The following is a 57,671-nucleotide window of genomic DNA, read 5'->3' on the forward strand; positions in this document are numbered from 1 at the left end:
GACGTCGCGCCGAACCGGCTGGCCGTGGCGAGCGACGCGGCCCGCGACTTCATCGAGGCACAGGACGGCGAGACCCGGATCGGTCTGGTCGCGTTCTCCGGGATCGCCGCCCTGGTGGTGCCGCCGACCAGCGACAAGAAGGCGTTGCTCGACGCGATCGGCACCCTCACCACCGCCCGGGGTACGGCGATCGGCCAGGCGATCCTGGCCGCCATCGACGCGATCGCCGAGACGAACCCGAACGTCGCCGCGACCGGTGTCGACCTCGGTGACGTCAGCCCTGACTCGCTCGGCGAGCACCAGCCGGACACCATCGTCGTGCTCACCGACGGCTCGAACACCACCGGCGTCGACCCGGTCACCGCCGCCGAACAGGCCGCCGCCCGCCGGCTGCGGGTCTACACGATCGGGTTCGGCACCACCGAGCCCGCCCCGATGGTCTGTACACCCGACCAGATCGGCGGCGAGCCCGCCTTCGGCGGCGGCCCGCGCGGCGAGGTCTTCGGTGGCGGGGGCCGGTTCCGCCGGGAGATCGACGAGGACGCGCTGACCCGGGTCGCGGACGTCTCGGGCGGGCGCTACTTCCGGGCCGAGGACGCCGGCGAGCTGACCGAGGTACTCGCCGACCTGCCCCGGGAGTTCGGTCTGCGTAAGCAGGACGTCGAGATCAGTGTCTGGTTCGTCCTCGCCGGAGGGTTGCTGGCCTTCACGGGTGTCGGGCTCGCGCTCTGGTGGAATCGGGTCCCGGGCCGGCGGGCAGCGGTACCGACCGGGGCCGGCGCCCGGCCAGCACCAGGACGGCGCCCGTGACGAGCCCTGGTTCGCCGGCCGAGGTGAACACTCCTCATCGGACCGGACCAAAGTGATAAATGGTCACTTTAGGGAATGTGGGTACTTAACGCTAGAATTCTGACGGGCAGTGACGCCTCCCTCCACAACCCAATTGTCGGGACCGGCATCGGATACGGATGCCGCTCGGAACCCCACTCCGCCGCCGTGAACCGGAGCGGAGCCGGAGGAGGCATCATGTTGCCGATGTCGATCGGCCTGGCCGACACATCCACCCGACTCCGCAGCTGGATTCGCGGAAACCTGCGGTACGACCTACCGGCCTCGCTCGTCGTCTTCCTGGTCGCCGTGCCGCTGTCGCTGGGCATCGCCGCCGCCTCCGACGCCCCGGTGGCGGCCGGGCTGATCGCGGCCGTGGTCGGCGGGGTGGTCGCCGGTCTGCTCGGCGGCTCCGCGCTCCAGGTCACCGGCCCGGCGGCCGGCCTGACGGTGGTCGTCGCGGAACTGGTCGGCCGGTTCGGCTGGGCGGCCACCTGCGCGATCACCGTTGCGGCCGGGCTGTTGCAGGTCGCGTTCGGGCTGTGCCGGGTCGCCCGGACCGCGCTGGCCCTCTCGCCTGCCATCGTGCACGGCATGCTCGCCGGGATCGGGGTCACGATCGTCCTCGGTCAACTGCACGTACTGCTCGGCGACGAACCCGGAAGCACGCCGATCCGGAACCTCCTCGACCTGCCCGCCCAGTTGGCGAACCTGCACGACCACGCGGCGCTGATCGGGCTGACCGTGATCGGCCTGCTGGTCCTCTGGCCCCGGCTGCCGGGACCGGTACGTCGGATACCCGGCCCGCTGGTCGCCGTCACCCTGGCCACCCTCGCCGCCGTGGTCTGGAACGACGTCGACCTGGCCCGGGTGGAGATGCCCGGGTCACTGCTGGCCGCCGTACACCTGCCGGCGCTGCCCGACGGGGACTGGTCGGCCGTCGTCGCCGCCGTACTGACCGTTGCCGTGATCGCCAGCGTGGAGAGCCTGCTCTCGGCCACCGCGGTCGACCGGCTGGCCGCCGACCGGGCCGCCCCGGGCGACCGTCCGCCCAGGCCGACCAACCTGGATCGGGAGATGATCGGCCAGGGGGTGGCGAACAGCCTCTCCGGCCTGCTCGGCGGGTTGCCGGTCACCGGGGTCATCGTGCGCAGCTCCACGAACGTCAACGCGGGAGCCCGGACCCGGGGTTCGGCCGTCCTGCACGGGGTGTGGGTGCTGCTCTTCGCGGTGCTGCTCGTCGTACTCGTCGAGCGGATCCCGATGGCCGCGCTGGCCGGGCTGCTCGTCGTGGTGGGCCTGCAACTGGTGAAGATCTCCGACATCCAGCGGGTACGCCGGCACCGCGAACTGGCCGTCTACGTCGCCACCGCGCTCGGCGTGGTGGTCTTCAACCTGCTGGAGGGCGTACTCATCGGACTCGCCCTGGCGGTCGTACTGATCCTTCGCCGGGTGGTCTGGGCGAGGGTGCACGCCGAGCGGGTACGCGCCACCCCGGCGGGTCGCGAGCACTGGTCCGTGCACGTCGAGGGGACGCTGAGCTTCCTCGCCATCCCACGGCTCTCCGTCGTGCTCGGCCGGGTGCCGCCGGGCAGTGCGGTCGAACTGGAACTGGCCACCGACTACCTGGACCACGCGGCCTTCGACCACCTCGACGGCTGGGTACGCCAACACGAGACCACCGGCGGCAGCGTGCATCTGGACCAGGTCGGTCCCGCCGCCCTGCGTGGCGACCAGCCCCGGCCGCGCCGCCGGATCCACGCCCTGGTGCCGCCGCGCTGGTTCTCGCCCTGGTCGAGTTGGCAGGCCCGGCATCCGGACAACGGCGGCGAGCCGCACCTTTCCGAACAGGCGGACTCGCCGCAGGCCGCGCTCCGGCCGCTGCACGTCGGGGTACGCGAGTACCACCGCCGCTCGGCCGCCCGGCTGTTGCCGTTCCTGACCGAGCTGACCGGCCGGCATCGGCCGAACAGTCTCTTTCTGACCTGTGCGGACGCCCGGATCGTGCCGAACGTGATCACCAGCAGCGGGCCGGGTGACCTCTTCACGGTGCGCAACATCGGCAACCTCGTCCCCACCGACCACGTCGCGGAGTCCTCGGTCGCCGCCGCCGTCTCGTACGCCGTCGACGTGCTCTCCGTGCCGCTGCTGCTGGTCTGCGGGCACTCCGGCTGCGGCGCCATGCAGGGGCTGCTGGGCGGACGCGCCGAGGAGGAGAGTCACGTCGGGCGGTGGCTGCGTTGGGGACGGCCGAGCCTGGCGGCCTGGCGGGCCGGGCATCCGGTCGGTTCGGCCGCCGTCGCCGACGGGCGCGCCGAGGTGGACCAGTTGGCGATGGTGAACGTCGCCCGCCAGGTCGCGGTGCTCCGGGAGTTCCTCGCCGCCCGTGGTGTCGAACCGGGGAAGGTGTCGGTGCACGGGCTCTTCTTCGACATCCCGACCGGCCTGCTGCTGGTCCTCGACGAGCAGCGGCAGCGGTTCACCTGGCCGCCGCACCACGAGCTGGAAACCAGCGGCGCCGGCTTCGTCCGCCCGTAGCCGGCGGAGTCGGGTGGGTTCCGGTCCCGGTCGGGCACGGCGCGGGTGGCGGCCACCGTCGCTTGTGGAATACACGACGACCCGGGGGTTGTCGCCGATATCGGCGCCCGGCACCTTCGTCGTACGCCGGGTGCTGCCGCCGACGTGTCCGTCGTACGGGTGGGGCAATGTAGTCCGGTGAGGGTGTCGGGGCAAGTGAACCCGGCATGAACTGACACCGAACTATGTGGAGTGTGCCGGATAGTGGCGCAGACAACTCCCAGCAAGCATTCAGGTTCGTGCCCACGCGGCGTACGTTCACGATTCGTGAAGAACTTTCCTCGACAGTCGACCCTCTCCCGACGCTCGCTCCTCGCCGCCGGTGGCCTGACCGCCGTCGGTACCGTCGCGCTGGCCGGCCCGGCCACCGCCCAGTCGGCCGGCGACCCGCCGGTCGACAACCCGCAGGCGGCGCTGGCCCGGCTGCTGGACGGCAACCGGCGCTTCGTGCAGGGTCAAGGTCGACACCCGCACCAGTCCCCCCGACGCATCCACGACCTGGCGGCCGGGCAGGACCCGTTCGCGATCGTCGTCGGCTGCGCCGACTCCCGGGTACCCCCGGAGGTTCTCTTCGACCAGGGTCTCGGTGACCTTTTCGACAACCGGGTCGCCGGCAACATCGTTGACACAATCATGCTGGGCAGCATCGAGTACGCCGTCGAGCACTTCGCCTCGCCGCTGCTGGTGGTCCTCGGCCACGAGCGGTGCGGTGCCGTCTCCGCCGCCGTCGACACGATCGCGAGCGGTGGTACCGCCCCGGGCTCGATCCAGGCCATCGTCGAGGCGCTGCGGCCGGTCGTCGAGCCGCTGCTCGGCGGCACGGGCGACATCGTGGAGGCGGCGGTCCGGGCCAACGTGCTGGCCCAGGCGCAGCACCTGGTCGAGGCCAGCGAGATCATCGCCGAGCAGGTGCACGCCGGTCACCTGGAGATCGTCGGCGCCCGCTACGACCTGGACAACGGCCGGGTCACCCTGGTGAGCTGACGTTTCGGTTCCCGGCCGGTGAGCTGACGTTGTCTTCCCGGCCGGTGAGCTGACGTTGTGTTCCCGGCCGGCTCGCCGCTCGCCGTCGAGCCGGCCGGCACCGGCTGGGGGCTGTCTTTCGGATCCTCTCGCTTCACCGAGATCCAGGAGACAGCCCCTGATCCGTCCCGCCCGCGCGTCAGTGCTGGGGGCCGTTGGCCCGGGACCAGAGTCCCGCCCAGCCGCCCCCGGCCAGCCACGACGACGGCAGCAGCAGCCCGTGCCCCGCGATCCGGTCCCAGAACCCGTCCGGTACGGCACCCAACTCGACGGCGTCGGGCCAACTCGACTGCCAGCTCTCGTCCCGGAGCGAGGACTGTGGAAAGCCCGGCACCCGTACCCGGCGTCGCGGCACCACGACGGTGACGCGCTCGGCTGACGGCCGGAGTACGGCGGACCCGGGAGCGGACTGTCCGGTGGCGAGGCCACTCCAGGAGGTCACCCCGAGCGCGGCGGCCCGGAGCAGCCCGGCGTGCGGCCGGGACCGCACCGCGTTGGCCAGTTCGGGGCAGTCCTGCCGGAGCAGGGTGCCCAGGGCGGCGCGCAGGCGCAGCGCGACCAGGTCGGCGGTGCGGGCGACCGCGACGTACCCGACCCGGGCCAGCGGCCGGAGCGAGCCGGGCAGTGGCGCGTCCAGCAGCAGCGGGGCCAGCCGGTCCGATGTGGACGACGACGGGACCCCGGCGGTGGACGGCGCCAGGGCGTGTACCGCCCGGGCCAGCGGTCGGTGCCCGCTCGCCCGCCACAGCCCGACCAGACCGGGGCCGGCCGGGTCGGCCAGGGTGAGCCGGCAGGCCCGGGCGACCGCTCCGGGCGTGGCCCGGCGCAGCGCGGTCAGCGCGTCGTGCGGATCGGCCGGCGGTGTCGTCGGTGCGCCGGCCAGTCGGGTCGCCAGCACGGCCAGCACCTCGGCCGCCGGAACGGTTTCCGGCTGGGCGAGCGTACCGGCCGCCACCTCGTCGAGCCGGCGGCCGAGGTCACGCAGCACCCGTACGGCGGAGGCGGGCCGCCGGCCGGTCCGGGGCGTCGTCGCCCCGGTCCCGTCGTGCGGGGCGGCGCGGCGAGGCTGCGGGATGGCCCGCTCGGGAAGGGCGAGGGCGGCCATCCAGGCGCTGGTCCGGTGCAGCAGTGTCGGATCGGGGTCCTCGTTGAACCGGGCGCGGATCTCTTCGAGTCGCCAACCCCGCGCGCCGGGCCGGAGTTCGGCGTTGACCAGGATGCGGCCGTCCGGTGCGCGGAGCGCGACCAGCACGCTCCGGCCTCGGGCGGCGTCCTCGACGTAGTGCGGGCTGGCGATGCAGTTGCCCATGTAGCCGGACCAGTCCGCCAACTGCCGGGCCGTCCGGGCCAGCTCGATCCGCGCGTCGGTGCCCGGCAGCACCGTGCCGTCGAACCGCTCGACCGGAGGCGGGACGGTGAAGGCGCCGGTCAGCGCGGTGGCGATGGTGGCGTGGTCGGTCAGCCCGGCGACGAGTTCCGGCCAGGTCCGACAGCGGGGCGGGACCTGTCCGCCGAGGTCCACCAGCTGCGCGGCACCGGCGACGGCGAGCGGGATCGACTGCGGTCGGGGTACCAGTGGTTCGTCCGGCGGCGGCGGGTCGGTGGCGACGGTCGGAGCGTTCCGACCCGGGGTGACCACGGCCGTCGGATGACCGTTCAACCGGGCCAGCGCGTCGGCGAGTTCGGCGTACCAGAGCAGGTCGCCGATGGTCTCGACCTCGGCCGTCGTGCGGTCCGGTGCGGCGCGCAGCCGCGCGGCCAGCGGCGGTACCGGCTCCGCCGGAAGGATCGGCTGCTGGTCCCAGGATGCGGGGCGGTCCGGCGACAGATAGCCGACCCGGTTCCGCCAGACCCCGAGTGAGCAGCCGGCCCAGCCGACGAGGTGTGCGCGCAGTGCGACCGAGTCCGGCTGGACGATCGCGTTGGCCAGGTGCTCCGCGACGTTCAGGACGACCCGACCGTAGTCGCCGGCTCGGGCCAGCCGTTGGCCGAGGTAGGGCGCCCACCGGCGGTCGAGCGGTTCGTCGGGCGCGGTCCGGGCGAGGATGTCCCGCAGGTACGACCCGGGTCGGGCCGGCAGGCCGGTCAGCCCGGATATCCGCCGCGCCGACATCGACACCTCGGACGGGGACAGTTCGGCGACCGCCGCCTCGATCTCGTGCCGGTGTGCGGCCAGGGCGGCGTCCAGGCCACGGTCGACCGCGCTCACCGCGACCCGGGCCAGCACCGTCGCCGCCATCGCGTCCCGGAGCACCCGGTTCGCCCGGGTCAGCCAGTACCCGGCCGACGGCTGCCACAGCGCGGCCCGGTGCATCGTCGGCTCGCCCCACAGCTCGGTACGCAGCCGCTCGGTGAGTTCGTCCTCCTCGTACCGCCGGTAGCGGGCGGCGAGGTCGGCGGTGCGGTCCTGCCGGCCCTGCGACGCGCGCAGCCGCTCCCGCCGCAGCCGCCGCGTGCCGTGTGCGCAGACCTGCTGCCACAGGTCGGTCAGCAGGGCGAGGCGGCGCGGCCGGGGCACCTGCCGGAGTACCCGGGTCAGGTGCCCGCCGACCACCGAGGGCAGCCCGCCCGGGAACGGGTCGACGCCGTCGGGCGCTCGCAGGTCCAGCACCGTGACGAGCTGCTCCGGCCCGAGTACGTCGCTCGCCGCGACCGCGAACCGCAGCACCGGCCACCGGCGTTCGTCGAGTACGGCCTGGGCGGCGGCGCCGAGCGGCTTCGTCGCGTCCGGGCCGAACAGCGCGACGAGTACCGCCCGCCGGTCGCCGAGCCGTCCACTCAGCGCCGGCACCATCAGGGCGGCGAGTACGGCGTCGCGGCGGTCTCCGGCGGCACCCTCGGTCCGGGCCGACCGGAACCCGTCGCCGAGGTCGACGCCGGCACCGGCGGCCGGTACACCGCCGGCCGCGATCAGCCGGTGCAGTTCCGCCACGGCCCGGTCGACGGACTCCGGGGCGGCCGAGCGGGGTCCCAGCACGACCGGGCTGCCCGGGGCGAGTTCCGGGGACGGCTCGACGGACCGGCCGCGCGGTCCGGCGGTCCAGATCCGCGAGTCCGGCCCCGGCACCACCCCGCCCGACAGCCGCAACGTCACGAATTCAGGATCCTCGCACTGTCCAGCCGATTTGCCGGGCCGGAGTGCGCAGGCGTCGACATCAGCCAGCGGGCGTCCACGCCCTGCCGCCTGCCGGATGAGCACGCCCTGCCGCCTGCCGGACGAGATCTGCCCGGGTCCACGGGACAGGAAGCACCCGGGCATACCATGCGGTGATGCCGCTGATTACCTCCAACGCCTCGCAGGTCAGGTTGGCGCTACCCACCGATCGACCCGGTGGCGTCGGATGCTGAGCGGCGGCGTCGTCACCGCGTACGCGGGCGGAGCCCTCGACCGCGCGGGTGGGCTGCGGCGCGACTCCGACGGGGTGCGCCGGCTGTTCGAGAGTGACCGAGCCGAGGTCGTGCCGCTGTGGCGGGACCGGTGTCTGGTGACGGGCGAGTCGGTGCTGCGGTTGGCCGGCGACGGTCAACACCGGTTGCCGGCCGGGATCGGCGAGCCGGTCCTCCTCGGCCTCGACGGTGACCGCCCGGTGTTCGCCGTGGACCTGACCGACCTGTCCGAGGACGAGGCGCTCGGCGTGGTCGGCGCCGACCGGACGGTGGACGTACGCCGGCTGGTGCACGGGCTCGACCCGGCCGAGGCAGCCGTGCTCGGGTACGCCCGAGGGCTCTGCCACTGGCACCGTAACCAGCGTTTCTGCGGCACCTGCGGCAGCCCGGCACGATCGGTGCAGGGCGGTGCGGCCCGGCAGTGCACCGGCTGCGACCAGCTTCTCTTCCCACGGATCAGCCCAGCGGTGATCATGTTGGTGGAACTGCCGGGCCCGCCGGCACGCTGCCTGCTGGCCCGGCACGCCGGAGCGGGGCCGGACTCGTTCGGGCTGCTGGCCGGCTTCCTGGAGGTCGGCGAGAGCCTGGAGGACGCGGTACGGCGCGAGGTGGCCGAGGAGGCCGGCCTGGTGGTCGACTCGGTACGCTACTTCGCCTCGCAGCCGTGGCCGTTTCCGTCCGGCCTGATGGTGGGCTTCTTCGCCACCGCCCACTCCGAGGTGACCACCGTCGACGGCGAGGAACTGCTGGAGACCCGCTGGTTCAGCCGGGCGGAGTTGCGGGACCGGCGGGCGGCACGCGGCCGGCTCGGCAATCCGGACTCGATCGACCGGCTGCTGCTGGAAACCTGGCTCGACGCCCCGGACCGCTCGTAGCTCCGGACGGCTCGTAGCTTCGGACCGCCCGTGCTCCGGACGGCTCGTAGCTCCGGACCGCGCGTGCTTCGGACCGCCGTGCTTCGGACCGCGCGGAAATGCCCGGACCACCGGGAGCCCGGAGACGGGTGTCCCCGCCCCGCAGGATCGCGGGGCGGGGACGGCGAGCGGTGGTCAGCGCAGCCGTACCGGTGCGGAGTCGAGCCCGCCCCGGACGCTGACCGCCCGGACGGTGGCCGCCTCGGTCCCGGTCTTGGTGACCCGGAGCGTCACCCGCTGCTTCTTTCCGCCGTCCAGGAAGAACTGCGGCGCGTCGCCGACCAGCCGGGCGCCCTGCACCTGCACGGTGTCCGGAGCGACGATCTTGACTTCCTTCGCCTGCTCCAGGGCGGTGGGCATCCGGCCGGTGTTGGTGACGGTCGCGGTGATCTCGTGCGTCGCGCCGTCGGTCTGACCGGCCCGCAGCGGCTTGACGCCGACCTGCGAGAGCGCCACCTGCGGAAGCGACTCGGTCAGGTACAGGTTGAACTTCGCCTGGTTCGCGGCCCACTGCCCGATCAGGTCCGGCGAGGGGTTCTGCGCCCAGAACTTCGGGTTGATCCCGCCGACCTCGACCGCGCCGAGCTTCGGGTGCTCGATCTTCGTCCAGGGCAGGAAGCAGTTGGTCCGTCGGTTCTCGACGCACCACCGCGAGCGTTCCCAGTCGGCGAACCGCTCGTCGGAGTCGTAGTCGACGAAGTCGCCGCCGTTCCAGATCTCGTCGCCGTACCAGACGGCGCCGTACTGGAAGTAGCCGAAGTCGGGGCCGTGTCCGAACAGCGCCTCCGGGTCGCCGCCGTTGCGGGTGGCGTAGTCGATGTAGACGCTGCCGGAGTACCGGTAGCCGGTGAAGCCGACGCCGGCCCGGTCGAAGTGCTCGTACAGCTTGCGGTCGTCGGTGTACATGCACTCGACCGGGTCGCAGGTCGACGGGCCGCGCAGGTGCATCGGTACCCGGGTGTCCATGCTGTTCACCGCGCCGATGTTGGTGTGCGACATCAGCCAGGTGTAGACGTGCCTGGTCTCCGGCTCCGACAGCGGGTACTCGCCGGCGCCGACCTGGGTGAGGTTCCGGCCGGTCTCGTCGTACCCGGGCATCACGTGCCAGTTGTACGGGTAGTTCCGGTGCAGGTCGAGGCCGCCGACCCCGTCCTCGTTGTCCCGGCCGTCGCCGTCGTTGTCGACGCCCTCGGAGAACATCAGGTAGTCGCCGTTGCCGGCGCCGACGCTGCGCATCGTGACCTTGGCCGGATCGCGGTCGTCGACCACGTGGGTGCCCTTGCCCGCGCCGACGTACTGGCGTAGCTGGCTCAGGTAGCCGTCGCCGTTGAGGTCCTCACCGGGGTCCTCGTCGAGCTTGCCGTCGGCGTCGTTGTCGGTTGGTCGGACCGACGAGCGGTTCGTCTGGGCGGTGTAGAGGTAGAGGTTGTGCCCGTCGGGGTTGTTCACCGGCCGGATGTAGACGGCCTTGTCGTCGAGGAGCTTGTCCACCTGCCGGTCCCGGCCGGCCTTGCTGATCAGGTGGTGTGCCAGCCACAGCGAGCTCTCGGCCGAGGAGATCTCGCCGGAGTGCCGGTTGCCCTCGAAGAACGCGGCCGGCTTGTCGGTGTCCTTACCGGTCGACTTGTCGGTGATGGTGACCTGGTAGATCGGTTCGCCGCCGAAGCTCTCGCCGACGATGTAGAGGTCGACGATGTCCGGTCGCTCGTGCGCCCACTTCTTCAGCCACCACTGGATCTCGATCCCGGTGTGGAAGTGGTCGAAGTCCATCTGGCCGGGCTTCTTCGGCTGCACCTGCGGATACCGGACCACGTCGAAGGTGCTCTCGCCGTCCCGCTCACCGGCGATGGTGACGGTCGGGGTGGTCGGGGTGACGCTGCCGGGGAACGGTCCGGGGTCCGTCGCCGGCTGCAACCCGATCGTGTACGTCGGGGCTGCGGAAAGTTCGGCGTTGTCCAGGGTGGCCCGGTCGGCACCGCCCCAGAGCGGGGTACTGGCCAGCACGACGGCGGCGCCGGCCAGCAGGGTCACCAGCTTCGAGGTCGGCCGCCGGGCCTGCCTGGTCCAGATGGTCCGGGGTACGGGTGGCGGGGTCGGGCCGCCGGTGGCGTCGGGGCGGTCGGGTGAGGATCGGGTGATCTCGGAGCTCACGGCAGATCTCCTGTCGTCACTTCGGTGACGGCCTGCCCGGGTGTGGCAGGTTAGTCACTTTCCGTGTCGGGGGCGCCACCCAACGTGTACTCACTGGTGATCATGCTAATCGAGGCTTGTGCCGGTGTAAATATCCCGTCCCCGCAACCGGCGAGGTCACGGGGCGGCGCGGCGGCGGATCGGCCCGGGAGAAATCACGGGCCGCCGGTTGATCGCCCTTGTTAGGCTGCCCGCCGTTGCTCGCTCACCACGGGGGTTATTCGTGATCATTCGTCTTGTTCGGGTCGGCGCCGTCGCCCTCTCCCTGGCCACCGTCGCCGTACTCGGTGCCGGCTGCCAGCCGGGGGAGTCGACCGGCGACGCGGCCGGTACGCCGACCGCCGGCCCGACCACGGCCGCGCCCAGCCCGACCGCCGCGCCGAACACCAAGGAGGTCTGCCAGGCCGTCACCGACATCTTCCTCGACGGCAGTGTCAAGATCGCGGACGACTCGGTGAAGGCGATCGAGAAGGGACTGAGCGTGGCCCAGCAGAACAAGCAGCTCAAGACCACGCTCACCGGGCTCGCCGGCCAGTTGGAAGCCGAGGCGGCCAAGGCGACCGACCCGAAGGTCAAGGCACTGGTCGAGGGGATCGTCACCGACATCCAGACCGGCGCGAAGTCGGCCGACCCGGTCAAGTTCCTGCAGACCGACTTCGTCAAGGTCGGTACGGCGATCGACAAGGAGTGCGTCGCCTGACCGTTCTGCCGACCGCCGGTGGCCCGTGCCGTCACCGCGCCACCGGCGGTCGGCCAGGTTCCCGGGATACATCGCCGCTGATCCGGCCGGTCCTCGCCGCCTCGGTGATGCTGCGCCATCGGCGGTCGGCCGGGTTCCCGGGATACACCGGGTTTGGCCAGGTGGTCGGCGGATCGGCCGGCCGGTCCGGTCTCGTCTGCCGAGAGCGGCAGAGTCTCGCCGTGGAGCTTGCCGGAGTCCGGTGCCGCTGTGTTTGAGTGGCCCGGAAGCGCCGGAAGCGCTCCCAGCGAAGGAGTCCACCATGCCGAGACTGTCCAACATGGACGGAAGTGCCGCACCCCGGCCGGTACCACCGGAGCAGCGGCCCGGGCGCCGGACCGGTCGACGTGGGCTCGGCCTCGGCCTGGCCGTGGTCGTGCTGCTGGCCGGCACCGCGACCGGCTGCGGTAGCGGTACGGACGAGCCGGCCGGGTCGACCGGCACCACCACCCCGCCGCAGCGGCTCACGGTGACCAGCCCGGCCTTCGAGGAGGGCGAGCCGATTCCCGAGCGGTACACCTGCCGGGGCAGCGGGGAACGGCCGGCGCTCGCCTGGTCGGGCCAGCTCGACGGGGTGGTGTCGTACGCGGTGGTGGTGGACGATCCGGACGCGCCCGGCCTCACCTACCTGCACTGGGTGGTCTACGACATCCCCGCCGACGTCCAGGGGCTCGCCGCCGCCGACCTGCCGGCCGGAGCACTGGAGGGACAGAACTCGGCGGGCCTGGCCACCTGGGCGCCGCCCTGCCCACCCAGCGGCCAGCACCGGTACCGCTTCCACGTCTACGCGCTCGGCGCGAAGAGTGGCCTGGCCGCCGACGCCGAGGGGAACGAGGCACGCCGGGTGATCGAGTCCCTCGCACTCGGCACCGGCACGTTGACCGGCCTCTTCGGTAGCTGACCGGCCGGGTGCGGTGCCGGGAGCGGGTCCGTCGCCGGGGCAAGTGCCGGGGGCGGGTCCGGATTTCGGGGGCGCGGTCCGGGTCCCCGTCCGGGAGCGTGTACAACGTTCGGGTTCCGGTCCGGAGCGTGGACAACGGGCCGGAGGGTCGGCGGTACGTCGGAGCCAGCGGGCATGATGGCGGATGTCGCGCCGGACGTTCCGGAGCCGGCGACGTACGAGCCGGGAGACAGGAAGACATGGCCACTACTGCCGACACGATCATCGCCGCCCTCCGCTCGGGCCACGACGAGCTCGCGGCGCTGGTCCGCGACCTCGGCCCGACCGACCTGACCCGGCCGTCCGGTGCCGACGAGTGGCAGGTGTCGCAGGTGCTCAGCCATCTCGGCAGTGGCGCCGAGATCAACGAGGCCACCCTGGAGGTGGCGCTGGGCGAGCGCCCCGCGTTGGAGGCGGACTTCAACAAGCAGGTCTGGGCCCGGTGGGACGCGATGACCCCGATCGAGCACGCCGAGGGGTTCCTGGAGGCCAACCGGCGGCTCGTCGAGCGGTACGAGTCGCTGGACGCGACCGCCCGGGAGAGCGTACGGATCGATCTCGGTTTCCTGCCTGCCCCGGTCGACCTCGCGACCGCGGCCGGGATGCGGCTCAGCGAGTTCGCCCTGCACCAGTGGGACGTGGAGGTCGCCTTCAACCGGTGGGCGACGGTGGCGCCGGAGGCGGTGCCGCTGCTGCTCGACCGGCTCGCCGGCCTGCTCGGCTGGATCGCCCGGCCGGACGCGATCGCCGACCGTCCGGTGGAGCTGGCGCTCCGGCTGAGCGATCCCGACCGTTCCCTCGGGCTGCGGCTCACCGACCGGGTGGAGCTGTCCGAGCTGCCCGAGCAGCCGGCAGGCGAGATCGTTGCGCCGGCCGAGACGTTCCTGCGGCTGGCCGCCGGCCGGCTGGCGCCGGAGCACACGCCGGAGACCATCACCGTGACCGGCCCGCTCGGCCTGGACGACCTGCGCCGGGTCTTCCCCGGCTACTGAGCCAGGCCGGCCGCCGGCCCGGCAGTGGCCGACCGAGCGCACCGAGGCGGCGGACCGACCCGCCGGGCTGCCGGGCTGACCTGGGGTTGCGGGGCCGGGTTGCCGGGCTGACCTGCCGGGCTGCCGGGCTGACGGCCGGGGTGCGGGGCCGGGCTGCCGGGCTGACCTGCCGGGTTGCGGGCCGGGCTGCCGGGTCGGGTCACGCTGGCGGGGGACCGGATCGGCGGGTGGTGGGCGGGGTTCAGTCGAGGCCCCGCCGGCCCGGTGCCCAGAACGGCTTGACGACGACCTGGCGCCGCGCCCAACCCCGGTCCCGGACCAGGTGATCCCGGACGGCCTGGCAGGTGCGCGCCTCGCCGGCCAGGTAGGCGACACCCGGCTGGTCGGGCAGGTCGAGTGCGCGTACCGCTCGGAGCAGGGTGCTGCCGTCGGCCGGGTCGGCGTCGCCCCGGTGCACCCAGGGCAGCCGCCGGTCGGCCGGCAGCGGTACCTCCCCGTCGGGGCGGTCGGTGACCAGCACCCCGTACGCCGGGGTCCGGGCGGGCAGCGCGCGCAGCATGGCAGCGAAGGGGACGGCCGCGGTCTCGTCCCCGACGAACAGGTGGTACGCCGACTCGCGTAGCGTCAGCCGCCCCTCGGGACGGGACAGGCTGATCGGCTGCCCCGGCCGGGCGTTACGGGCCCAGGCGGCGCCCGGACCATCGCCGTGGTCGAGTACACACAGGTCGAGGCTGCCCCGGTCGCGGTCCAACTCCCAGACCGAGTAGCTGCGCCGGGCGTCGCCGGGGCGACGCAGCCAGTCGCGCGGCGGTGTGACGTTGACGCGTACGTGCTGGCCGGGGAGCCACGGGACGGTCCGGAGCCGGTCGCCGGTGACGCGTACCCGGCGCATCCGGCGGGTCAGCGGCTCGACCTCCTCGACGGTGCCGGTCAGGAAGAGCAGTTCGGCGGCGCTTTTCATCCTCGGTCCTCTCTGGCCGGTGCCGGTGCCGGTGCCGGTGCCGGCGTTGGTGCTGGTGCTGGTGTCCGTGGCCGGGTCCGTGTTCATGTCCGTGCCGGGAGGCCGAGGTCGGGGCTGGGGCCGGGAATCCGAGAGAACACGGGGCGGTCCCGACCCGCGGGCGGGGTGGCCGAGGGCCCTGCACATCAGCCGACCGACCGTCGGTCGGTAAGTGTGACCCAACCTACCGACCGCTGGTCGGTTGTCAAGGCCGGCGATAGGCTCCGGCGCTATGAGCGGCACCAGAGCGACCGGACGGCGGCCCCGCGCGGCCCGGGCCCCGGCCGAGCGACCGGCCCAGATCCTGGACGCGGCGGCCCGGGTGCTGTTGCGGGACGGGGTCGACGCGACGATCGACGGCATCGCCGCCGAGGCCGGTCTCGGCAAGGGCACCGTCTACGAGTACTTCGGTTCCAAGGCCCAGGTCTTCACCGCGTTGCGGAACCGCTGCAACGAACAGATCCTGGCCGCCGGTGCGACGGCGGTCTCGACCGCACCGGACGCGCCGGCCCTCGACCGGGTACGCCGGTTCGTGGCCGGGATGTTCGAGTTCGGGGTGGCGAACGCCGCGCTGGTGGCGTTGCTGTTCCACGAGGCCGGCATCGAGGAGCCCGACGAACTCGGACCGATCCGGGCCAGCCTGCTCGACCTGGTGGAGTCGGGCGTACGGGCCGGCGAGCTGGCGGTCGAGGATCCCGCCTTCACGGTCGAGTTCCTGCTGCACGGGTTGCACGGGGTGATGGAGACCGCGCTCGCCGCCGGAACGGCCGCCGGCCCGCTGCTCGACCGGTTGGACGGGGTGCTGGTCGCGCTACTCGATCCGGTCCACCCGGTGGCCTGACCGCTCGTGACTCCCGGGCCGGTCCGCAGTAGCCCCGTCGACCAGATCCCGGCCAGCCCCGTCGACCGGAACCCGACCAGCGCCGGACCGACCTCGGCCATCGTGCCGACTCTAGTGCTTGACAGTAGCCGTCAAGTACTTGACACTAAACGTCAAGTGAGGAGGACGGCATGCCGCCGACCCGTGACGAACTCGTCGAACAGCTTCTCCGGACGATGGACGTCCGGCTGCTCGATCCGCTGGAGATCCTGCTCGACGGCGACGACGTGGTCGACGCGCTGCGTACGGTCGTCCGGGTCCGGGCCGAGGCGTGGGCGTACCGGTTGGTCGACGGCGACGACCGGGAGTCCGTCGGCACCGCGATGCGGATCGTCTCGACGCTCTATCCCGGCGACGGCCCGTTCGAGCCCCCGCTCGACTGGTGGCGCAGCCCGCTGGGCCAGGTCGTCGCGCGGCGGGTCGGGCACCCCACCGCCGACTCGGTGACGTACGCGGTGGCCGGGGCGATGCTCGGGATCACCCGTCAGGGGGTCCACGACCTGGTCAACCGGGGCAAGCTGATCCGGCATCCGGAAGGCGGTGTGCTGCCCTCCTCGGTTCGTGACCGGCTACTCGAGGAAGGACGGCCCCGCCGTGCCTGAACTGACCAGCAACTCCGAGTCGACCAGCAACTCCGCTACACCCGCCGAAGCCGGTATGACCGGAGGCGCCGCGACGAGCGGCGACGCCGAGCGGACCGTTGGCTCCGGTGTGGTGCCGATCGTCGTCCGGGACTTCGGTGGCACCGGCGCTCCGATGCTGCTGCTGCACGGCGGCGGCGGCAACCTCGTCACGATGACCGCGCTGGCCGAGCTGTTCCGGCCGGCGTACCGGGTGGTCACGGTGGACCTGCGTGGTCACGGCCGGTCCGGCGACGGCCCGTGGGAGTGGGACGCGGTGCTGGCCGACCTCGACACCGTCGTCGACGAGTTGGCCCTGGACCGTCCGGCGGTGGTCGGCCTGTCGCTGGGCGGGATGATCGCCACCCTCTGGGCGGCCCGCCATCCGGACTGTCGCGGTGCGGTCAACCTGGACGGCAACCCGCCGCCGAGCCGACCGGACGATCTCGCCGGTCTGGAACCGGACCGGGCGGTGGCCGAACTCGCCCGGCTCCGCGAGGTCTTCGCCGGGATGTCCGCCGGGATGGCCCGGCCGTTGCCCGCCGACCAGGTCGCGGCGGCGATCGACGGATGGCGGGCGCTCGCCCGGCGGTACGGCGCCGACGAGGAGGTCTGGGCGGAGGCGTTCCGGCGGAACCTGGTACCGGTCGACGGGGACGCGAGCCGGCTGCGGCCCGGTGCGGAACTGGCCGAGGAGCTGCGACTGGCGATGGAGGCACTGGACCTGGTTCCGGCCTACCGCGACGTGCGCTGTCCGCTGCTGCTGGTGCTGGCCACCGAGGACCTGCCCGAACAGCGCCCGTTCCACGACCTGTACGCCGCGCACCGGCGCCGGATCCAGGAGCGACTGGCGACCGTGCGGGACAACCCGTGGCTGAAGGTGGTCCGGCTCGACGGCGCCAGCCACGCCATGGTGGCCGAACGCCCGCGCCAGGTGGCGGAACTCGTCACGGACTTCCTGGCGAGCCGCCGGTCGGGCTGAGTCGACGGTCGGCCCGGGTCCACACGCGACGGAGTGCGGTTCGGGGCTTGCGTCTAGTGCCACTTGTTCTAGTAGAATGCGAACATGTTGTTCAGGGTGGCGCCGGAGAGTGGCGTACCGCTGGCCGAGCAGATCGCCGGCAGCGTGCGCCGGGCAATGTCCGACGGGGTACTCGCCAGGGGCGACCGGCTGCCCGCCGCGCGGGAACTGGCCGGCACGCTCGACGTCAACATGCACACCGTGCTCCGGGCGTACGGGGCGCTCCGCGAGGAGGGCCTGATCGAGCTTCGCCGGGGACGCGGTGCGGTGGTGACCGGGGAGATCCCACACGAGCGGGCCCGGGTGATCGAGTCGGTACGGGAGTTGGTGATGGTGGCCCGCCGCGCTGGCGTCGGCCTGGACGAGGCCGTCGCGCTGGTGCGGCAGCAGTATTCGAGAGAGGTGAGCGCATGAGGAGCATCCGCTGGACTGTCGGCACCGGCCTGCTGCCCACCGCCCTGATCGGCGGTACGGTGGCGGTCACCCTGGCCTGGCGGAGCCGGCTGCCGGAAAGCCTGCCCAACTCCGGCGGCGTCGGTGACCGGCCGGTGGTGGCGACCATCGGCGTCGACACCCTGGCCGGAGTGCTGCTCGGCGCGGCGCTCGCCGTCTGGGCGGTCGGGCTGCTGGTGTTCGCGTCGACCCGCCGGCATTCCGGCGCCGGACGGCACTGGCTGCGGCTCGGCGCCCAGGTCGCGGTGAACGCCTTCGCTGCGGCCGCGGCCACGGCGCTGCTGATGCTGTTCGCGGCGGCACTGGACGCGCCGACAGCGGCGGACGTACGCCTGAGCTGGAGCTATCTCGTCGCGGTGACGGTGCTGCCGATGGTGGCCGCGGTGCTGTTCGGCCTGCTGGCGTACCTGCTGGCCGGAACGGCACCCCCGGCGTCGGCCGGCGGCGGACCTGCCGTCCCCGCCCCGGCGGCAGTCGCCGGGCCGGGTGCGCCGGAGCGGGCGGCCGAGGCGGGACCGGTGCTGGCGGCCGGTGCGGACGAGCGGTTGGTCTGGTGGGAGATCCGGCCGCTGCGGCTGATGCTCTGGACCATCGGAGCGCTGGCCCTGACCGGCGTGCTGATGGCCGCCGTGCTGGTGCCGCTGGTCGGCGTCACCGGCTGGGCGGGCGCCGCACCGACGGTGACCGCCCTGGCGATGCTGCCCTTCACCAGCTACCGGCTGACCATCGACGGCGAGGCCGTCCGGGTCGCGGTCGGCCCGCTGCGGCGGCGGGTGCCGATCTCGGCCATCGCCGCCGCCGAGCCGGACCACCTGGCCCTCGAGGACTGGCTGCTCCGCTCGATCGTGCGCGGCGCCAACGCCCCCGACGTGCCGCTGCTGCCCGGCCCGGCACTGGCGCTCCGGCTGACCGACGGCAGCCGGCGGCTGGTCACCTGCCGGGACGTGCCGACCGCCGTGGCGATGGTGAACACCCTGCGGGCCCGCCGGGCCTGACGACGACCGGCGGGCGTGGGGTCATCCGGAGACGGGTGGCCCCACGCCCGCCGTCGTGCTCACTCCGGTACGCGCCGGTACGCGCCGTCGCTGGCCGAGGTCGCCATCGAGGCGTACGCGCGCAGTGCGGCGGAGACCGGCCGCTCCCGGTCCACCGGCGTGTACGGCCGTTCCCGCTTCTCCTGCGCGATCCGGCGTGCCTCCAGCACCTCCGGGGCCACCGCCAGTTCCATGCTCCGGTTCGGGATGTCGATGACGATCTCGTCACCGTCCTCGACCAGCGCGATCAGCCCACCGCCGGCCGCCTCCGGGGAGACGTGCCCGATGGAGAGCCCGGAGGTGCCGCCGGAGAACCGGCCGTCGGTGATCAGCGCACACTCCCGGCCGAGGCCGCGCCCCTTGAGGAACGAGGTCGGGTAGAGCATCTCCTGCATCCCCGGCCCGCCCTTCGGACCCTCGTAGCGGATCACCACCACGTCACCGGCGACGACCCGCTTGCCGAGGATGGCGTCGACGGCGGCGTCCTGCGACTCGTAGACCTTGGCCGGACCCCGGAAGGTGAGGCACTCGGCCGGCACACCGGCGGTCTTCACCACCGCGCCGTCCGGGGCGAGGTTGCCGTGCAGGATGGCCAGCCCGCCGTCGGCGGTGTACGCGTGCTCCCGGTCCCGGATGCAGCCCTCGGCCGCGTCGGTGTCCAGCTTGGACCAGCGGTTGGTGGTGGAGAACGGCTCGGTGGTGCGTACCCCGCCGGGGGCGGCGTGGAACAGCTCGGTCGCCTCCGGCAGGGCTTTGCCGCCCCGGATGTCCCAGTCGGCCAGCCAGCCGGAAAGGTCGGTCGAGTGCACCGCGTGTACGTCCCGACGCAGCAGCCCGGCCCGGTCCAGTTCGCCGAGGATGGCCGGGATGCCGCCGGCCCGGTGCACGTCCTCCATGTGGTACTTCGGCGAGTTCGGGGCGACCTTGGCCAGGCAGGGCACCCGGCGGGAGATCTCGTCGATGTCGGCCACGCCGAAGTCCAGCTCCGCCTCGCGGGCGGCGGCCAGCAGGTGCAGCACGGTGTTGGTGGAGCCGCCCATCGCCACGTCCAGGGCGACCGCGTTCTCGAACGCGGCCCGGGAGGCGATCGCGCGGGGCAGCACCGAGGCGTCGTCGTCGGCGTACCAGCGGTTGGCGATTTCCACGACGAGCCGGCCGGCCCGCTCGAAGAGGTCCTTGCGGGCGGCGTGGGTGGCCAGCACCGACCCGTTGCCGGGCAGGGCCAGCCCGATCGCCTCGGTCAGGCAGTTCATCGAGTTGGCGGTGAACATGCCGGAGCAGGAGCCGCAGGTGGGGCAGGCGGACCGCTCGATCGCGCCGAGCTGCTCGTCGGTGACGGCGTCGTTGGACGAGGCGATCATCGCGTCGATCAGGTCGATCTTGTCGTGCACGATGCCCTCGATCGCCACCGTCTTGCCGGCCTCCATCGGCCCGCCGGAGACGAAGACGGTCGGGATGTTCAGCCGGAGCGCGGCGAGCAGCATCCCGGGGGTGATCTTGTCGCAGTTCGAGATGCAGACCAGGGCGTCCGCGCAGTGCGCGTTGACCATGTATTCGACCGCGTCGGCGATCAGCTCCCGGCTGGGCAGCGAGTAGAGCATCCCGCCGTGGCCCATCGCGATGCCGTCGTCGACCGCGATGGTGTTGAACTCCCGGCCGACGCCGCCGGCCTCGGCCACCGCGTCGGCGACCAGGCCGCCGAGGTCCTTGAGGTGCACGTGCCCGGGTACGAACTGGGTGAAGCTGTTCGCGATGGCGACGATCGGCTTGCCGAAGTCGTCGTCGGTCATCCCGGTGGCCCGCCACAGCGCGCGGGCGCCGGCCATCGTCCGGCCGTGTGTGGAGGTCTTCGACCGCAGGTCAGGCATTCGACAAGTGTGGCACTCCCAGCCGGAGTACGCCGGCTCCGACGTCCGCCGGGTCCAGCCAGCGGGACACGGACCGGTGGCCGGGAACCGCCCGACCTGGCCGGGACCGGCCCCCAGCGGCCCCTCCTGCTGCCCGGGGAACCGCCCGACCTGGCCGTGACCGGGCCCCAGCGGCCTTCCGGCAGGGCTGGTCGGGCCTGCTGCCGCTGTCGCTCCGGCCCGCTCGCTCTGGCCCGATCGTCCCGGAGACGCCCGAATGGGCGGTCTGTGCCTCTGATCGAGGAACTCGGCCACGCTCCCCCATGGAATCGGATCGATCCGGCAGAGTGAACGCGTGCAACTCGCCTCCGGTGTGCCGGCCCTCGCCGTGGCGACCGGCCTCGCGTCCAGCTGCGGGCCGGTCATGCTGGCGTTGTCGGCGCAGCGGCACACCGGTGCGCGCCGGTTCGGGCACTGGCTGCTCGCGATCGGTGGCGGGCTGGCCGCGGCCAGCGCCGGCCTGGGCCTGGTCGCGCTCGTCACCATGGCCGGGCACTGGGACCACGAACAGGCCCAGCGGACCGGCCTGGCCACCCTGATCGCCGCCGGGATGGCGGCGAGCGGCGTACTGCTCTGCGCCGGCCTGCTCCGGCTGCCCGGCGCCGCCGAGAGCGGCGGTGCCGCGCTCCGGCTGGTCCTGGACGGGCTGGTGATCGGTGCGGCGCTGTGGTTCGTCGGCTGGGTGCTGCTCTCCGAGCCGACCCGGGTGCTCGGCGCACACAGCCCGAGCGGGTGCCTGGCGATCCTGGTGGCCACCGTCACGGCGGCGGTGGCGGTCGGGCTGACCTTCATCGTCGGCGCCCGGGCCCGGGCGCCCCGGCACGGGCTGCTGCTGGCCGGCACCGGGGTCACCCTGGTGACCGGTTGCGGCGTGGCGATCTCCGCCGGGATCTGCCAGGGCGGCCGGGTGGTCGCGCTGGTCGGCGCGGTGCTGCTGCCGTTCGGCCTGCTGATGGTCGCGCTGGCCGGCCGGGCACCGGGTCCGGCGGGCGGGCCGGACGGGGACGTGATCCGGCGCGGCACGTACGCCTTCCTGCCGATGGTGGCGATGGCCGTCTCCGCCGTCTACCACCTGGTGGCCGGCGGCACCTTCACGATCTTCGCGGTGGTGGCCGGCATCGTGGAGGGGTTCGGCCTGGTCACCCGGCAATACCTGGCCCTCAACGACGTACGCGCCTATGCCGGGCGGCTCGCCGAGCGGGAGGCGCACTTCCGGGAACTGGCGCACACCGACCCGCTGACCGGGTTGGCCAACCGGCGGGGGCTGCTCCGGGCGGTGCAGCAGCAGGCCGAGTCGGAGACGCCGTGGGTGCTGCTCGGGCTGGACCTCGACGGCTTCAAGAACGTCAACGACATCCGGGGCCACGACGTCGGCGACGCGGTGCTGATCGAGGTGGGCCGACGGCTGAAGACCAACCTGCGCCCGGGTGACCTGGCCGCGCGGCTCGGCGGCGACGAGTTCGCCGTACTGATGCGGGCCCGGCCCGCCGAGGCGCAGCGGATCGCCGAGCGGCTGCTCGGGGTGGTCGGCTCGGCGTACCAGCACGAGGCCGGGCCGGTCTTCCTGTCGGTGAGCATCGGGGTGGCGGACAGCGCCGACGCCGCCGACGTGGAGACCCTGCTGCGCAACGCTGACCTCGCCCTGCGGTACGCCAAGCAGCGCGGCAAGAACCGCGTCGAGCGGTACGACGTCGCCTACGACAACCTGCTGCGCCGCCGTACCACCGTGGAGCACGAGTTGCGCGGCGCGATCGAACGCGACGAGCTGCACCTGGCCTTCCAGCCGGTGGTGGCGGTCCCGTCGGTCCGGCCGGTCGGCGCGGAGGCGCTGCTCCGCTGGCACCACCCCGAGCTGGGCAGCGTCGGCCCCGACGAGTTCATCCCACTGGCCGAGGAGTGCGGGATGATCGCCAAGCTCGGCGCCTGGGTGCTGCACCGGGCCTGTCACCAGCTCTCCCTCTGGCTCGCCGCCGGCCACGACGTCTGGCTGTCGGTCAACGTGTCCCCACGGGAACTGCACGCCCCGGAATACGTGGTCCAGGTCGCCGAGGCGCTGCGCGCGCACCGGGTACCGCCGCAGCGGCTGGTGCTGGAGGTGACCGAGCACGCCGTGGCGACCGACCTGGACGAGCTGATCCGCCGACTGCGGGCGCTGCGGCTGACCGGGGTACGGATCGCGCTGGACGACTTCGGCGCCGGCTACTCCTCGCTCGGCCAGCTCCGCCGGCTGCCGATCGACATCCTCAAGATCGACCACAGTCTGGTGGCCGGCCCGGAGCCGATCCGGCCACCGGACGGTCGGGCCTTCGCGCCGATGGTCGACGTGGTGATGCGGCTCGGCCACCAGCTCGGGCTGGAGGTGATCGCCGAGGGGGTGACCAACCCGACGGAGCTCGCCGCCGTGGTGGAGGCCGGCTGCCGGTTCGGCCAGGGCCAGCTCTTCGGCTGGGGGGTGCCGGCCGAGCACCTGGAGGCGATGCTGGAGGCGGCCAGCCCGCCCGAGGGGAGCGGGCCGGAGTCCCGCCCGCCGGGCGGCCGGGGCAGGTCCGCCGCCCGGACCGCCGGCAACACCCGGTCCACTCCCCGGCAGCGCCGGCCGAGCGACGGGCCGGCGGACGACCAGAAAACCGAGGGTGCCCAAAATGCGGGATCAGTTGACTCATCGCGTGAGATGCGTCAGGCTTAGCCACATGTCTGCGACCAGGTCCTTCCGAGTACTTATCTGAGCGCACTCTCGACCCAGAGAGTGCGCAGGCCCCGTGCATCAGCACGAGGGCCGTTTTTATTGGCCACGTACCTCCTGGCAGGGCGGTCCCGCTGGCGTACCGGGCCCTGCCGGTCCGTGCGGATCGGCCCCGCCCGAGCAGGCCGTCCGGCCCGCGCCGAGGCCCGCCCGCACCGCTCCGTACATCTCGACAGATCACTGCTCCGAGCCGAAGGCCTGAATAGCCATGACGAGACCCACACCCGAGACCCTGGCCAACAGCGCGCGCCGGCACCGGCCCGCTGCTGCCGAGGGGAGCAACGACTCCGCCGACCAGTTCCCCCGCCGGCTCCGCCCCGGCGCCCAGCCGGCCGGCGAGCAGTCCGGTCCGTTCGGCGAGCCGGGCCGGACCGCCGCCGGAGGCGGCCAGGTGGTAGCACCGGTCCAGGTCTCCGGGGCCGGTTCACTGGTCAAGTCGCTTGAGGCGCTCGGGGTCGAGGTCGCGTTCGGCATCCCGGGCGGGGCGATCCTGCCGGCGTACGACCCGCTCTACGACTCGTCGGTGCGGCACATCCTGGTCCGGCACGAGCAGGGCGCCGGGCACGCCGCCACTGGATACGCGCAGGCCACCGGTCGGGTCGGGGTCTGCATCGCCACCTCCGGGCCGGGCGCCACCAACCTGGTCACGCCGATCGCGGACGCGTACATGGACTCGGTGCCGATGGTGGCGATCACCGGGCAGGTGGCGCGGCCGGCGATCGGCACGGACGCCTTCCAGGAGGCCGACATCCAGGGCATCACCCTGCCGATCACCAAGCACAACTTCCTGGTGCAGACCGCCGAGGAGCTCCCGCGGATCCTGGCCGAGGCGTTCCACCTGGCGGCCACCGGCCGGCCCGGTCCGGTGCTTGTCGACATCCCGAAGGACGTCCTCCAGGCGCAGACCACCTTCTCCTGGCCGCCGACCCTGGACCTGCCGGGCTACCGGCCGACCCTGCACCCGCACGGCAAGCAGATCCGGGAGGCGGCCCGGCTGATGACCACCGCCCGCCGCCCGGTGCTCTACGTCGGCGGCGGCGTGCTCAAGGCCGGCGCCACCGAGGGCCTGCGCAAGCTGGCCGAGCTGACCGGCATCCCGGTGGTGACCACGCTGATGGCCCGGGGCGCCTTCCCCGACTCGCACCCGCAGCACCTGGGCATGCCGGGCATGCACGGTACGGTCGCCGCCGTCTACGGGTTGCAGAAGTCCGACCTGATCGTGGCGCTGGGGGCCAGGTTCGACGACCGGGTGACCGGCAAGCTGGACTCGTTCGCCCCGGGGGCGGCGATCGTGCACGCCGACATCGACCCGGCGGAGATCGGCAAGAACCGGGCCGCCGACGTGCCGATCGTCGGCGACGCGAAGTACGTCATCGACGAGCTGATCGAGGCGGTCCGGGCGGCCACCGCCGGGCAGACCGCGGCGATCGACCGGACCGACTGGTGGGCGCAGTTGGACGACCTGCGCGACCGCTACCCGCTCGGCTACGACGAGCCGACCGACGGCACCCTGGCCCCGCAGTACGTGATCGAGCGGCTGGGCGCGATCGCCGGCCCGGAGGCGATCTACGTGGCCGGGGTGGGTCAGCACCAGATGTGGGCGGCGCAGTTCGTCTCGTACGAGAAGCCGTACACCTGGCTGAACTCCGGTGGCCTGGGCACGATGGGTTACGCCGTGCCGGCGGCGATGGGCGCCAAGGTCGGCAAGCCGGACACGGTGGTCTGGGGGATCGACGGCGACGGCTGCTTCCAGATGACCAACCAGGAGCTGGCGACCTGTGCCCTGGAGGGGATCCCGGTCAAGATCGCGGTGATCAACAACGGCAACCTGGGCATGGTCCGGCAGTGGCAGACGCTCTTCTACGGCGAGCGCTACTCCAACACCGAGTTGGGCACGCACAAGCACCGGATTCCTGATTTCGTGAAGCTGGCCGAGGCGCTGGGCTGCGTCGGGCTGCGCTGCGAGAGCAAGGCCGACGTGGACAAGACCATCAAGGCCGCGATGGAGATCAACGACGCGCCGGTGGTGATCGACTTCGTGGTCGGCAAGGACGCCATGGTGTGGCCGATGGTGGCCGCCGGCACCAGCAACGACGAGATCATGTTCGCCCGCGGGGTCCGTCCCGCCTTCGACGACGACGAGCTGTGAGGCAGTGCAGATGAGCAAGCGTAGCGAGCGAATCAGTCAACTCAGTGCGATTGAGCCTCATGACGGCACGGAGCGAAGCGGAGTGCCGGCATGAGCAAGCACACGCTGTCCGTGCTGGTGGAGAACAAGCCCGGGGTGCTGGCCCGGGTGAGCGGACTCTTCTCCCGCCGGGGCTTCAACATCGACTCGCTGGCGGTCGGGGAGACCGAGAACCCGGACGTCTCCCGGATCACCATCGTGGTGAACGCCGACTCCTCGCCGCTGGAGCAGGTCACCAAGCAGCTCAACAAGCTGGTGAACGTACTCAAGATCGTGGAGTTGGATCCGGGCGTCTCGGTCGCCCGGGAGTTGGTGCTGGTCAAGGTCCGGGCCGACCGCTCGCAGCGGGCCCAGGTGCTGGAGACGGTGAACCTGTTCCGGGCCAGGGTGGTGGACGTCGCCCCGGACACCCTCACGATCGAGGCGACCGGCACCGCTGACAAGCTGGACGCGCTGCTGCGCGACCTCGAACCGTTCGGGATCAAGGAAATGGTGCAGTCGGGTCTGGTGGCCATCGGGCGGGGCTCCCGCGCGATCACCACCGGCTCGGCGCTGCGGGCCGCCTGAACACGGCGATCCCGCATGACGATTGGCAACGGCGGGCCCGTCCGGGTCGCGCCGCAGGAGAGGAAAGTCATGTCCGTTGAGGTTTTCTACGACGACGACGCCGACCTGGGGCTCATCCAGAGCAAGAAGGTCGCGGTGCTCGGGTACGGCAGCCAGGGCCACGCCCACGCGCTGTCGCTGCGCGACTCGGGCGTCGACGTGGTGATCGGTCTGCCGGAGGGTTCCAAGAGCCGGGCCAAGGCGCAGGAGCAGGGCCTGCGGGTGCTGACTCCGGCCGAGGCGTCGGCCGAGGCCGACGTGATCATGGTGCTGGCGCCGGACACCGCGCAGCGGTCGCTCTACGCCGACGCCATCGCGCCGAACCTGACCGCCGGCAAGGCGCTGTTCTTCGGCCACGGCCTCAACATCCGGTACGGCTTCATCACGCCGCCGGCCGACGTCGACGTGGCGATGGTCGCCCCGAAGGGCCCGGGTCACCTCGTCCGCCGGCAGTACGTCGACGGCAAGGGCGTGCCGTGCCTGGTCGCCGTGGAGCAGGACGCCACCGGTACCGCCTTCCCGCTCGCGCTCGCCTACACCAAGGCGATCGGCGGCACCCGGGCCGGTGCGATCCGCACCACCTTCAAGGAGGAGACCGAGACCGACCTCTTCGGCGAGCAGGCGGTGCTCTGCGGCGGTGCGACCGCGCTGGTGCAGACCGGTTTCGAGGTGCTCACCGAGGCCGGCTACGCGCCCGAGGTGGCGTACTTCGAGTGCCTGCACGAGCTGAAGCTGATCGTCGACCTGATGTACGAGGGCGGCATCGCCCGGATGCGCTACAGCGTCTCCGACACCGCCGAGTACGGCGACTACTCCCGGGGCCCGCGCGTCGTCGACGCCCGGGTCAAGGACGAGATGCGCAAGATCCTCTCCGAGATCCAGTCCGGCGAGTTCGCCCGCGAGTGGATCGCCGAGGACGACGCGGGTCGCCCCAACTTCACCAAGTGGCGGGCCGAGGGTGCGGCGCACCCGATCGAGGAGACCGGCAAGAAGCTGCGCGGCATGATGAGCTGGGTCGACCGGCCGATCACCGAGACGGCCTGACGCGGCGCCCGTCCCGGGCCGGGAAGCGTACCGGCCCGGGACGGCACCGGCACGGCGGAAGATCCTTCTCGTTACCGGATCTTCCCCCGGCGCGTTACCGGATCATTGCCATTCGACGTCCAATCGGTACCCCGACCGTTGTCGTCAGGAAATGGTTGGCGGTTACGGGCGGTTAATGCTTCCGCTCGGGTACTGTCGCCGCATGCGTCTGGAGCAATCGCACCGCACCGAGCGTTTCGGCGCCGTCCGGATCCACGAACTTCAGCGGGTCATACAGCTGGACTCGGGAGACGCCACAGGGACCACCGGCGAGGGGATCGTCTCGCAGGCGGCGATGCGCGCCATCGAGCGGCAGATGGTCATCGTCATTCCCTGTATGAATGAGACACGCAGAGTAATCGAAGGTGTGCTCTCGGGGATTCCCCATGATTGTTTGATCGTGCTCGTCTCGAACAGCGCCCGAGCGCCGGTCGACCGTTACGAGATGGAAGCGCAGACCCTGGAGCAGTACTGCCGGGCGACCGAGCGGCCGGCGATCATGGTGCACCAGCGGGACCCGGGGCTGGCCGCCGCGTTCAAGGCCGCCGGCATGCCCGAGCTGATCGACGACGACGGGCTGGTCCGGGCCGGCAAGGGCGAGGCGATGCTGATCGGCATGGCCGTCGCCGCGCTGACCGGCCGGAAATACCTCGGCTACATCGACGCCGACAACTACGTGCCCGGTGCCGTGCACGAGTACGTCAAGGTCTACGCCGCCGGCCTGCACCTCGCCGCCAACCCGTACGCGATGGTCCGGATCTCCTGGCACTCGAAGCCGAAACTGCGGGACGGCCGACTCTTCTTCAGCCGGCGCGGCCGGAGTTCCGAGATCACCAACGAGTTCCTGAACCGGCTGGTGGCGGAGTATTCCGGGTTCGGCACCGAAGTGATCGCCACCGGCAATGCCGGCGAACACGCGCTCAGTCTCGATCTCGGGCTGCGGATGCGGCTGGCCGGCGGCTTCGCCGTGGAGCCGTTCGAGTTCGTCGAGCTGTTCGAACAGTTCGGCGGGCTGCTGGACACCGCGCATCCCGAGGTGATGGCGAGTTCCGTTCCGGTACTCCAGATCGAGACCCGTAACCCGCACTTCCACGACAACAAGGGCGAGGACCACGTGCAGGGCATGCGGATGCAGGCGCTGAACGTGCTCTACCACTCGCCGGTGTCGCTGCCCCCGGTACGCGAGGCGATCCTCGACTTCATGGTCGCCCAGCGGGCGCTCGCGCCGGGCGAGGAACCGCCCCGGGAACGGATCTACCCGCCGGTCGGCTCGCTCGCGCTGGACCTGCTGCGCGACGTGCTGGAGACCGAGGCCGGGACCTTTCGCCAGCTCGGCACCCGGTCGCTGGTCGCCCAGCCCGGCCCGCGCCCGGGGCTGCCCGAGCCCGAGGTGGTCACCTCGGCCTGAACCGCCGGTGCGGCCCGCCGTCCGGGTCGGCCGCGCCCCGCCGCCGTGATCAGTGGTTCCGGGGGCGGCGGTCACCGGCCGTGCCGCCATGACCGGGCGAGCCGTGCCGCCACGACCGGGCGGTCCGCGCCGGCATGACCGGGCGGTCCGGAGGGCGATGGGAACCGGGCCGCGCCGCCGTGACCAGTGGCGCCGAAGATCGACGGATGCCGGGCCGCGCCGCCGGGACCGGCCGGGCGGAGGCGGCTTGTGAGGGCACTCACGCGGTTCTGCGCCGCACCGTGCGCAGCAGGGCGCCTACGATCGGCAGATAGGTGCGTCCGCACCGTTGGGACGACCCGAACGGCGGAAGCGCGGGACGCAGTGCGGCGCCCACGTGGCCGCAGACCTCGCCCGGACGACATATACGAGGACCAATGACTCCCGTCGTACTGATCGCTGAAGAGCTCGCTCCTGCCGCCATCGACGTGCTCGCGCACGACTTCGACGTACGCCACGTCGACGGCACCGACCGCCCTGCCCTGCTCAGCGCGCTCGCCGAGGCCGACGCGGTCATCGTACGCAGCGCCACCCAGGTCGACGCCGAGGCCATCGCCGCGGCGCCCCGGCTCAAGGTGGTCGCCCGGGCCGGAGTCGGGCTGGACAACGTCGAGGTGCCGGCCGCGACCGCCCGGGGCGTGATGGTGGTCAACGCACCGACCTCCAACATCGTCTCGGCCGCCGAGCAGGCCGTCGCGCTGCTGCTGGCCGTCGCCCGGAACACCGCCAGCGCCAGCGCCGCGCTGAAGGCGGGGGAGTGGAAGCGGTCGAAGTACACCGGGGTGGAGGTCCAGGGCAAGACCGTCGGGGTGGTCGGGCTGGGCCGGATCGGCGTGCTCTTCGCCCAGCGCATCGCGGCGTTCGGCACCCGGCTGATCGCGTACGACCCGTACATCCAGCCGGCTCGGGCGGCGCAGCTCGGCGTACGCCTGGTCGGGCTGGAGGAGCTGCTCCGGGAGAGCGACTTCATCTCGATCCACCTGCCGAAGACCCCGGAGACGGTCGGCCTGATCGGCGAGAAGGAACTCGCCATGGTCAAGCCGGGCGTCCGGATCGTCAACGCGGCCCGGGGCGGCCTGGTCGACGAGCAGGCGCTGGCCGACGCGATCGCCGAGGGCCGGGTCGGCGGCGCCGGCATCGACGTGTACTCGAAGGAGCCCTGCACCGCCTCGCCGCTGTTCGCCTTCGACAACGTGGTGGCCACCCCGCACCTGGGCGCCTCCACCGCCGAGGCACAGGACAAGGCCGGCCTGGCGGTGGCCCGCAGCGTCAAGCTCGCGTTGCAGGGCGAGTTCGTGCCGGACGCGGTGAACGTGCAGGCCGGCGGCGTGGTCGCCGAGGACGTCCGGCCGCTGCTGCCGCTCGCCGAGAAGCTGGGCAAGGTCTTCACGGCGGTGGCCGGCGGAGTGGCCGCCAGCGTCACCGTCGAGGTACGCGGCGAGATCGTCGCCAACGACGTCTCGGTGCTCAAGCTGGCCGCCACCAAGGGCCTCTTCACCTCGGTCGTCGAGGAGCAGGTCAGCTACGTCAACGCCCCGCTGCTCGCCGCCGACCGGGGCGTCACGGTCGCGCTGACCACGCACGGGGAGACCATCGACCACCCGAACCTGGTCACCGTGCGCGGCGCGCTGCCGGACGGGCGTACCGTCTCGGTTTCCGGCACGGCGGTGCACACCGGCACCCGCGACGTGCTCAAGCTGACCGAAGTGGACGGCTTCGACCTGGAACTCGGCGCGGACGGGATCCTGCTCTTCTTCCGCTACGTGGACAAGCCCGGCGTGGTCGGCACGATCGGCTCGATCCTCGGCGAGGCCGGCGTCAACATCGCGGCGATGCAGGTGGCCCGGCGGGAGGCCGGCGGCGAGGCGCTGATGACCCTGACGGTGGACTCGGCGACCGCTGCCGAACTGCTCAGCTCGGCGGCCGACGCGATCGGCGCGGTCGCGGCGAGCGCCGCCGACCTGCGCGACGAGGTGTGACCGGGTCCTGACACCCGGGACCCGGACGGGGCGGATCGCTGGTCGGCCGCCCCGTCCGGGTCAACCGTTCACCGGAGTCGGTGGCGGATAGACCGAACCGTCCTGCGGGTCCAACAGCATCAGGCCGTGCGCCGCGGCCAACCGTTCGATGTCCAGCAGTACCTCGTCCGCACAGGACTCGTCCAGGTTCATCTCGACGTGGTCGACGGCGACGTGCAGCGGGGTCACCGCCCACGGCGTACCAGGTCCCGGCCGGTCCGGATAGCCGGCGGTGATCGCCCGGTAGAACGCCGAGACCCGGGCGTCCGAGCGCCCTCCGACATGGACACCCTGCCGGCACCGGCGGTGCGCCGCGCGTACGTCGTCGGCGGCGGCGCCGGGCCCGAGCGCCCATACGATCAGATCGAAACTCACACCGGGCTCCCGTACCCCAAGAGTGTTGACAGATCAGAACTCACGGGGGTACAGGGTGCCACCTGAGTCGGTGACCTTCCCCGGATAGCCCGCCGACACGCGGAACGGCAACTCTTGCGGTGACTCACGTCGGGTCGATAGCGTATTGACGCGGATACCCGGCGAGTTCCTAGGCGTGGACTCGTCTTCGGGTGATGAGGCGTCGCGCCGGCCGGGTAGCCAGCACCCCCGTGTGCGCGAGCCACGCGCACTCGTCGCTGATCGGCCCCCGTGATCGTTGCCGAGATCGCGGGGGCCGATCGCGTCAGCCCACCCCGCCGCCGCTCCACAAGGGTGCCCGGATGCCGGCCCGGCCTGCTAGCTGTCAGCGGGCGGTGCCGCTCTACGGCGTGGCGGATGCCGGCCCGACCTGTGGGCGGGGGTCGGTCAGCGGGCGGTGGCGAAGAGGGCGCGGTATCCGTCCCGGGTGGGGAACCAGTCCAGGCCGGTGCGGCCGGCGGCGAACAGCGCGGTGGCGTAGCCGTCGGCGACCGCCAGGTCCGGACCGGTGACGGTGGCCGCGAGCAGCTTGTCGGCCGGCTGGCCGGTGTGCGGGTCCACCACGTGGTCGCGCCGGCCGGCGACCCCGGAGGTGCCGATCGCCCCCGACGTCATCTCCAGCAGCATCGGCTGGCGGTCGCCCTTGGTCGGGTGGTGCACCGCGACCCGCCAGGGGCCGCCGTGCGGCGCGTGGCCGCGTACGACCAGGTCGGCGCCGCTGACCACGGCGTAGTCCTCGATGCCGGCGGCGCGTAGCCGCGCGGCGGCCCGCTCCACCGCCCAGCCGACCAGCAGGCCGCCCGGGTCGAAGCCGCCGGGCACCGCCCAGGCGTCGAACCAGCCGTCCGTGGCGGCCCGCATCGCGGCGCAGCGCGCGACGATGTCGGCCAGCGGCGGGTACGCGTCCGCGGAGATCTCGCCCCGACGCAGCCGGGAGACCAGGCTGGCCGGCCGGGCCGGGCTGTAGGTCAGGTCGATCGCGCGCAGCTCGGCGACGGCGTCCCGCAGCGCGTCACCGACCCCGCGCCAGCCGACCGCACCCATGCCGTTGAGCACCAGGGTGTATTCGGCGATCGAGGTCTGCACGGTGTGCCGGGCGACCACCCGGTCGGTCAGGGTCGCGCCCGGCCGGACGTTGCGCCAGCCGGCGCCCAGCCGCAGGTCCGGCCGTCCCCGGCCCACGGCGGGCGCCGGCGGCAGACTCCGGCTACGCTGGCCCCGACCCCGGCCGCCACCGGGGATTCGCATGTTCGCCCCCTGGATCCGCACGCTCTCGCCCCCTGGATCCGCGTCCTGCACCCCAGCCCCGCAGGCCGGTCCCGCAGGATGTGCTTCGCGCTCACCATAGGAAGTGAATATGGCTAGAGCATGAGAGCTGGCTGAGAAGCTGCTGTGCAGTTGACTTTCCAGATATTGGGAGCGGCGTACCGGGAGCCGGGACGGTCCCTTAACGTTCCTTAGACACGACGGAGGCAAGGGAGCTGGGACGTGGCGGTGGCGCGGATCGCGGTGGTGGCTGGCGACGGCATCGGGCCGGAGGTGGTCGCGCAGGCCCGCAAGGTGCTCGACGCCGTACTGCCCGGCATCGAGGCCACCGAATACGATCTTGGTGCGGCACGTTACCACCGGACCGGCGAGGTGCTGCCCGACTCCGTGCTCGCCGAGCTGGCCGGGCACGACGCGATCCTGCTCGGCGCGGTCGGCGACCCCACCGTGCCGCCCGGGGTGCTGGAGCGTGGTCTGCTGCTCAAGCTCCGCTTCGAGTTCGACCAGTACGTCAACCTCCGGCCGTCCCGGCTCTGGCCGGGCACCACCGGGCCGCTGGCCAGCGTCAAGCCGAACGAGATCGACCTGGTGGTCGTCCGTGAGGGCACCGAGGGGCTCTACGCCGGGGCCGGCGGCGCGCTGCACCGGGACACCCCCGCCGAGGTCGCCACCGAGGAGAGCCTGAACACCCGGCACGGCGTCGAGCGGGTGATCCGGGACGCGTTCGCCCGGGCGGGGCGCCGCGAGCGCCGCAAGGTCACCCTGGTGCACAAGACCAACGTGCTGACCCACGCCGGCTCGCTCTGGGCCCGCGCCTTCGCCGCCGTCGCCGCCGAGCACCCGGACATCGAGACGGAATACCAGCACGTCGACGCCGCCGCGATGTTCCTGGTCACCCAGCCGCAGCGCTACGACGTGGTGGTCACCGACAACCTCTTCGGGGACATCCTCACCGACATCGCCGCCGCCGTCACCGGCGGGATCGGGCTGGCCGCCAGCGGCAGCATCAACCCCGAGCGGGCGTACCCGTCGATGTTCGAGCCGGTGCACGGCTCGGCGCCGGACATCGCCGGCCAGGGCGTGGCCGACCCGGCCGCCGCGGTGCTCTCCACCGCGCTGCTCCTCGACCACCTGGGCCACCCCGACGCGGCCCGCCGAGTAACCGAGGCGGTCGCCGCCGAGCTGGCCACCCGCACCTCGGGCTCGCCGCGGCGTACCGCCGACATCGGGGACCGGCTCGCCGCCCACGCGGCGTCCTGAACCGCGCAGGTGGTCGGTGTCCAGGTCACTGCTGTTGGCCTGGCCCGCCCGCCCGACCCGTCCCGTCCGCAGGCCCGGCCGACGCCGGTTCTGGGCGAAGGCGCGGGTGGTGCGGCTCGCCGGTCACCCGGAGGGTCGAGGTTGAACGACCGTTCGGGTAAGTTTCAGGCACAACTCCCATGCCCGGAGCCGTCCGTGCCCGGGCGCCGGTTCACACTCTGGAGGTCAGCACGATGAGCGGTGGTGACAAGCTCGATTTCGAGGTCCGTCCGAATCCTCAGCCGGTAGCCGCCGCCGAGCGCGCAGCGCTGATGGCCAACCCGGGGTTCGGTCGGGTCTTCACCGACCACATGGTCACGATCCGGTACGCCGAGGGCAAGGGCTGGTACGACGCCCGGGTGGAGGCCCGCGCGCCGATCCCGATGGACCCGGCGAGCGCAGTACTGCACTACGCCCAGGAGATCTTCGAGGGGCTGAAGGCGTACTCGGCGGCGGACGGGTCGGTGACCATGTTCCGGCCGGACGCCAACGCCGCCCGGTTCAACGAGTCGGCCCGTCGGATGGCCATGCCCGAGCTGCCGGAAGCGGTGTTCATCGACTCGCTGCGGCACCTGGTGGAGATCGACCGGGCCTGGCTGCCCACCTCCGAGGAGGCCAGCCTCTACCTGCGGCCGTTCATGTTCGCCAGCGAGGTCTTCCTCGGCGTGCGCCCGTCCAACGAATACCTCTACGCGGTGATCGGGTCGCCGGTCGGCTCGTACTTCGCCCGGGGCGGGGTGCAGCCGGTGGACGTCTGGGTCTCGCCCACCTACACCCGGGCCGCACCCGGCGGCACCGGCGAGGCGAAGTTCGGCGGCAACTACGCCTCCTCCCTGGTCGCCCAGGCGGAGGCGATCGAGCACGGCTGTGACCAGGTGGTCTTCCTCGACGCCGTGCAACGCAGGTACGTCGACGAACTCGGCGGCATGAACATCTTCTTCGTGTACGACGACGGCACCCTGGTCACCCCGCCGCTCGGCGGCACCATCCTGCGCGGCATCACCCGGGAGTCGCTGATCACGCTGGTCCGGCAGTCCGGCGGTACGGTGCTGGAGCAGCCGGTGGCGTTCGACGACTGGCGGGCCGACGCGGCCAGCGGGCGGCTGCGGGAGGTGTTCGCCTGCGGCACCGCTGCGGTGATCACCCCGATCGGGCAGGTGCGCTACCCCGACGGGGAGTTCACCATCGCCGACGGCAACCCCGGCGAGGTCACCACGCGGCTGCGGCAGACCCTTGTCGACATCCAGCGGGGTCGGGTCGAGGACACCAACGGCTGGATCCACCGAATCGGCTGATCAGGACCCGCTCGGACGCCTGGACCGACCGGGTCGGCCGAGCGGGCCCGTGCCGTCGGGGCGCCGGTCAGTCCAGGCCGGGGCGCCGGTCAGTCCAGCAGGTGGGTCCGGAGGGCGTCCAGCCGGGCCGGGGCCAGTCCGGCGCCGACCAGGTAGTCCGGCACCGATCCGTGCCGGTCGCGCAGCTCGGCCAGGAACAGGGTCATCGCCTCGGCCGGCGAGGCGAGGAACGGCGCCGGCACCGGTGCCGCGTCCGGCATGGTGCTGGCCAGCCACTCGCTGAACCGGGCCGAGGCGGCGGTGCTCCGGGCGTAGTCCTCGGCGATGTCGTCGTCGGCGACGCCGAGCACCGACAGGGTGAGCGCGCAGACCACCCCGGTCCGGTCCTTGCCGGCGACGCAGTGCACGAGTACCGGCGCGGCCTCGGCGTCGGCGATCACCTCGATCGCCGCCACCAGCCCGGCCCCGCCGGTGGTGGCCAGGTCGTGGTAGCGGTCGGCCAGGTAGCGGGCCAGGCCGAGTTCCTCGGAGTACGCCGCCTCCTCCCAGAACGCGTGCTCCGGATGGATGTGCTGGTAGACCAGGCCGTCGTAGGCGGGCACCCGGCCGTGCCGGCGTACCTCTGAGGGGCGGCGGAGGTCGACCACGGTACGGATGCCGAGCGCCTCGAACGCCGCCCGGTCGGTGCCGTCGATCCGGTGCGGCGAGTCCGACCGGTACAGCCGTTGCCGGCGGACGGGCCGGCCGTCGAGCCCCGGGACGCCGCCGACGTCCCGGAAGTTGAAGAGGGTTTCGAAGACCGTCGCACGCGTCGAGGTTCCATCCACGTGACCACCGTAGTGCCTACCTACGACCCGTTCCGGCCGTCGATTCGGCGGGGGAGCCCGGCCCGGAGACGCCACTGGCCGGCAGGGCGGAAACCCCACCGGCCAGTTCGACTCCGGTCGCGTCACATGGCGCGGCCCGGCGGAATCGTCCAGCCCGACGAGCCGTACGTCCCGCCGTAGTAGCCACCGAGCTTGTCCCGGTAGGCCGGATCCTCGTGCAGGGTGTCGTCGAGTTCCGGAGCGGCCTTGATCTGGTCCTTGCTCCGGTCGACGTACACCTTCCGGTCGTCGTGGTCGACGTGGTTCACCACGCCGGCCGGCAACATGACCTTCTTGCCGAAGATCCACGGGCCGGTGTCGACCACCAGGTAGCTGGAGTTGACCTCGTGGCTGGCACTGTCGATCTTGCCAATGCCGCCGTCGGTCGCCTCCACCTTGTAGCCCACCAGGTCGGCACCGGTCACCCCGGCGTCGTCCCGGTAGCGCCACGGGTCGAACTCGCCCGAGGGCGTGCCTCCCGCGAACGCTCCACCACCGCCATGGATCAGGGGATCCGGCGTCTGCTGCTGCGGGGTCGTCTGAGGATCGAGCCTCTCCACTGGCTATCACTCCTCTTCTCGACTGTCTCGACGTTATCCGCTGTCCCGGAAACATGTACCCAGGGTGGTCGATCCCTACACCAGGGAAGTTCGCCGGCCGCGTTCCGCCGGCTCGGTCCCGCGATGTGGATTTTTCCTCCCACATGCTCGACGCCGTGGCAGAGTACGTTCCGTGACCTGCTCCGCACTCATTATTGGCAGCTAGCGCGCCGGCATCCTCCCGCCGAGCGCGCTGACCTCCCGCATTCGCGGGGGGTCATTTTGTTTGTCGGGCCGGGAGGGCATCGGAACAGGGGCCGCGCCCTTCTCGAAGGAGATCAGATGACGTACCAGGTGTTCGACACGACGCTGCGCGACGGCGCGCAGCGCGAGGGGATCAGCTACTCGGTCGTCGACAAGCTGGCCGTGGCCCGGCTGCTCGACGAGCTCGGTGTCGGCTTCATCGAGGGCGGCTGGCCGGGGGCGATGCCGAAGGACACCGAGTTCTTCCGCCGGGCTCGCACGGAACTGGACCTGAAGCACGCCGTACTGGTCGCCTTCGGTGCCACCCGCAAGGCCGGCGTGGCCGTCGACGCCGACCCGCAGCTACGCGCGTTGCTGGACGCGGAGACCCCGGCGGTCTGCCTGGTCGCGAAGTCCGACATCCGGCACGTCGAGCGGGCGCTGCGGACCACCGCGGCGGAGAACCTGGCGATGGTCCGGGACAGCGTGGCGCACCTCGTCGCGCAGGGCCGGCGGGCGTTCCTGGACTGCGAGCACTTCTTCGACGGCTTCCGGCACGACCCCGGGTACACCTCGGCGGTGGTGGAGACCGCCCTCGAAGCCGGCGCCGAGGTCGTGGTGATGTGCGACACCAACGGCGGGATGCTGCCCTCCCAGGTGACGGCGGCGATCGGCGAGCTGACCGAGCGGCTCGGCATCTCGCCGGCCCGGCTCGGCATCCACACCCAGAACGACACCGGCTGCGCGGTGGCGAACACCATCGCCGCCGTCGAGGCCGGGGTACGGCACTTCCAGGGCACCGCCAACGGCTACGGCGAGCGGCCCGGCAACGCCGACCTGTTCGCGGTGATCGGCAACCTGCAACTCAAGCTCGGGCTACCGGTCCTACCGGACGGGTGCCTGGCGCAGATGGTGCGCGTCTCGCACGCCATCGCGGAGATCGCCAACATCGCCCCCGACACCCACCAGGCATACGTCGGGGCCGCCGCCTTCGCCCACAAGGCGGGGCTGCACGCGAGTGCGATCAAGGTGGATCCGCTGCTCTACAACCACGTCGACCCCGCCGTGGTGGGCAACGACATGCGGATCCTGGTGACGGAGATGGCCGGCCGGGCCAGCATCGAGCTGAAAAGCCGTGAGCTGGGTCTGGACCTGGCCGGCCATCCCGACGCCGCCGCGCGGGTCACCAACCGGGTCAAGGAGCTGGAGGCCGGCGGCTGGTCCTTCGAGGCCGCCGACGCCTCGTTCGAGCTGCTGGTCCGCGCCGAGCTGCCCGGGATGACCGCGCCCCGGCCGTTCGCGCTGGAGTCGTACCGGGTGCTGGTCGAGCACCGGGAGGACGGCGCGGTCGTCTCGGAGGCGACGGTGAAGCTCCGGGTACGCGGCGAGCGGGTGATCGCCACCGCCGAGGGGAACGGGCCGATCAACGCCCTCGACGAGGCGCTGCGGGTGGCGCTGCTGCGGCACTACCCGGAGCTGCGCGGGTTCGAGCTGGCCGACTACAAGGTACGGATCCTGGAGGGCAGCCACGGCACGGGTGCGATCACCCGGGTACTGGTGGAGACCGCCGACAGCGACGGACGGGACTGGACCACGGTGGGCGTACACCCGAACGTGGTGGAGGCGAGCTGGCACGCGCTGGTCGACGCGCTGACGTACGGCGTCGCGCGTACCCCGGCCGAGGTCTGAACCGACGAGTTCCGTTACGACGGCCCCGCCGCGGCACCGACCGCGAGCGGGGCCGTTCCGTTTCCGTCGACCCGTTCTCGTCGGCCCGTTCTCGTCGGCCCCGTTCGCATTCCGGTCCGCCATTCAGGAAGGTGCGGAAAGTGAACGTGAATTCCGAGGGCGGTACGCATTTCCGGCCCGGGTGCCCGGTCGGCTGCGACCGGTTTCCCGACGAGAATCGTCGGTCTCCGGATCGGTGAAACCGCTATTGACCTCCTCCTTTGCTGAATGCTATGTTCGCTCATGGTTGTTGAGTGGACACTCTAAGTAGTATTCGCTGGTGAACGCGGGGCGACGATCGGCGCCGGTCGGGCGTTCGCCGGGCAACACAATCATGCGTCGAGACTGATGCAGCCCTCGTCATGCGGTGACTCCCAACGGGAGTGGCCCGGTTGACCGGGCATTCCTGTTCGGTCGTGAGTCGGGCGGGTGGGGGCGTACCCAGAACAGTTAGGTCGACAGTTCGGACCATCTCCACCGTCGGTAAGACCATCACCATCCTGGGCAAAAGAAAGAGATGACGTCATGGCCAGAATTTTTGGACGTAAGACGATCCTGCTAGCCGTCGGAGCACTCGCGCTGACCCTCGTCGGTGGTGGCATCGCCGTCGCCGGCCCGACTTCCCGTACCGACCCCGACGCGGTCCGGGTCAACGGCCGGATGGTCCAGCAGCCACCGGTCACCCAGGCCGACATCGACATGGCGAAGGCGGCGCTGCTCAAGGGCGACGCGAGCGTCCAGGCGTCGAGCGCGCAGCTCTTCGCCGTGGTCAGCGCCAACGGCGGCCTGATCCGGCACAGCCAGGGAGTCTCGGCGACCTCGCTCGGTGTCGGCCTCTACCAGGTGGTCTTCACCGTGCCGGTGGCCAACGGGGCGTTCCTCGGCACGATCGGGCTGACCGGCAGCGTCGGGACCTCACCCTCCGGCTTCATCTCGGTGGTCGGCCGGACCAACCTGGCCCAGGGTGTCTTCGTGCAGACCTGGAACGCGGCCAACCAGCCCGCCAACCGCAGCTTCCACCTGTCGGTCCACCTTCCCTGACCCCCGGTGTCCGTCGGCCTCCGTGTTCCCCCGAACGGACACGGGGGCCGACGGCGTGGTGGGGCAGGACCGGAGCACGGCCCGATCGGAGGGTCAGCCCGTCGGCAGGGTCAGTTCGGCCAGCACCGGCCGGTGGTCGGAGCCGGGCAGCCGGGACACCGTCACCCGGTCGACCGCGATCCGCCGGTCCACCAGTACGTGGTCGATGGTCACCGGCGGCAGCGGGTCGCCGTCGTACGGTCCCCAGGTGCCGGTGAGCCCGGCGCCTACCGCGTCGGCCGCGTCGACGTACCCGGTGTCCAGCAGGTCGCGCAGCGGGGCGTGGTCGAGGGTGGCGTTGAAGTCCCCGGCCAGGATCCGCAGCGGGCCGTCCGGAGTGGCCGGTGGCTGGGCCCGCAGGTCGGCACGCCAGTCCGCCAGCCAGGCGAGCGTGGCGGGCGCCATCGGATGCACCGACTCCACCAGCACCGTCGGCCCGCCGGCCGGCTGGATCGTCCCGTACGCCTGGGAGAAGCCGCCCCCGTTGCGCCGGGTGCCGGTCTGGCTGAGCGGATAGCGGGAGTAGAGCGCCGAGCCGGTGGTCCCCACCTCCGGGTTCACCTGCCGGTGCGGCAGCAGTTCGGCCAGGCCGAGCCGAGCCAACGCCAGTTCGCTGTCCGGGGTGAACTCCTGGAGGGCGAGCAGGTCGACCCGGGCACTCCGGACCAGCGCGACCAGCGTCTCCGGCTCGGCGGCCCCGGCGAGCAGGTTGGCGGTCAGCACCCGCAGCGGCGTCCCGTCGGCGGTCGGTCGGCCCTCCGGCAGGGCCCGGGGGACGACCAGCCCGATCAGGGTGATCGCGGCGACCGCCGCGACGCCCGCCGCCCACCAGCGCCGGGCGGCCAGCGCCAGCCCGAGCGGGACCAGCGTCCAGGCCGCCACGTACGGCGTGAACGCCAGCAGTTGCACCAGCGGCCCGCGCTCCAGCCCGCCGACCCGCACCGCCGCCCAGCCGAGCCCGGGTACGGCCAGCGTCCAGCAGAGCGTGCTCAGCAGTCGTCGGCGCCGGTACGGCCGCGCTGGGGCGGCCGGCGTGATCGGCGTGATCGGCGTCGGTTCCGGATCGAGATCGACATCCACGCCAGCACGCTAACCGTCGGTTGTGGAGAGACGGTGAAGAAGCGGTGCCGGCGCGGGCCTGGTCGGGGCCTAGTTCGGGCTGGGCCAGGTGTTGTTCAGCACCCCGGTCAGCGCGTCGTACTGGTAGACCGTGGTCCGGTGCGGCCGGTTCGCCGGGTGCTCCTTGACCTGGGTGACCAGTACGCCGATCTTGACGTGGTCCCGGCTGACCACCGAGCGCCACGGCACGCCGTCCCGGGAGACGTCGACCTGGTGCGAGAAGTTCCCGTCCGGCGCGGTGATCGAGTATCGGGGCCCGGCCGGCGGGTCGATGTCGAGCCCGCCGTCGGCCCGGATGGTGAGGGTGACGACCAGGTTGTTGTCGAGGTCGTGGATCTGCGCCGGATCCCCGGCGTAGAAGCGGCTGCGGCCCTGGCCCTGGATGTCCATCCCGTTGTAGTAGGTCTTGCCCTGCGCGTCGACCCAGAAGTGCGGCACGTGCGCCTTGGGCGCCCCGTAGGTGAGGCCGGGGTAGTAGGCGAGGTGCCAGTGCGGCGGGTTGTCCGGGTGCAGCACGTTGTTGGTCTCGAAGCCCATCAGCGAGAAGAAGTGGCCCTTGCGGCGGGCCTCGGCGACCAGCCCGGAGTCCTGGAGCACCGCCTCGCTGGCGATCATGTAGTTGATCACCGAGGCGGCCTGTGTCGCGGGCCAGGCGACGCTGGTCCACGGCCCGGCCACCCGGTCCGGGTCGTTGTGTTCGATCCGCCAGTGCAGCCCGCTCGACGTGTCCGGCTGGAGCATGCTCCAGACCTGCACGGTCGCCTGGTTGGCGTTCACCGTCGACCAGGTCACCGGCAGGGTGAAGCTGATCCGGTACGGCGCACCGGCGTGCCGGCGGATCGGCAGGCGGGTGTCGGTGGCGACGACCGAGCCGACCCAGGTGCCGGGCCAGTCGACGGTGACCGTCACCGCCTCGCTGCGCGGACCCCGGACGAAGGAGTAGTACTCCGCCCGGCTGGCCACCTGGGTCGAGGCGCCGGGAACCAGTTCGTAGCCGGCGGGCAGGGTGATCTGCGGGGTGCCGGGCTCCCCGGGGATCGCCTTGACCAGCCGGAATCCGGCGTAGTTCGGCGCGGGAACCGGATCGGGGGCCGCCGCCGCTGGTGCCGCGAACGCCAGCACCGAGGCCGCCGCCAGCAGTATCGCGCCGCACCGTCGCAGCAACACAATGCCTCCCCGTTCGTCCCGTCCCGGCATCACTGACGGATTCGTGTGCCGCCGATTTTATTGGTACGACGGAGATTTCCGGCACCCCGAGTTGCTCCTGTGACGGAACTTGTCATGACGGTGCGGTAACCGTGGGTTTGCCGGGGGTGAGGTCGGGAAGCCCGCACCGTGACGGACATGTCAGACACCGTGGCCACCCGCCCCAGGCCGGTCGAGACGCCTTCGGCCGGCCCGGAACTGGAGCAGGCCCTGTTCGAGGTCAAGCGGGTGATCGTCGGGCAGGACAGGTTGGTGGAGCGGCTCTTCACCGCGTTGCTGGCCGACGGGCACTGCCTGCTCGAAGGCGTACCGGGGGTGGCGAAGACCCTGGCCGCGCAGACCCTGGCGACGGCGGTGGGTGGGGACTTCTCCCGGATCCAGTTCACTCCGGACCTGGTGCCGTCGGACATCGTCGGTACCCGGATCTACCGGGCGTCGGCGGAGAGTTTCGACGTGGAACTGGGTCCGGTGATGGCGAACCTGGTGCTGGCCGACGAGATCAACCGGGCACCGGCGAAGGTGCAGTCGGCGCTGCTGGAGGCGATGGCCGAGCGGCAGGTCTCGATCGGCGGGCGGAGTTATCCGGTACCGGCGCCGTTCCTGGTACTGGCCACCCAGAACCCGATCGAGTCCGAAGGGGTGTACCAACTCCCGGAGGCACAACGCGACCGGTTCCTGTTGAAGGTCATCGTCGACTACCCCACCGACGTCGACGAACTGGCCATCCTCTACCGGATGAGCGCCGAGCGGCCGACCGCCCGCGCCGTGCTCGACCCGCAGCGGCTGCGCGAACTCCAGGACCGCGCCTCCCGGGTCTTCGTGCACCACGCCCTGGCCGAGTACGTCGTACGGCTGATCCTGGCCACCCGGGATCCGGCGCGGTTCGGGGTGCCGGAGGTGGCGCCGCTGCTCGCGTACGGGGCGAGTCCCCGGGCCACCCTCGGGCTGGTCGCCGCCGCCCGGGCCCAGGCCCTGTTGCGGGGCCGGGACTACGTACTCCCCGACGACGTACGCGAACTCGCCCCGGACGTGATCGCGCACCGGTTGGTGCTCTCGTTCGACGCGATCGCCGACGGGGTGCCGGCCGAGTCCGTGGTACGCCGGCTCGTCGAAGCCGTTCCACCGCCCCGGATCGCACCGAGCCGCGAGGAGCAGCGGCGCGGCGTGGCGGTCGCGTGAGCCGGGTCAGCCGGGCGGGTCGGCCCGGCCGGGCCAGCCGGCTCGACGACCACCGGGCGGGCAGCGAACCGACCCTGGGCCAGCTCGCCCCCGAACACCGGCTGCGCCGCCTCGAACTGCTGGTCACCCGGCGGCTCGACGGACTGCTGCACGGCCAGCACCTCGGCCTGCTGCCGGGGCCGGGCAGCGAGTTCACCGGCGCCCGCGAATACCGGCCCGGCGAGGACGAGGTACGCCGGATGGACTGGGCGGTGACCGCCCGGACCACGCTGCCGCACGTCCGGGAGGTCGACGCCGACCGGGAACTCACCACCTGGCTGCTGGTCGACGCCACGCCGAGCATGGACTTCGGCACCGCGGAGCTGGACAAGCGGGAACTCGCCGTGGCGGCGGTGGCCGCGGTCGGCTTCCTCACCGCCGGGGTCGGCAACCGGCTCGGCGCGCACCTGCTGGCCGGTACCGGAATCCGCCGGTTTCCGGCCCGCACCGGCCGGGCCCACCTGCTCGGCCTGCTCCGCCTGCTGCTCACGGCCCGCCGCGCCGACACCTCCGCCGACACCTCCGCCGGCACCGGGTCGCCGTCCGGCAGACCGTCGCTCTTCGGAAGACCGTCACCTGTCGGGAGGCCGCCGTCACCCGCCGGGAGGCCGTCAGCCACCGACGTCCCGTCAGCCGCCGACATCCCGTCGCCGGCGGGCCGGCCGTCGCTGGCCGATGCGATCACCACGCTGCACCGGGCCGCCGCCGGCCGGGGCCTGGCGGTGCTGGTCTCCGACTTCCTCGACGGGCTGCCCGACGGCGAGGGCGGCACGCCGGCCTGGGAGCGGGCCGTCCGCCGGCTCGCCGTACGCCACCAGGTGCTCGCGGTCGAGGTGGTCGACCCGCGCGAACTGGAGTTGCCGGACGTCGGGCTGGTCACCCTGGTCGATCCGGAGACCGGCCGGCGGCGCGAGGTGTCCACGGCGGACCGGCGGCTCCGGGAACGGTACGCCGCGGCGGCGGCCGGGCAGCGTGAACTGGTCCGCCAGGCGTTGCGCCGGGCGGGCGCCACGCACCTGCCGCTGCGTACCGACTCGGACTGGGTCGCGGAGATCGTCCGACACGTACACACCCAGCGGCGGCTGGCCGGCGCGGCCCGTCCGCCCGTTGCAGCGGTACGGGGAGGCGCGGCATGACGTGGCAGTCTCCGGAGCGGCTGTTGCTGCTGCTCGGCGTACTCGGGCTCGGCATCTGGTACGTCGTGCTGCAACGGCGCCGCAGCCGGTACGCCGTCCGCTTCACCAACCTGCGACTGCTGGACCGGGTCGCCCCGGACCGGCCGTCCTGGCGCCGGCACGTGCCGGCCGGACTCTTCCTGGGCATGCTGGCGCTGCTGGTCGTCGGCTTCGCCCGGCCGGAGGCGGAGGTCCGGGTGCCCCGGGAACGGGCCACCGTGATGGTCGCGGTGGACGTCTCGACGTCGATGCTGGCCACCGACATCGAACCGGACCGGCTGGCGGCGGCGAAGTCGGCGGCGCACCGGTTCGCCGAGACGCTGCCGGACGAGTTCAACGTCGGACTGGTCGCCTTCGCCGGCAGTGCGGCGGTACTCGTGCCGCCCGGCACCGACCGTTCGGCGCTGCACTCCGGGATCAGGCGGCTCGCCGAGGGCAGCACCGGGGTGCAGGGCACCGCCATCGGGGAGGCGATCGGCACCTCCCTGGAGGCGATAAAGACCTTCGACGCGCAGGCCGCGAAGAACCCGCCGCCGGCCCGGATCGTGCTGCTCTCCGACGGGGCGAACACCTCCGGCCGCGATCCGCTGGCGGCGGCGGACGAGGCGGTGCAGGTGGGCGTACCGGTGCACACCATCTCGTTCGGCACCGCCTCGGGGTACGTCGCCCGGGGCGGCCGGCCGATCCGGGTACCGGTCGACGGCCAGACCCTGCGGGCGGTCGCCGAGCAGACCAAGGGCGGCTACCACGAGGCCGGTACCAGTGCCGAGCTGCGGGCCGTCTACGAGGACATCGGCACCTCGGTCGGGTACCGCACGGAGAAGCAGGACATCTCCGCCCGGTTCATCGGCATCGGGCTGCTGTTCGCCCTGGCGGCGGCGGGCGGCTCGATGGCCTGGTTCTCCCGGCTGCCGTAGGCCGGGCCGCCCGCCGGGGCGCGACCGGCAGCTACCTGCCCTGATCCGACGAGTGGACTGACGAGGAGTGAGCTATGGCAACGCAGACCGGGCTCGGCGAACCCCGCGGCCCATGGTTCATCTCACCGGAACTTGAACCGGACGGGCGCGGCGTGCCAGGCGTACCCGGTGAGGTGCTGGCGGCCGACCGGGCCACCCGGCGGCGGCGCGCGCTGCTCGCCGCGCTCGCGGTGGTCGCGCTCTCCATCGGTTCCGGCGGCCTGGCCGGCGGCTGGGTGGCCAGTCAGGAGACGTCGGGGGAGCGGGGCAAGGCGGCGCAGGCCGCGCTGCCGGCCGACCTGGTGGCCGCCGCCGCCCAGGTGGTGCCCGGGGTGGTGTCGGTGACGGTGGCCGGCGGGGACAAGTCGGCCAGCGGCTCCGGCTTCGCCATCGACGACATGCAGCACATCGTCACCAACGACCACATCGTGGCCCGGGGCGGCGGCGGGGAGCCCGGCAGTGCGGTGATGGTGGAGACCTCGGACGGCCGGCAGTTCCCGGCCCGGCTCGTCGGCCGGGACTCCAGCAGCGACATCGCGGTGCTCCGGGTGCCGCCGTCGGCGGGGCTGACGGCGCTGCCGCTGGCCAAGCCCGGCGCCACCCGGGTCGGTGAGCCGGTGCTCGCGGTCGGTTCGCCGCTGGGGCTCGCCGGCACGGTGACCGCCGGGATCGTCAGCGCGCTGGACCGCCAGGTCAAGCTGGGCGACAATCGGCACAGCGCGGTGCAGACCGACGCCTCCATCAACCCCGGCAACTCGGGTGGTCCGCTGGTCAACGCCCGGGGCGAGGTGGTCGGGGTGAACACCGCGATCGCCACCATCGACGGCAGCGGGTCGATCGGGATCGGCTTCGCCATCCCGATCGAACAGGTGCAGCAGACGGCGGACACCATCATCGGCAAGGGCGGCTGAGCCGTACGGTTGACGCCATGGCACCCCTGACCATCCGACCGGGACTCGTCATCCCGGAGGCGGAACTGAACTGGCGGTTCTCCCGGTCCAGCGGCCCGGGTGGGCAGGGCGTGAACACCACCGACTCGCGGGCCGAACTCTCCTTCGACCTGGCCAACTCGACCGCACTGCCGGAGCGGCTCAAGGCCCGGGCGCTGGACCGGCTGGCCGGCCGGCTCACCGACGGCGTACTCACCGTCTCGGCGTCGGAGCACCGGGCCCAGTTACGCAACCGGGAGGCGGCGCAGGCCCGGCTCGCCGCGCTGCTGGCCGACGCGATCGCGCCACCGCCGCCGCCGAGACGGGCGACGAAGCCGAGCCGGGGCGCGAAGGAGCGGCGGCTCGCCGAGAAGAAGCGCCGGGGCCAGCTCAAGCAGTCGCGGCGCCCGGACGTGGAATGACGGTACGTGGAGCGGTGCGTCGCCCCCGGCCAGGTCTACCGCCGAGGTCGCCTCAGGAGGTCAGGGCGGTGAGTGCGAGGTCCACGTCGTGTTCGGTGGTGTAGAGGTGGAACGAGGCGCGTACCCGGCCCGCCCGGACCGCCGCCCGTACCCCGGCCGCCGCCAGCTTCTCCGCCGCACTGGGTACGTCGACGGTGACGATCGCGCTGTCCCGGGGCGGCTGGCCGAGGCCGGTCAGGAACCGGTTGGCCAGCCCGACGTTGTGCTCGCGGATCGCCGGCAGCCCCACCTCGGCGAGGAGTTCCAGGGCCGGTGCCGCGCCGACGAAGCAGAACCAGGCGGGGGAGAGGTCGAACCGGCGGGCGTCGTCGGCCAGGCGTAGCGGCGGGCCGTAGTAGGACGTGTGCGGGTCGGACCCGGCGTACCAGTTGGCGGCCAGCGGGGTGAGCCGGTCCCGCACCCGGGGACCGAGGACGCCGAACGCGGCTCCGCGTGGCGCCATCAGCCACTTGTACGCCCCGACCGCCACCACGTCCGCCCGGCCCGCGTCGAACGGCAGCCAGCCGCAGCCCTGGGTGGCGTCGACCACGACCAGTGCGTCGTACGCCTCGGCGGCGGCGAGGATCTCGTCGTACCGGGCGACGGTGCCGTCCGCCGACTGGACCAGGCTGAACGCGACGACGTCGGTGTCGGCGTCGACCGCCTCGGCGAGCCGGTCCTGCGGCACGGTGCGGACCCGTACGCCCCGCTCGGCGTGCGCCAGCCACGGGAAGAGGTTGGAGGTGAACTCGACCTCCGGCACCAGCACGGTGGCGCCGGCCGGCAGGGCCGCCCCGACCGGAGCGAGCAGTTGGGAGACGGTCGCCCCGACGGTCACGTCCGACACCGGTACGCCGACCAGCCGGGCGAAGGCGGCCCGGGACCGGGCGGTCGAGTCGTCCCAGCCCTCCCAGGACGTACGCCCGGTGCGCCAGTCGGCGAGGGCGGCCTGGAGCGCCTCCCAGGCCGGGTCCGGCGGTAGCCCGTAGCTGGCGGTGTTCAGCCAGCCCGGCTCCGGCTTCCACAACTGCTGCGCACCTGCTAGATCCACTCGGCCAGCGTAGTACCGGGGTCCAGCAGTGGTGTAACGACGATTACATCCCGGCGGTAGCGACGCTACGACAAAGGTGTTATCGTCGTTTACGTGGATACGAGAACACGGATACTGCACGCCGCGGCGGACCTGCTGGCCCGGTCCCCGGAGGCCGACGTCTCGACCCGGGCGGTCTGCGAGGCGGCCGGGGTCGGTGCCCCCGTGCTCTACCGGCAGTTCGGCGACAAGGAGGGCCTGCTCGCGGCGGTGGTCGACTTCGGCTTCGAGCAGTACCTGGCCGGCAAGCGGGCGGCGGTCCCCTCCGACGACCCGGTCCGGGACCTGCGCGACGGCTGGGACAACCACGTCGCCTTCGCGCTGGAGAACCCGAACTTCTACCGACTGATGTACTCGCCGGGCCTGTCCACCCCGCCGGCCGCCGCCACCGAGGCGCACCAGTTGCTGCTGGCCGTACTCGAACGCTGCGCCGCGGCCGGCCGACTCCGGGTCACCCCGCAGTTGGCGGCCCAGATGGTGATGCCGGCGAACGCCGGTGTGGCCCTGCTGCTGATCACCCGCCCGACCGTCTACACCGACGCCGCCCAGGTCTCCACCCGGGTACGCGAGGCGGTCGTCACCGCCGTCGTCACCCCGCAGGCGCCGGCCCGGCCGGACCGCGCCGTCGTACCCGGCGGCGAGGTCGCGGTGGCCGCCGCCAATCTCGGTGCCCTGCTGTCGACCCTCTCGGACAGTCCACTCTCGACGGCCGAAACCGGTCTGCTGCTGGAGTGGCTGACCCGCCTCGCCGACCGCCCGACCACCGGCTGACCCCTCCCGGAACCCCTCGGAGAAGCAAGGAGAAGAACAGTGTCCACCCCGAACACCCCTGACACCCCGAACACCCGTACCGCCGTGGTCACCGGTGGCTCGCGCGGCATCGGCCGCCGGGTCGTCACCCGGCTGGCCGCCGACGGTCTCGCCGTGGTCGTCGGCTACGCCGGCAACCAGGTCGAGGCCGAGGCCGCCGTCAAGGAGGTCGAGGCGATCGGCGGGCGGGCGATCGCCGTACGGGCCGACGTGGCCGACGAGCACGCGATGGCCGCGCTCTTCGACACCGCCGAGCAGACCTTCGGTGGCGTCGACGTCGTCGTGCACGCGGCTGCCCGGATGCCGCTGGCGCCGCTGGCCGAACTCGACCTGGCCGACCTGGACGACCTGCACCGGACCAACATCCGGGGCACCTTCGTCGTCGACCAGCAGGCGGTACGCCGGCTCCGCCCCGGCGGCGCACTGGTCAACTTCTCCTCCTCGGTGGTCGGTCTCGCCTTCCCGAACTACAGCGCCTACGCCGCCAGCAAGGGCGCGGTCGAGGCGATGACCCTGGTGCTGGCCCGGGAGATGCGCGGCCGGGACGTCACGGTCAACGTCGTCGCACCCGGCCCGACCGCCACCGACCTGTTCCTCGGGGCCAACGACGAGCAGCGGGTCGCCCAGTTGGCGGCCCAGCCGCCGCTGCAACGGCTCGGCACCCCCGACGACATCGCCGAGGTGGTGGCCTTCCTGGCCAGCCCGGCCGGGCACTGGGTCAACGGCCAGGTGCTGCGGGCCAACGGCGGCATCATCTGAGCCGGGTCCGCCACCACCCCGTCCGTCAGCCGGGCACGGCTGCCGCCAGCGCGGCGAGCAGCCGGGAACGGAGCGGGGCGGCCCGGTCGGCGAAGCCGCGCTGCGCGGCGGCGTACTCGGCGCGGCCCTCCGGGGTCTCCACCCGGACCGGCGGATGACCGAGTGCGGCCAGGTCGTACGGGCTGGCCCGCATGTCCAGGGTACGGATCTCCCGGGCCAGCGCGAACGCGTCGGCGACCAGTTCGCTCGGCACCAGCGGAGAGAGCTTGTAGGCCCACTTGTAGAGGTCCATGTTCGCGTGCAGACAGCCCGGCTGCTCGTTGTCGTGCTGCGTCTCCCGGGTCGGGGCGAGCAGGTTCAGTGGCCGGGCCGGCGCGGTGAAGAACCGGTACGCGTCGAAGTGGCTGCACCGGATCCGGTTGTCCTCCACCACCCGGGCGGTCTGCTCGGGGTCCAGCCGCAGCGGCCAGGCGTCGTGCCGTACCTCCGCCTGGGTCTGCCGGTAGACCATGGCCCACTCGTGCATCCCGAAGCAGCCGAACTGACCGGCCCGGCCGGCGGTACGGGTCAGCAGGGTGCGGATCCACTCGACGGAGTCGCCCCGGCGCGCGCGTACCGCCTCGGTGTCGAGGGTGAGGCCGGGGTCCTCGACGCGGTAGTCCCGACCGAACTCGGCCGGTTCGGCGTCCCGCAGCACCACGCCCGCGCCCGGGTGCCAGCGGCGGAGCTGGGCCGGCCGGTGCGAGTAGTAGGTGAAGAGGAAGTCCTGCACCGGATGCCGGGTGCCGGTGCCGCGCCGGGCCAGGTGCGGCGCCAGCCACTCGTCCACCCGCTCCTGGTGGGCCTGCCGCCGGGCGCGCCAGTCCGCCGCGTCGAGCACGACGGTACGGGCGAGGGCGGCGGTCACCGCTCCAGGGTACGGCGCCGCCGTGCCGACCCCGCCGAGGCGCTGCGGTCACCCCGGGGCGGCGGGTCGGCGGGCTAGTGCGGCACGTCGACGCTGACCCCGGCGGAGAAGACCGCGCTGCGCAACTCGATCCGGGTCGGTTCCGCCGCACCGGTCGAGGCGAACACCAGCGGCATGATCAGGCGTTGGCCGGCCGGTACCGGTTCGGCGAACGGGTCCTTCCCGGCGTTGGCGACCTGGGTCGCCGTTACGTCGGCACCGACCCAGTCCCCGCTGGGCAGGTACGCCCGTTGCAGGGTGCCGTGCCACTGCTGGCTCTTGTCGGTCAGGTTGCGTACCCCGAGGATCGCCTGGCAGCCGCCGGGTGCCGGCGGGCACGCCAACCGGTAGACGGTGAACTCGAAGGCGCTCTCCCGCAGGCTCGTGCCGACCGGCCCGGCCACGGTCTTGCCCACCCACGCCCCGCTCGACGGCTGCCGGTCGGCGTTGATCGCGCTCACCTGGCTCGACCCGGTCCACGCGGTGAGCGCGGCCAGTGCGGCGGCCAGCAGGGCTGCGGTGCCGACCGTGAGCCAGGCCGGCGGCCGGGGGCGGCGTCGGGGCGGCCGGTAGGTGGTGGCCGGATGTGGCGCGGGGCGGGCCCGACCGACCGCCGGGGACAGCTCCTCGGCGCTCGGCTCCGGCAACTGCTCCGGTACGTCGGGTTCGGCCGGCTCGTCGGGCTCCGGCGCGGGTGTCCGGGGCGGTACGGGCGCCTGGCCGACGTACCGGGCGCCGCCGGCGATGCCCACCAGACCACCCGCCTCGACACCGTCCGCCTCGACACCATCCACTTCGACCGGTTCCATCCCCGCCGCGTCGGCCGGTTCGTCGGGGCGGGCCAGGCCACCCTCCCTGAGCAGCCCTCCGCCCTCCGCACCCCGGGCCTGGTACCCGACCGGAGTGGCGCCGGTGGCGGGAGCGGCCCCGGTGGCCGGGGCGTCGGGCCTCGTCGAGGCGGCCTGCTCCGCCGCGCCGCCGATCCGGCGATGGCCGGTGGCCAGCCGTACGCTCTCCGGTACCGGGATCTTGTGGTCTCCGCGTACCCGGGCCCGGGCCCGGGCGATCGGACTGCCGGACCTGCGTACCCGCCGGGCCGCCGCCTCGGCCTGCTTCTCGGCGGCACGCTGCTCCGCCGCACGCCGCTTCGCGGCCCGTTTCGCCGCCCGCCTGTCGGTGTCGCCCACCGGCGTGCTGTTGACCCGGTTCGCGGCCCGCCGTCGGCGCAGCCGGCGCCACCAGAGCGCGCCACCGCCGGCCGCGAGCAGCACCAGCGCCGCGATCGCGGTACCCAGCAGCGGGGCCCGGCGCCACCACGGCGGAGCGGTCGCCGCCTCGGCCTGTACCGGGTCGTCCGGGCCGGGGGCAGCAGCGGCTGCCTTCGTCCGGTCCCAGGTCGCGGTGGCGCAGTCGTACGGCATGTTGCCGCCCGCGACGAAGGCGCAGGCCGGGGCGGTGACGTTCGTCCCGGACGGCGGCGGTACGAGGGTCGTGCTCAGCAGCGCGGCGCTGCGGGCACCGAGCTGGACCTGCCAGACCACCTCGGTACCGAGCTGCCCCGGCATGGTGCCGGGCGCGCTGGCCGCGCCACCCTGGCTGATCATCGACGGGGTGGTACCCGGTGGCAGCTCCTGCCGGACGGTCGTCTTCACCATGCCGTCGGTACCGTTGCGCACCCGGATGTCGTAGCGGGGCGCGGGATTGCCGGAGCTGGTCATCGCGACGGTGATCAGCGGACCGGTGGTCGGTACGGGGGCGCCGGCCGCCTGGCCGGGTGCTACGGGCGCAACGGCGGCCAGCAGGCAACCCCCGATCACCGCCCCCGCCGCACGTAGTCGGATCGATGCAGGCATCACGAAGTGTCCTCCCGACCCGACGCTAAGCCGGACGGGTGGCCGGCCGACGGGGAAGGATCGAACGCCTGCCGGCGGCCTCGGCGCCGGGGTATCGTGCCCCGCCGCAGGCCGCGCCGGCAGCCGCCGCCGGTGGGGATAGATTGGCGGCGTGCGTATCGCTCGTTTCGCTCATGCAAAGGGAATGTCGTTCGGCGTCGTCGAGGGTGACCCGGAGGCCGGTCCCGAGGGGCTGACGGTGGCCGAGATCGAGGGCCACCCGTTCGGCGAGATCCGGTTCACCACCGCCCGGTGGGCGCTGGCGGACGTCCGGCTGCTCTCACCCATCCTGCCGAGCAAGGTGGTGTGTGTCGGCCGCAACTACGCCGAGCACGCCGCCGAACTCGGCAACGACGTACCGGCCGAGCCGCTGCTCTTCCTCAAGCCGTCCACCTCGGTGATCGGCCCCCGGGACGCGATCCGGCTGCCGGCCCAGTCCAAGCGGGTCGAGCACGAGGCCGAACTGGCCGTGGTGATCGGGCCGCCCGGTGCGCGCCGGGCCGACCGGGCCGCCGCCGCCCAGGCGATCTTCGGCTACACCTGTGCCAACGACGTGACCGCGCGGGACCTGCAACGTTCGGACGGCCAGTGGACCCGGGCCAAGGGCTTCGACTCGTTCTGCCCGCTCGGCCCGTGGATCTCGACCGGGCTGGACGTCAGCGACGTCGAGGTCCGCTGCGAGGTGGGCCGGGGCACGGACGAGCCGGAGGTACGCCAGCTCGGCCGGACCAGGGACATGGTCTTCGACGTTCCGACCCTGGTGTCCTACGTCTCACACGTGATGACGCTGCTCCCCGGCGACGTGGTGCTGACCGGTACCCCGGCCGGGGTTAGCCCGATCGTCGACGGGGATACCGTCACCGTCCGCGTCGGCGGTATCGGCGACCTGTCGAATCCGGTGGTGACCCTCGACTGAGGGGCGGTGTGGTCCGGGCGTCCCCCGACGCCCGGTACCGACCCGATTTGGTCTCCACCACCGGGTCCGGTAAAGTTCGCTTTCGGTGCGACGAGCACCGATGGGGTATGGGGTAATTGGCAGCCCGACTGATTCTGGTTCAGTTAGTCTAGGTTCGAGTCCTGGTACCCCAGCAACCGAAGCCCGAAAGGGCGAAGGTAGCTGGTCTCTGATAGAGTTCAGCAGCGTTGATCGCAAGGTCAACAAAGGAAAGTCCTGGCCCCGTCGTCTAGCGGCCTAGGACGCCGCCCTCTCAAGGCGGTAGCGCCGGTTCGAATCCGGTCGGGGCTACGACTGACGGCCCGCGTCACTCCGGTGGCGCGGGCCGTTTCCGTCGGTACGCACGCCACTCGGGAAGGCCCGCTGTCCCGCACGCCTGCGGCCGTTTCGCCACGCCTGCGGCCGTTCCGCACGGTCCGCGACAGACGCCGTCGACAGTCGCCCCGCCGCCAGGTCCTCGGCCGGAGGGTTTCTCCTCGGTCGACCGGGCCCGTGGGCCAGTTCCCGATGTCGAGCATGGCACACCGGCCCCGACCTGGTACCCGAAACGAGCCACTTGGCGGCACCGACATCCCGGACGCAGAGACGGGCGGTACCGGCCGAGGAACGGCGGTACCGCCCGACGGGCGGGAGTGAAGGTCGGAGTGGGTTGTCTAGAGGCCGCTCAGGCGTTGACCGGCCCGGACGACGGCCATCGCGTGCCGGTCGCCGGGACGTCGGCCGAGCCGCTCGATCGGCCCGGAGATGCTGATCGCGGCGATCACCCGACCGGTCCGGTCCCGGATCGGCGACGAGACGCTCGCCACCCCGGCCTCGCGTTCGGCGACGCTCTGCGCCCAGCCCCGGCGGCGTACCTCGGCGAGGGTGCGGCCGGTGAACTTGCACCGGGGGAGCAGCGGCATGACCGCCTCCGGCGGCTCCCAGGCGAGCAGGATCTGTGCGGCGGAGCCGGCGGTCATCGGCAGCACCGAGCCGACCGGTACGGTGTCACGCAGCCCGCTGGCCCGTTCGGCGGCGGCGACGCAGATCCGCTCGTCGGCCCGACGCAGATAGAGCTGGGCGCTCTCGCCGGTCGCGTCGCGCAGTGCCGAGAGCAGCGGCTCGGCCGCGGTCAGCAGTACGTCGGGGGCGGCGTTGGCCAGCTCGCCCAGGCGGGGCCCCGGACGCCACCGTCCCTGGGTGTCCCGGACCAGCATTCGATGGATCTCCAGGGCCTGGGCCAGGCGGTGCGCCGTGGCCCGGGGCAGCTTGGTGCGATCGACGAGTTCGGCCAGGCTGGCGCCGTCGACGCAGGCGGCCAGGATGACGACCGCCTTGTCGAGAACGCCGACACCGCTCATACTGTGTCCCACAAGCCGAAACCTACCTCCCAGAATTTAGGATGTCCAGATGGTGGGAGTCACTCCAGAGCCGTCCTCGCCCAGGACCCTGGCCGAGAAGGTCTGGGATGCTCACGTGGTGCGATCCGCTGACGGTGAGCCGGATCTGCTCTACATCGACCTGCACCTGCTGCACGAGGTGACCAGTCCGCAGGCCTTCGACGGGCTGCGGATGGCGAACCGCAAGGTCCGCCGCCCCGACCTCACGCTCGCGACCGAGGACCACAACACCCCGACCGGGTACGACGATCCGTCGTTCCGGTCCCGGCGCGGCGACCTGCTCACCATCGCCGACCCGACCTCCCGGACCCAGATCGAGACGCTGCGCCGCAACTGTGCCGAGTTCGGGCTCAAGCTGCACCCGCTCGGCGACGACAACCAGGGCATCGTGCACGTGATCGGGCCGCAGCTCGGGCTGACCCAGCCGGGCCTGACGATCGTGTGCGGCGACTCACACACGGCCACCCACGGCGCGTTCGGCGCCCTGGCGTTCGGCATCGGGACGAGTGAGGTCGAGCACGTCCTGGCGACCCAGACCCTGCCGCAGATCCGCCCCAGGACGATGGCGGTGACCGTGACCGGTGAGCTGGCCCCCGGGGTCACCGCCAAGGACCTGGTGCTGGCGTTGATCGCCCAGGTCGGCACCGGCGGCGGGCGCGGCCACATCGTGGAGTACCGGGGCGAGGCGATCAGCCGGCTCTCCATGGAGGGCCGGATGACCATCGCCAACATGTCGATCGAGTGGGGCGCCAAGGCCGGGATGATCGCGCCGGACGAGACCACCTTCGCCTACCTCAAGGGGCGGCCGAACGCCCCGCAGGGCGCCGACTGGGACGCCGCCCTCGAATACTGGCGGACCCTGCCGACCGACGAGGGCGCGACCTTCGACAGCGAGGTGGTGCTGGACGCGAGCCGGATCAGCCCGTTCGTCACCTGGGGCACCAACCCCGGCCAGGGCACCGCGCTGAACGCCGCCGTACCGGATCCCGAGGACTTCGTCAGCGACGCCGAGCAGACCGCTGCCCGGCGGGCGCTGGAATACATGGACCTCAAGCCCGGCACCCGGCTCCGGGACGTACCGGTGGACGTGGTCTTCGTCGGCTCCTGCACCAACGGGCGGCTGGAGGACCTCCGGGCCGCCGCCGACGTACTGCGTGGGCACAAGGTGGCCGACAGCGTGCGGATGCTCGTCGTACCCGGGTCGGCGGCGGTTCGTGAGGCAGCCGAACACGAGGGGCTGGACAAGGTGTTCACCGAGGCCGGCGCGGAGTGGCGGTTCGCCGGCTGCTCGATGTGCCTCGGCATGAACCCGGACACCCTCAAGCCGGGCCAGCGCTCGGCCTCGACCTCCAACCGTAACTTCGAGGGCCGGCAGGGCCGGGGCGGGCGTACCCACCTGGTCTCGCCACCGGTCGCCGCCGCCACCGCCGTGGTCGGCCGGCTGGCCGCGCCGGCCGACCTGTGAAGGGGCTGACCTGAGATGGACAAGTTCACCGTGCACACCGGTACGGCGGTCCCGCTGCGCCGGTCCAACGTGGATACCGACCAGATCATCCCCGCCGTGTACCTCAAGCGGGTGACCCGGAGTGGGTTCGAGGACGGGCTCTTCAGCGCCTGGCGGGAGGACCCGGCATTCGTACTCAACGATTCCTCATATTCCGGGGCGTCGATTCTGGTGGCCGGCCCCGAGTTCGGTACGGGCTCCTCGCGGGAGCACGCCGTCTGGGCGCTGCGCGACTGGGGGTTCCGGGTCGTGATCGCCCCCGGCTTCGGCGACATCTTCCGGGGGAACTCGCTCAAGGAAGGTCTCCTGCCGGTCGAGCTTGAATTGAAGGCCGTCGAGGCGTTGTGGGAGTTGGCCGAGTCCGAGCCCGGCACGCGGATCACCGTCGACCTGACCGCCCGGGAGGTCCGGGCCGGGGACGACACCTGGTCCTTCCCACTCGACGACTTCAGCCGCTGGCGGCTCATGGAGGGCTTGGACGACATTGGACTGACCCTCCGGCACGAGGCGGACATCACCGCGTACGAGGGCGGGCGATCCCCCTTCCGGCCCGTGGTGGCATAGGCCGAACCGCCGCCCGCACAGTCGTTTTCGCCCCCACCGGTTCGCCCGGTGGGGGCGAATCCGTTGCGACACAATGGGTTTTTTCCAGCAGATGTTTGTGTCCCGGTGGCACAGGGCATACCGTGCGCGCAGAATGGCTCGCGTTGAGTCCAGTTGCACATTGGGAGGGAAGTCGTGAACAAGGCCGAGCTCATCGAGGCTCTCGCCGCTCGTCTGGGGGACCGGAAAGCGGCGACGTCGGCGCTCGACGCGGTCCTCGCAGAGGTCCAGGCGGCGGTCACCAAGGGCGATCGGGTTGCCATCACCGGGTTCGGGGTGTTCGAAAAGCGCGTGCGCGGTGCTCGAACAGCCCGCAACCCCCGGACCGGCGAATCGGTGAAGGTGAAGAAGACATCCGTTCCGGCCTTCCGGCCGGGCGCGGGGTTCAAGGAGATGGTGGCCAGCGGCAAGGCCCCGAAGAACACGGTGGCGGCGAAGAAGGCCGCCACGGGGACGGCGGCCAAGTCGACCGTCGCCAAGAAGACGACGACGACCAAGAAGGCGGCACCCGCGAAGAAGACCGCCACCAAGGCGGCGGCGAAGAAGACGGCTCCGGCGAAGAAGGCCACCGGCGTCAAGAAGGCCGCCACGGCCAAGAAGACGACGACGGCGGCGAAGAAGACGACGGCAGCCAAGAGCACGACCACCCGCGCCACGGCGACCAAGAAGGCCACCGCCAAGAAGGCTCCGGCCAAGAAGGCCGCCAAGCGCTGAGCTGGGCACCGCCAGGGCGCCTCCGGCTGGTCCGGGGGCGCCCTTCACGTTGTCCCGGGCCGGTGACCGGGGTCGCGGAGCGGCGGTTGCCGCTGCCAGCAGGGCGTTAACGCCGCTCAGCGCCGCCTGGAGCGCCCGGAACCGGCGGGCGGGACTTCCGGGGTACCCGTCGACGGAACGCGCCGGCAGAGTGGCCGCCACCCGGCGCGAACGACGACAGCAGGTCTGCGAACCGGCCGTGCGGGTCGAGCGTCGGCGGTAACCCGTCCCCGCCCCACGACCCCGTGCCGGGTCAGGGGGCGATCGCGGCGAGCCGGTCCGCGCCGTCCAGCCGACTGGCGGCGACCAACCGGTCACCGGAGAAGGCGAGCAGCCAGCCGGTGCCCTTCCTGGTCCGGAAGTCCTCCGGCGACCGGGAAAGCCGACCCGGCCCGGTGGTGACCGGCACGGCGGCGGATTCGGCGGTGACCGTCGGCACGGCGGCCGAATCCGGCGCCTCGACCGGTTCGGCCACGCCGGCCAGTCGGACCAACGCCCGCGGAATCACCTTGCCCTGGCTGCACACCACCGCCGGCAGGCCCGCCCGGGCCAGTTCGAGCAGGGCCCCGGCGGCGGCCAACGCGTTCTCCTCGACG

The 57,671-nt window shown here is 72.5% G+C and carries 48 protein-coding genes and 2 tRNA genes (2 of these 50 cut by a window edge); 35 read left to right on the forward strand and 15 right to left on the reverse strand.

Annotation, left to right across the window (positions count from 1 at the left end; genetic code table 11):
• The 3 genes from Pen02_RS06740 to Pen02_RS06750 all read left to right on the forward strand — a co-directional run.
• A protein-coding gene (locus Pen02_RS06740) for a VWA domain-containing protein (protein ID WP_203865048.1) crosses the window boundary here: on the forward strand, positions 1-810 show its 3' portion. 303 nt of this gene lie to the left of the window's left edge; only the last 810 of its 1,113 coding nucleotides appear in the window; its start codon lies beyond the left edge, outside the window; the stop codon is at positions 808-810.
• A 216-nt stretch (positions 811-1,026) separates the two neighbouring features.
• Positions 1,027-3,366 (forward strand): SulP family inorganic anion transporter, encoded by a 2,340-nt coding sequence (locus Pen02_RS06745; protein ID WP_203865049.1) that lies wholly within the window; start codon positions 1,027-1,029, stop codon positions 3,364-3,366.
• 306 nt (positions 3,367-3,672) lie between these two features.
• Complete coding sequence (locus Pen02_RS06750) at positions 3,673-4,389, forward strand: carbonic anhydrase (RefSeq protein WP_203865050.1); 717 nt, start codon at positions 3,673-3,675, stop codon at positions 4,387-4,389.
• Between the two features lie 178 nt (positions 4,390-4,567).
• On the opposite strand, the gene Pen02_RS06755 is transcribed toward Pen02_RS06750, so the two are convergent.
• Positions 4,568-7,522 (reverse strand): hypothetical protein, encoded by a 2,955-nt coding sequence (locus Pen02_RS06755; protein WP_203865051.1) that lies wholly within the window; start codon positions 7,520-7,522, stop codon positions 4,568-4,570.
• 247 nt (positions 7,523-7,769) lie between these two features.
• Here Pen02_RS06755 and nudC point away from each other — a divergent pair, with 247 nt between their 5' ends.
• Positions 7,770-8,690 carry an NAD(+) diphosphatase gene (gene nudC / locus Pen02_RS06760; protein WP_203865052.1) on the forward strand — a complete coding sequence of 307 codons (921 nt, stop codon included), beginning with the start codon at positions 7,770-7,772 and terminating at the stop codon, positions 8,688-8,690.
• Positions 8,691-8,864: 174 nt separating this feature from the next.
• On the opposite strand, the gene Pen02_RS06765 is transcribed toward nudC, so the two are convergent.
• On the reverse strand, positions 8,865-10,880 hold the full coding sequence (locus tag Pen02_RS06765; RefSeq protein ID WP_203865053.1) for a M14 family metallopeptidase: 2,016 nt from the start codon (positions 10,878-10,880) through the stop codon (positions 8,865-8,867).
• Between the two features lie 262 nt (positions 10,881-11,142).
• On the opposite strand from Pen02_RS06765, the gene Pen02_RS06770 reads away from it, so the two are divergent.
• From Pen02_RS06770 to Pen02_RS06780, 3 genes are all read left to right on the forward strand, one after another.
• Positions 11,143-11,619, forward strand: coding sequence for a hypothetical protein (locus Pen02_RS06770; protein WP_203865054.1), 477 nt, complete (start codon positions 11,143-11,145; stop codon positions 11,617-11,619).
• A gap of 301 nt (positions 11,620-11,920) precedes the next feature.
• Complete coding sequence (locus Pen02_RS06775) at positions 11,921-12,559, forward strand: YbhB/YbcL family Raf kinase inhibitor-like protein (protein ID WP_203865055.1); 639 nt, start codon at positions 11,921-11,923, stop codon at positions 12,557-12,559.
• 239 nt (positions 12,560-12,798) lie between these two features.
• A complete protein-coding gene (locus tag Pen02_RS06780) occupies positions 12,799-13,590 on the forward strand; it encodes a maleylpyruvate isomerase family mycothiol-dependent enzyme (protein ID WP_203865056.1) in 792 nt (263 codons plus the stop codon).
• A gap of 241 nt (positions 13,591-13,831) precedes the next feature.
• On the opposite strand, the gene Pen02_RS06785 is transcribed toward Pen02_RS06780, so the two are convergent.
• Positions 13,832-14,551, reverse strand: a complete 720-nt coding sequence (locus Pen02_RS06785) for a siderophore-interacting protein (protein ID WP_203865057.1) — start codon at positions 14,549-14,551, stop codon at positions 13,832-13,834.
• A gap of 271 nt (positions 14,552-14,822) precedes the next feature.
• Between Pen02_RS06785 and Pen02_RS06790 the strand changes: the two genes are divergently transcribed.
• The 5 genes from Pen02_RS06790 to Pen02_RS06810 all read left to right on the forward strand — a co-directional run bounded on the left by Pen02_RS06790 (position 14,823) and on the right by Pen02_RS06810 (position 18,559).
• Positions 14,823-15,431, forward strand: a complete 609-nt coding sequence (locus tag Pen02_RS06790) for a TetR/AcrR family transcriptional regulator (protein WP_203865058.1) — start codon at positions 14,823-14,825, stop codon at positions 15,429-15,431.
• A 170-nt stretch (positions 15,432-15,601) separates the two neighbouring features.
• Positions 15,602-16,072: a hypothetical protein gene (locus tag Pen02_RS06795; RefSeq protein WP_203865059.1), complete on the forward strand. Its 471-nt coding sequence runs from the start codon at positions 15,602-15,604 to the stop codon at positions 16,070-16,072.
• Positions 16,065-17,072: an alpha/beta fold hydrolase gene (locus Pen02_RS06800; protein WP_239140164.1), complete on the forward strand. Its 1,008-nt coding sequence runs from the start codon at positions 16,065-16,067 to the stop codon at positions 17,070-17,072. The genes Pen02_RS06795 and Pen02_RS06800 overlap by 8 nt, the downstream gene beginning before the upstream one ends.
• 84 nt (positions 17,073-17,156) lie before the next feature.
• Complete coding sequence (locus Pen02_RS06805) at positions 17,157-17,525, forward strand: GntR family transcriptional regulator (RefSeq protein WP_203865060.1); 369 nt, start codon at positions 17,157-17,159, stop codon at positions 17,523-17,525.
• Entirely contained in the window at positions 17,522-18,559 is a 1,038-nt protein-coding gene (locus tag Pen02_RS06810) for a hypothetical protein (protein WP_203865061.1), read from the forward strand. The genes Pen02_RS06805 and Pen02_RS06810 overlap by 4 nt, the downstream gene beginning before the upstream one ends.
• A gap of 59 nt (positions 18,560-18,618) precedes the next feature.
• Here the strand turns inward: Pen02_RS06810 and ilvD are convergent, their stop codons facing one another.
• Positions 18,619-20,466, reverse strand: coding sequence for a dihydroxy-acid dehydratase (ilvD, locus tag Pen02_RS06815; RefSeq protein WP_203865062.1), 1,848 nt, complete (start codon positions 20,464-20,466; stop codon positions 18,619-18,621).
• Positions 20,467-20,800: 334 nt separating this feature from the next.
• On the opposite strand from ilvD, the gene Pen02_RS06820 reads away from it, so the two are divergent.
• The 6 genes from Pen02_RS06820 to serA all read left to right on the forward strand — a co-directional run bounded on the left by Pen02_RS06820 (position 20,801) and on the right by serA (position 30,551).
• The gene (locus Pen02_RS06820; RefSeq protein ID WP_372445582.1) at positions 20,801-23,191 is read left to right on the forward strand and encodes a putative bifunctional diguanylate cyclase/phosphodiesterase; all 2,391 of its coding nucleotides are present in this window, start codon (positions 20,801-20,803) and stop codon (positions 23,189-23,191) included.
• A gap of 265 nt (positions 23,192-23,456) precedes the next feature.
• Positions 23,457-25,397, forward strand: a complete 1,941-nt coding sequence (locus Pen02_RS06825; protein ID WP_203865063.1) for an acetolactate synthase large subunit — start codon at positions 23,457-23,459, stop codon at positions 25,395-25,397.
• 90 nt (positions 25,398-25,487) lie between these two features.
• Entirely contained in the window at positions 25,488-26,003 is a 516-nt protein-coding gene (ilvN, locus tag Pen02_RS06830) for an acetolactate synthase small subunit (RefSeq protein WP_203865064.1), read from the forward strand.
• A 69-nt stretch (positions 26,004-26,072) separates the two neighbouring features.
• Entirely contained in the window at positions 26,073-27,086 is a 1,014-nt protein-coding gene (gene ilvC / locus Pen02_RS06835; RefSeq protein ID WP_203865065.1) for a ketol-acid reductoisomerase, read from the forward strand.
• 202 nt (positions 27,087-27,288) lie between these two features.
• Entirely contained in the window at positions 27,289-28,533 is a 1,245-nt protein-coding gene (mpgS, locus tag Pen02_RS06840; RefSeq protein ID WP_203865066.1) for a mannosyl-3-phosphoglycerate synthase, read from the forward strand.
• Positions 28,534-28,949: 416 nt separating this feature from the next.
• Positions 28,950-30,551: a phosphoglycerate dehydrogenase gene (gene serA, locus Pen02_RS06845; RefSeq protein ID WP_203865067.1), complete on the forward strand. Its 1,602-nt coding sequence runs from the start codon at positions 28,950-28,952 to the stop codon at positions 30,549-30,551.
• Between the two features lie 60 nt (positions 30,552-30,611).
• Here the strand turns inward: serA and Pen02_RS06850 are convergent, their stop codons facing one another.
• Both Pen02_RS06850 and Pen02_RS06855 read right to left on the reverse strand, forming a co-directional pair.
• Positions 30,612-30,965 (reverse strand): hypothetical protein, encoded by a 354-nt coding sequence (locus Pen02_RS06850; protein ID WP_203865068.1) that lies wholly within the window; start codon positions 30,963-30,965, stop codon positions 30,612-30,614.
• Between the two features lie 426 nt (positions 30,966-31,391).
• A complete protein-coding gene (locus Pen02_RS06855) occupies positions 31,392-32,252 on the reverse strand; it encodes an FAD:protein FMN transferase (RefSeq protein WP_203865069.1) in 861 nt (286 codons plus the stop codon).
• 246 nt (positions 32,253-32,498) lie between these two features.
• On the opposite strand from Pen02_RS06855, the gene Pen02_RS06860 reads away from it, so the two are divergent.
• Together Pen02_RS06860 and Pen02_RS06865 are read left to right on the forward strand one after the other, a co-directional pair.
• Entirely contained in the window at positions 32,499-33,530 is a 1,032-nt protein-coding gene (locus Pen02_RS06860; RefSeq protein WP_203865181.1) for a 3-isopropylmalate dehydrogenase, read from the forward strand.
• A 233-nt stretch (positions 33,531-33,763) separates the two neighbouring features.
• Positions 33,764-34,864, forward strand: a complete 1,101-nt coding sequence (locus tag Pen02_RS06865) for a branched-chain amino acid aminotransferase (RefSeq protein ID WP_203865070.1) — start codon at positions 33,764-33,766, stop codon at positions 34,862-34,864.
• A gap of 89 nt (positions 34,865-34,953) precedes the next feature.
• On the opposite strand, the gene Pen02_RS06870 is transcribed toward Pen02_RS06865, so the two are convergent.
• Together Pen02_RS06870 and Pen02_RS06875 are read right to left on the reverse strand one after the other, a co-directional pair.
• Positions 34,954-35,691: a tyrosine-protein phosphatase gene (locus Pen02_RS06870; RefSeq protein ID WP_203865071.1), complete on the reverse strand. Its 738-nt coding sequence runs from the start codon at positions 35,689-35,691 to the stop codon at positions 34,954-34,956.
• A 122-nt stretch (positions 35,692-35,813) separates the two neighbouring features.
• Positions 35,814-36,290: a PRC-barrel domain-containing protein gene (locus Pen02_RS06875; protein ID WP_203865072.1), complete on the reverse strand. Its 477-nt coding sequence runs from the start codon at positions 36,288-36,290 to the stop codon at positions 35,814-35,816.
• A gap of 321 nt (positions 36,291-36,611) precedes the next feature.
• On the opposite strand from Pen02_RS06875, the gene cimA reads away from it, so the two are divergent.
• Together cimA and Pen02_RS06885 are read left to right on the forward strand one after the other, a co-directional pair.
• Positions 36,612-38,201 (forward strand): citramalate synthase, encoded by a 1,590-nt coding sequence (gene cimA / locus Pen02_RS06880; protein WP_203865073.1) that lies wholly within the window; start codon positions 36,612-36,614, stop codon positions 38,199-38,201.
• Between the two features lie 564 nt (positions 38,202-38,765).
• Positions 38,766-39,281, forward strand: a complete 516-nt coding sequence (locus tag Pen02_RS06885; protein ID WP_203865074.1) for a hypothetical protein — start codon at positions 38,766-38,768, stop codon at positions 39,279-39,281.
• 93 nt (positions 39,282-39,374) lie between these two features.
• Here the strand turns inward: Pen02_RS06885 and Pen02_RS06890 are convergent, their stop codons facing one another.
• Both Pen02_RS06890 and Pen02_RS06895 read right to left on the reverse strand, forming a co-directional pair.
• Positions 39,375-40,313 carry an endonuclease/exonuclease/phosphatase family protein gene (locus Pen02_RS06890; RefSeq protein ID WP_239140198.1) on the reverse strand — a complete coding sequence of 313 codons (939 nt, stop codon included), beginning with the start codon at positions 40,311-40,313 and terminating at the stop codon, positions 39,375-39,377.
• A 156-nt stretch (positions 40,314-40,469) separates the two neighbouring features.
• On the reverse strand, positions 40,470-41,606 hold the full coding sequence (locus tag Pen02_RS06895) for a hypothetical protein (protein ID WP_203865075.1): 1,137 nt from the start codon (positions 41,604-41,606) through the stop codon (positions 40,470-40,472).
• 168 nt (positions 41,607-41,774) lie between these two features.
• On the opposite strand from Pen02_RS06895, the gene Pen02_RS06900 reads away from it, so the two are divergent.
• The 5 genes from Pen02_RS06900 (at position 41,775) to arfB (ending at position 46,345) form a co-directional block, all read left to right on the forward strand.
• Positions 41,775-42,824: an AAA family ATPase gene (locus tag Pen02_RS06900; RefSeq protein WP_203865076.1), complete on the forward strand. Its 1,050-nt coding sequence runs from the start codon at positions 41,775-41,777 to the stop codon at positions 42,822-42,824.
• 74 nt (positions 42,825-42,898) lie between these two features.
• The gene (locus tag Pen02_RS06905; RefSeq protein WP_239140200.1) at positions 42,899-43,999 is read left to right on the forward strand and encodes a DUF58 domain-containing protein; all 1,101 of its coding nucleotides are present in this window, start codon (positions 42,899-42,901) and stop codon (positions 43,997-43,999) included.
• Positions 43,996-44,955, forward strand: a complete 960-nt coding sequence (locus Pen02_RS06910; RefSeq protein WP_203865078.1) for a VWA domain-containing protein — start codon at positions 43,996-43,998, stop codon at positions 44,953-44,955. Before Pen02_RS06905 ends, Pen02_RS06910 begins: the two co-directional genes overlap by 4 nt.
• A 74-nt stretch (positions 44,956-45,029) precedes the next feature.
• Positions 45,030-45,905 carry a S1C family serine protease gene (locus Pen02_RS06915; protein WP_203865079.1) on the forward strand — a complete coding sequence of 292 codons (876 nt, stop codon included), beginning with the start codon at positions 45,030-45,032 and terminating at the stop codon, positions 45,903-45,905.
• Positions 45,906-45,922: 17 nt separating this feature from the next.
• Positions 45,923-46,345 carry an alternative ribosome rescue aminoacyl-tRNA hydrolase ArfB gene (gene arfB, locus Pen02_RS06920; protein WP_203865080.1) on the forward strand — a complete coding sequence of 141 codons (423 nt, stop codon included), beginning with the start codon at positions 45,923-45,925 and terminating at the stop codon, positions 46,343-46,345.
• Between the two features lie 52 nt (positions 46,346-46,397).
• On the opposite strand, the gene Pen02_RS06925 is transcribed toward arfB, so the two are convergent.
• A complete protein-coding gene (locus Pen02_RS06925; protein ID WP_203865081.1) occupies positions 46,398-47,435 on the reverse strand; it encodes an aminotransferase class V-fold PLP-dependent enzyme in 1,038 nt (345 codons plus the stop codon).
• 93 nt (positions 47,436-47,528) lie between these two features.
• Between Pen02_RS06925 and Pen02_RS06930 the strand changes: the two genes are divergently transcribed.
• Together Pen02_RS06930 and Pen02_RS06935 are read left to right on the forward strand one after the other, a co-directional pair.
• Positions 47,529-48,245, forward strand: coding sequence for a TetR/AcrR family transcriptional regulator (locus Pen02_RS06930; RefSeq protein ID WP_203865082.1), 717 nt, complete (start codon positions 47,529-47,531; stop codon positions 48,243-48,245).
• Positions 48,246-48,284: 39 nt separating this feature from the next.
• Complete coding sequence (locus tag Pen02_RS06935) at positions 48,285-49,043, forward strand: SDR family oxidoreductase (RefSeq protein WP_203865083.1); 759 nt, start codon at positions 48,285-48,287, stop codon at positions 49,041-49,043.
• A 25-nt stretch (positions 49,044-49,068) separates the two neighbouring features.
• Here the strand turns inward: Pen02_RS06935 and Pen02_RS06940 are convergent, their stop codons facing one another.
• Both Pen02_RS06940 and Pen02_RS06945 read right to left on the reverse strand, forming a co-directional pair.
• Positions 49,069-49,950, reverse strand: a complete 882-nt coding sequence (locus Pen02_RS06940; RefSeq protein WP_203865084.1) for a 3-methyladenine DNA glycosylase — start codon at positions 49,948-49,950, stop codon at positions 49,069-49,071.
• Positions 49,951-50,024: 74 nt separating this feature from the next.
• On the reverse strand, positions 50,025-51,842 hold the full coding sequence (locus Pen02_RS06945; protein WP_203865085.1) for a hypothetical protein: 1,818 nt from the start codon (positions 51,840-51,842) through the stop codon (positions 50,025-50,027).
• 151 nt (positions 51,843-51,993) lie between these two features.
• Here Pen02_RS06945 and Pen02_RS06950 point away from each other — a divergent pair, with 151 nt between their 5' ends.
• From Pen02_RS06950 to Pen02_RS06960, 3 genes are all read left to right on the forward strand, one after another.
• Positions 51,994-52,797 (forward strand): fumarylacetoacetate hydrolase family protein, encoded by an 804-nt coding sequence (locus Pen02_RS06950; protein WP_203865086.1) that lies wholly within the window; start codon positions 51,994-51,996, stop codon positions 52,795-52,797.
• A gap of 101 nt (positions 52,798-52,898) precedes the next feature.
• Positions 52,899-52,970: transfer RNA gene (locus Pen02_RS06955), tRNA-Gln, on the forward strand.
• An 84-nt stretch (positions 52,971-53,054) separates the two neighbouring features.
• Positions 53,055-53,127, forward strand: a tRNA-Glu gene (locus Pen02_RS06960).
• Positions 53,128-53,489: 362 nt separating this feature from the next.
• Here the strand turns inward: Pen02_RS06960 and Pen02_RS06965 are convergent.
• Positions 53,490-54,176, reverse strand: coding sequence for an IclR family transcriptional regulator (locus Pen02_RS06965; protein ID WP_101370253.1), 687 nt, complete (start codon positions 54,174-54,176; stop codon positions 53,490-53,492).
• A gap of 49 nt (positions 54,177-54,225) precedes the next feature.
• On the opposite strand from Pen02_RS06965, the gene leuC reads away from it, so the two are divergent.
• The 3 genes from leuC to Pen02_RS06980 all read left to right on the forward strand — a co-directional run bounded on the left by leuC (position 54,226) and on the right by Pen02_RS06980 (position 57,036).
• On the forward strand, positions 54,226-55,680 hold the full coding sequence (gene leuC / locus Pen02_RS06970) for a 3-isopropylmalate dehydratase large subunit (RefSeq protein WP_203865087.1): 1,455 nt from the start codon (positions 54,226-54,228) through the stop codon (positions 55,678-55,680).
• 15 nt (positions 55,681-55,695) lie between these two features.
• Complete coding sequence (gene leuD, locus Pen02_RS06975) at positions 55,696-56,283, forward strand: 3-isopropylmalate dehydratase small subunit (RefSeq protein ID WP_203865088.1); 588 nt, start codon at positions 55,696-55,698, stop codon at positions 56,281-56,283.
• Positions 56,284-56,457: 174 nt separating this feature from the next.
• Complete coding sequence (locus tag Pen02_RS06980) at positions 56,458-57,036, forward strand: HU family DNA-binding protein (protein WP_203865089.1); 579 nt, start codon at positions 56,458-56,460, stop codon at positions 57,034-57,036.
• Positions 57,037-57,328: 292 nt separating this feature from the next.
• On the opposite strand, the gene Pen02_RS06985 is transcribed toward Pen02_RS06980, so the two are convergent.
• Positions 57,329-57,671, reverse strand: the end of a protein-coding gene (locus Pen02_RS06985) for an NUDIX domain-containing protein (protein WP_203865090.1). It continues 671 nt past the right edge of the window; only the last 343 of its 1,014 coding nucleotides appear in the window; its start codon lies beyond the right edge, outside the window — the gene reads right to left on this strand; the stop codon is at positions 57,329-57,331.

This window comes from Plantactinospora endophytica (assembly GCF_016862915.1).
In the GTDB taxonomy this organism is placed as follows: Bacteria; Actinomycetota; Actinomycetes; order Mycobacteriales; family Micromonosporaceae; genus Plantactinospora; species Plantactinospora endophytica.

Coding starts and splice junctions, on each gene's coding strand:
- cimA (WP_203865073.1), top strand. CDS start 36,612: ATGACGTACCAGGTGTTCGACACGACGCTGCGCGACGGCGCGCAGCGC.
- ilvC (WP_203865065.1), top strand. CDS start 26,073: ATGTCCGTTGAGGTTTTCTACGACGACGACGCCGACCTGGGGCTCATC.
- Pen02_RS06775 (WP_203865055.1), top strand. CDS start 11,921: ATGCCGAGACTGTCCAACATGGACGGAAGTGCCGCACCCCGGCCGGTA.
- Pen02_RS06745 (WP_203865049.1), top strand. CDS start 1,027: ATGTTGCCGATGTCGATCGGCCTGGCCGACACATCCACCCGACTCCGC.
- leuD (WP_203865088.1), top strand. CDS start 55,696: ATGGACAAGTTCACCGTGCACACCGGTACGGCGGTCCCGCTGCGCCGG.
- Pen02_RS06915 (WP_203865079.1), top strand. CDS start 45,030: ATGGCAACGCAGACCGGGCTCGGCGAACCCCGCGGCCCATGGTTCATC.
- leuC (WP_203865087.1), top strand. CDS start 54,226: ATGGTGGGAGTCACTCCAGAGCCGTCCTCGCCCAGGACCCTGGCCGAG.
- Pen02_RS06785 (WP_203865057.1), bottom strand. CDS start 14,551: ATGAAAAGCGCCGCCGAACTGCTCTTCCTGACCGGCACCGTCGAGGAG.
- Pen02_RS06805 (WP_203865060.1), top strand. CDS start 17,157: ATGTTGTTCAGGGTGGCGCCGGAGAGTGGCGTACCGCTGGCCGAGCAG.
- Pen02_RS06790 (WP_203865058.1), top strand. CDS start 14,823: ATGAGCGGCACCAGAGCGACCGGACGGCGGCCCCGCGCGGCCCGGGCC.
- Pen02_RS06810 (WP_203865061.1), top strand. CDS start 17,522: ATGAGGAGCATCCGCTGGACTGTCGGCACCGGCCTGCTGCCCACCGCC.
- nudC (WP_203865052.1), top strand. CDS start 7,770: ATGCTGAGCGGCGGCGTCGTCACCGCGTACGCGGGCGGAGCCCTCGAC.
- Pen02_RS06825 (WP_203865063.1), top strand. CDS start 23,457: ATGACGAGACCCACACCCGAGACCCTGGCCAACAGCGCGCGCCGGCAC.
- mpgS (WP_203865066.1), top strand. CDS start 27,289: ATGCGTCTGGAGCAATCGCACCGCACCGAGCGTTTCGGCGCCGTCCGG.
- arfB (WP_203865080.1), top strand. CDS start 45,923: ATGGCACCCCTGACCATCCGACCGGGACTCGTCATCCCGGAGGCGGAA.
- Pen02_RS06910 (WP_203865078.1), top strand. CDS start 43,996: ATGACGTGGCAGTCTCCGGAGCGGCTGTTGCTGCTGCTCGGCGTACTC.
- serA (WP_203865067.1), top strand. CDS start 28,950: ATGACTCCCGTCGTACTGATCGCTGAAGAGCTCGCTCCTGCCGCCATC.
- Pen02_RS06945 (WP_203865085.1), bottom strand. CDS start 51,842: ATGCCTGCATCGATCCGACTACGTGCGGCGGGGGCGGTGATCGGGGGT.
- Pen02_RS06885 (WP_203865074.1), top strand. CDS start 38,766: ATGGCCAGAATTTTTGGACGTAAGACGATCCTGCTAGCCGTCGGAGCA.
- Pen02_RS06780 (WP_203865056.1), top strand. CDS start 12,799: ATGGCCACTACTGCCGACACGATCATCGCCGCCCTCCGCTCGGGCCAC.
- ilvN (WP_203865064.1), top strand. CDS start 25,488: ATGAGCAAGCACACGCTGTCCGTGCTGGTGGAGAACAAGCCCGGGGTG.
- Pen02_RS06965 (WP_101370253.1), bottom strand. CDS start 54,176: ATGAGCGGTGTCGGCGTTCTCGACAAGGCGGTCGTCATCCTGGCCGCC.
- Pen02_RS06855 (WP_203865069.1), bottom strand. CDS start 32,252: ATGCGAATCCCCGGTGGCGGCCGGGGTCGGGGCCAGCGTAGCCGGAGT.
- Pen02_RS06865 (WP_203865070.1), top strand. CDS start 33,764: ATGAGCGGTGGTGACAAGCTCGATTTCGAGGTCCGTCCGAATCCTCAG.
- ilvD (WP_203865062.1), bottom strand. CDS start 20,466: ATGCCTGACCTGCGGTCGAAGACCTCCACACACGGCCGGACGATGGCC.
- Pen02_RS06795 (WP_203865059.1), top strand. CDS start 15,602: ATGCCGCCGACCCGTGACGAACTCGTCGAACAGCTTCTCCGGACGATG.